The sequence below is a fragment of the Accumulibacter sp. genome (assembly GCF_023806635.1).
Lineage (GTDB): Bacteria > Pseudomonadota > Gammaproteobacteria > Burkholderiales > Rhodocyclaceae > Accumulibacter.
Map to the genome: position 1 here is coordinate 1 of NZ_JAMTDQ010000002.1, position 42,988 is coordinate 42,988.

General features: G+C 65.1%; 41 protein-coding genes. 8 read left to right on the plus strand and 33 right to left on the minus strand.

What is annotated here, in order from left to right; all coding sequences use genetic code 11:
* Positions 1-405: 405 nt before the first annotated feature.
* Entirely contained in the window at positions 406-771 is a 366-nt protein-coding gene (locus NFW30_RS00040; RefSeq protein WP_295349702.1) for a hypothetical protein, read from the plus strand.
* 460 nt (positions 772-1,231) lie between these two features.
* On the plus strand, positions 1,232-2,098 hold the full coding sequence (locus NFW30_RS00045) for an NYN domain-containing protein (RefSeq protein WP_295349703.1): 867 nt from the start codon (positions 1,232-1,234) through the stop codon (positions 2,096-2,098).
* A 320-nt stretch (positions 2,099-2,418) separates the two neighbouring features.
* Here the strand turns inward: NFW30_RS00045 and NFW30_RS00050 are convergent, their stop codons facing one another.
* Positions 2,419-3,204: a PEP-CTERM sorting domain-containing protein gene (locus tag NFW30_RS00050; RefSeq protein WP_295349704.1), complete on the minus strand. Its 786-nt coding sequence runs from the start codon at positions 3,202-3,204 to the stop codon at positions 2,419-2,421.
* A 461-nt stretch (positions 3,205-3,665) separates the two neighbouring features.
* Here NFW30_RS00050 and metG point away from each other — a divergent pair, with 461 nt between their 5' ends.
* Both metG and NFW30_RS00060 read left to right on the plus strand, forming a co-directional pair.
* Positions 3,666-5,771 (plus strand): methionine--tRNA ligase, encoded by a 2,106-nt coding sequence (metG, locus tag NFW30_RS00055; protein ID WP_295349705.1) that lies wholly within the window; start codon positions 3,666-3,668, stop codon positions 5,769-5,771.
* A gap of 115 nt (positions 5,772-5,886) precedes the next feature.
* A complete protein-coding gene (locus tag NFW30_RS00060) occupies positions 5,887-6,144 on the plus strand; it encodes a hypothetical protein (RefSeq protein WP_295349706.1) in 258 nt (85 codons plus the stop codon).
* A gap of 147 nt (positions 6,145-6,291) precedes the next feature.
* On the opposite strand, the gene NFW30_RS00065 is transcribed toward NFW30_RS00060, so the two are convergent.
* The 12 genes from NFW30_RS00065 to flgB all read right to left on the minus strand — a co-directional run bounded on the left by NFW30_RS00065 (position 6,292) and on the right by flgB (position 17,816).
* A complete protein-coding gene (locus tag NFW30_RS00065) occupies positions 6,292-6,843 on the minus strand; it encodes a hypothetical protein (protein WP_295349707.1) in 552 nt (183 codons plus the stop codon).
* On the minus strand, positions 6,840-8,189 hold the full coding sequence (gene flgL / locus NFW30_RS00070; RefSeq protein WP_295349708.1) for a flagellar hook-associated protein FlgL: 1,350 nt from the start codon (positions 8,187-8,189) through the stop codon (positions 6,840-6,842). The genes NFW30_RS00065 and flgL overlap by 4 nt, the downstream gene beginning before the upstream one ends.
* Positions 8,190-8,305: 116 nt before the next feature.
* Complete coding sequence (gene flgK, locus NFW30_RS00075; protein ID WP_295349709.1) at positions 8,306-10,351, minus strand: flagellar hook-associated protein FlgK; 2,046 nt, start codon at positions 10,349-10,351, stop codon at positions 8,306-8,308.
* A gap of 72 nt (positions 10,352-10,423) precedes the next feature.
* The gene (gene flgJ / locus NFW30_RS00080) at positions 10,424-11,359 is read right to left on the minus strand and encodes a flagellar assembly peptidoglycan hydrolase FlgJ (protein WP_295349710.1); all 936 of its coding nucleotides are present in this window, start codon (positions 11,357-11,359) and stop codon (positions 10,424-10,426) included.
* Between the two features lie 34 nt (positions 11,360-11,393).
* Positions 11,394-12,530: a flagellar basal body P-ring protein FlgI gene (locus NFW30_RS00085; protein ID WP_295349711.1), complete on the minus strand. Its 1,137-nt coding sequence runs from the start codon at positions 12,528-12,530 to the stop codon at positions 11,394-11,396.
* 238 nt (positions 12,531-12,768) lie between these two features.
* Positions 12,769-13,440, minus strand: coding sequence for a flagellar basal body L-ring protein FlgH (locus NFW30_RS00090; RefSeq protein WP_295349712.1), 672 nt, complete (start codon positions 13,438-13,440; stop codon positions 12,769-12,771).
* A 10-nt stretch (positions 13,441-13,450) separates the two neighbouring features.
* A complete protein-coding gene (gene flgG / locus NFW30_RS00095) occupies positions 13,451-14,233 on the minus strand; it encodes a flagellar basal-body rod protein FlgG (RefSeq protein ID WP_295349713.1) in 783 nt (260 codons plus the stop codon).
* 10 nt (positions 14,234-14,243) lie between these two features.
* Positions 14,244-14,993 carry a flagellar basal body rod protein FlgF gene (locus NFW30_RS00100; protein WP_295349714.1) on the minus strand — a complete coding sequence of 250 codons (750 nt, stop codon included), beginning with the start codon at positions 14,991-14,993 and terminating at the stop codon, positions 14,244-14,246.
* Positions 14,994-15,023: 30 nt separating this feature from the next.
* Positions 15,024-16,271: a flagellar hook protein FlgE gene (gene flgE / locus NFW30_RS00105; RefSeq protein ID WP_295349715.1), complete on the minus strand. Its 1,248-nt coding sequence runs from the start codon at positions 16,269-16,271 to the stop codon at positions 15,024-15,026.
* A gap of 17 nt (positions 16,272-16,288) precedes the next feature.
* On the minus strand, positions 16,289-16,972 hold the full coding sequence (locus NFW30_RS00110) for a flagellar hook assembly protein FlgD (RefSeq protein ID WP_295349716.1): 684 nt from the start codon (positions 16,970-16,972) through the stop codon (positions 16,289-16,291).
* Positions 16,973-17,004: 32 nt separating this feature from the next.
* Positions 17,005-17,409, minus strand: coding sequence for a flagellar basal body rod protein FlgC (flgC, locus tag NFW30_RS00115; protein ID WP_295349717.1), 405 nt, complete (start codon positions 17,407-17,409; stop codon positions 17,005-17,007).
* Positions 17,410-17,411: 2 nt separating this feature from the next.
* A complete protein-coding gene (gene flgB, locus NFW30_RS00120; protein WP_295349718.1) occupies positions 17,412-17,816 on the minus strand; it encodes a flagellar basal body rod protein FlgB in 405 nt (134 codons plus the stop codon).
* 328 nt (positions 17,817-18,144) lie between these two features.
* Between flgB and flgA the strand changes: the two genes are divergently transcribed.
* From flgA to NFW30_RS00135, 3 genes are all read left to right on the plus strand, one after another.
* A complete protein-coding gene (flgA, locus tag NFW30_RS00125; protein ID WP_295349719.1) occupies positions 18,145-18,861 on the plus strand; it encodes a flagellar basal body P-ring formation chaperone FlgA in 717 nt (238 codons plus the stop codon).
* A gap of 111 nt (positions 18,862-18,972) precedes the next feature.
* Entirely contained in the window at positions 18,973-19,254 is a 282-nt protein-coding gene (gene flgM, locus NFW30_RS00130; protein WP_295349720.1) for a flagellar biosynthesis anti-sigma factor FlgM, read from the plus strand.
* Positions 19,255-19,282: 28 nt separating this feature from the next.
* Positions 19,283-19,747 carry a flagellar protein FlgN gene (locus tag NFW30_RS00135; RefSeq protein ID WP_295349721.1) on the plus strand — a complete coding sequence of 155 codons (465 nt, stop codon included), beginning with the start codon at positions 19,283-19,285 and terminating at the stop codon, positions 19,745-19,747.
* 161 nt (positions 19,748-19,908) lie between these two features.
* Here the strand turns inward: NFW30_RS00135 and motD are convergent, their stop codons facing one another.
* The 18 genes from motD to NFW30_RS00225 all read right to left on the minus strand — a co-directional run bounded on the left by motD (position 19,909) and on the right by NFW30_RS00225 (position 38,963).
* Positions 19,909-20,727, minus strand: a complete 819-nt coding sequence (motD, locus tag NFW30_RS00140) for a flagellar motor protein MotD (RefSeq protein WP_295349722.1) — start codon at positions 20,725-20,727, stop codon at positions 19,909-19,911.
* 4 nt (positions 20,728-20,731) lie between these two features.
* The gene (locus tag NFW30_RS00145; RefSeq protein ID WP_295349723.1) at positions 20,732-21,472 is read right to left on the minus strand and encodes a flagellar motor protein; all 741 of its coding nucleotides are present in this window, start codon (positions 21,470-21,472) and stop codon (positions 20,732-20,734) included.
* On the minus strand, positions 21,465-22,214 hold the full coding sequence (locus tag NFW30_RS00150) for an RNA polymerase sigma factor FliA (RefSeq protein ID WP_295349724.1): 750 nt from the start codon (positions 22,212-22,214) through the stop codon (positions 21,465-21,467). Before NFW30_RS00150 ends, NFW30_RS00145 begins: the two co-directional genes overlap by 8 nt.
* Before the next feature lie 19 nt (positions 22,215-22,233).
* Entirely contained in the window at positions 22,234-23,118 is an 885-nt protein-coding gene (locus NFW30_RS00155; RefSeq protein WP_295349725.1) for an AAA family ATPase, read from the minus strand.
* Positions 23,111-24,442 carry a flagellar biosynthesis protein FlhF gene (gene flhF / locus NFW30_RS00160; protein WP_295349726.1) on the minus strand — a complete coding sequence of 444 codons (1,332 nt, stop codon included), beginning with the start codon at positions 24,440-24,442 and terminating at the stop codon, positions 23,111-23,113. Before flhF ends, NFW30_RS00155 begins: the two co-directional genes overlap by 8 nt.
* Entirely contained in the window at positions 24,439-26,523 is a 2,085-nt protein-coding gene (gene flhA, locus NFW30_RS00165) for a flagellar biosynthesis protein FlhA (protein WP_295349728.1), read from the minus strand. Before flhA ends, flhF begins: the two co-directional genes overlap by 4 nt.
* A complete protein-coding gene (gene flhB, locus NFW30_RS00170) occupies positions 26,516-27,655 on the minus strand; it encodes a flagellar biosynthesis protein FlhB (protein ID WP_295349729.1) in 1,140 nt (379 codons plus the stop codon). Before flhB ends, flhA begins: the two co-directional genes overlap by 8 nt.
* A 179-nt stretch (positions 27,656-27,834) precedes the next feature.
* The gene (locus NFW30_RS00175; protein ID WP_295349730.1) at positions 27,835-29,772 is read right to left on the minus strand and encodes a chemotaxis protein CheA; all 1,938 of its coding nucleotides are present in this window, start codon (positions 29,770-29,772) and stop codon (positions 27,835-27,837) included.
* A 10-nt stretch (positions 29,773-29,782) separates the two neighbouring features.
* Entirely contained in the window at positions 29,783-30,631 is an 849-nt protein-coding gene (cheZ, locus tag NFW30_RS00180) for a protein phosphatase CheZ (RefSeq protein ID WP_295349731.1), read from the minus strand.
* Between the two features lies 1 nt (position 30,632).
* Positions 30,633-31,022: a chemotaxis response regulator CheY gene (gene cheY / locus NFW30_RS00185; protein WP_295349732.1), complete on the minus strand. Its 390-nt coding sequence runs from the start codon at positions 31,020-31,022 to the stop codon at positions 30,633-30,635.
* 20 nt (positions 31,023-31,042) lie between these two features.
* Positions 31,043-31,981: a chemotaxis protein gene (locus NFW30_RS00190; protein WP_295349733.1), complete on the minus strand. Its 939-nt coding sequence runs from the start codon at positions 31,979-31,981 to the stop codon at positions 31,043-31,045.
* A gap of 23 nt (positions 31,982-32,004) precedes the next feature.
* Positions 32,005-32,976 (minus strand): chemotaxis protein, encoded by a 972-nt coding sequence (locus tag NFW30_RS00195; protein WP_295349735.1) that lies wholly within the window; start codon positions 32,974-32,976, stop codon positions 32,005-32,007.
* A 109-nt stretch (positions 32,977-33,085) separates the two neighbouring features.
* Positions 33,086-34,786 (minus strand): methyl-accepting chemotaxis protein, encoded by a 1,701-nt coding sequence (locus NFW30_RS00200; RefSeq protein WP_295349736.1) that lies wholly within the window; start codon positions 34,784-34,786, stop codon positions 33,086-33,088.
* Between the two features lie 164 nt (positions 34,787-34,950).
* Positions 34,951-36,888: an adenylate/guanylate cyclase domain-containing protein gene (locus NFW30_RS00205; protein ID WP_363322040.1), complete on the minus strand. Its 1,938-nt coding sequence runs from the start codon at positions 36,886-36,888 to the stop codon at positions 34,951-34,953.
* A 91-nt stretch (positions 36,889-36,979) separates the two neighbouring features.
* A complete protein-coding gene (locus tag NFW30_RS00210) occupies positions 36,980-37,570 on the minus strand; it encodes an OmpA family protein (RefSeq protein ID WP_295349737.1) in 591 nt (196 codons plus the stop codon).
* Positions 37,567-38,019 carry a FecR domain-containing protein gene (locus NFW30_RS00215; RefSeq protein WP_295349738.1) on the minus strand — a complete coding sequence of 151 codons (453 nt, stop codon included), beginning with the start codon at positions 38,017-38,019 and terminating at the stop codon, positions 37,567-37,569. The genes NFW30_RS00210 and NFW30_RS00215 overlap by 4 nt, the downstream gene beginning before the upstream one ends.
* A gap of 166 nt (positions 38,020-38,185) precedes the next feature.
* Positions 38,186-38,617 carry a flagellar assembly protein FliW gene (gene fliW / locus NFW30_RS00220; protein ID WP_295349739.1) on the minus strand — a complete coding sequence of 144 codons (432 nt, stop codon included), beginning with the start codon at positions 38,615-38,617 and terminating at the stop codon, positions 38,186-38,188.
* On the minus strand, positions 38,607-38,963 hold the full coding sequence (locus tag NFW30_RS00225; RefSeq protein WP_295349740.1) for a hypothetical protein: 357 nt from the start codon (positions 38,961-38,963) through the stop codon (positions 38,607-38,609). The genes fliW and NFW30_RS00225 overlap by 11 nt, the downstream gene beginning before the upstream one ends.
* On the opposite strand from NFW30_RS00225, the gene NFW30_RS00230 reads away from it, so the two are divergent.
* Positions 38,931-41,255: a Tex family protein gene (locus NFW30_RS00230; protein WP_295349741.1), complete on the plus strand. Its 2,325-nt coding sequence runs from the start codon at positions 38,931-38,933 to the stop codon at positions 41,253-41,255. The two genes, NFW30_RS00225 and NFW30_RS00230, sit on opposite strands and share 33 nt — an antisense overlap.
* Positions 41,256-42,054: 799 nt before the next feature.
* Here the strand turns inward: NFW30_RS00230 and tnpB are convergent.
* Complete coding sequence (tnpB, locus tag NFW30_RS00235) at positions 42,055-42,402, minus strand: IS66 family insertion sequence element accessory protein TnpB (RefSeq protein ID WP_295349743.1); 348 nt, start codon at positions 42,400-42,402, stop codon at positions 42,055-42,057.
* Positions 42,390-42,806: a hypothetical protein gene (locus tag NFW30_RS00240; RefSeq protein ID WP_295349744.1), complete on the minus strand. Its 417-nt coding sequence runs from the start codon at positions 42,804-42,806 to the stop codon at positions 42,390-42,392. Before NFW30_RS00240 ends, tnpB begins: the two co-directional genes overlap by 13 nt.
* Positions 42,807-42,988: the final 182 nt, after the last annotated feature.

Sequence of the window (42,988 nt, forward strand, 5' to 3'; positions counted from 1 at the left end):
AGGCCTGCAGCCACGGCGCGCACGGCATCGCGATGGTGCGCGGCTGGCATTGATCAAGGCGAAGAAGCGGGGCTTCAGGATGCGTCGCGGATTGCTCGGGATGCTTCCCTGAAGCTTCAGGATGCTTCCCTGAGGCGTCAGGATGCTTCCCTGAAGCGTCAGGATGCTTCCCGGGGGCGTCAGGATGCTTCCCCGAGGCGTCAGGATGCTTCGCGGGGGCGTCAGGATGCTTCCCGAGGGCGTCCGGATGCTTCCCGGAGGCATCAGGAGGCTTCCCGGAGGCGTCGGGATGCTCCATTGCCACTTCGGGCAATCGGCTGGTTGACACAGCGAACAACGCGAAACTATCATCGCCCGCAGGGACATCCATGTCCCGGCAACCGTCGCTGTCAGAGGGAGGGAAGCATGGCAAAGAACGAAACAGTCCGCCTGCCGCCGGAAACGCGCCAGGACGATGAGAACGCCTTCCTGGCGCTCAAGGCGATCGCCGGCTACAGCCCGGCGAACCCGGCCTGCAGTCTGGCCGCCGTCACGGCCCGACATGACGCCATGCGCGCGGCCGAAGAGGTCGAACTGCGTGCCCAGAACGCGCTCGACGCCGCGCGCGACGCGACGATCGCCGCGCAGTGGGAACATCACAATCTCATCCTCGGCGTCAAGGATCAGGTCATCGCGCAGTTCGGCGCCGACTCGGACGAGGTCGCCTCGCTCGGCCTGAAGAAGAAATCCGAACGCAAGACCACCGCCCGTCGCGACAAGGTTCCCAAGTAGCTCGCGCTCTGGCCGCCGTCGCCGAGCGCAGGGGAAGGCGCCGCAGCGCGTCGCCACCCGCTGCACCGGTGCGCCTCGCTACCCGGCGTCGCACCGCCTGTGACGACGCCGCCTGGCGACCGGCGGGCAGCCGTCGTGACGCTATTGCCGCCAATTCTGGTACACCGCCGATGCGGCAGCTTGTCGTTCGATGGGAGCATCCGCCGCCCATCCCCGATGTCGGAAGCATCGCGACGCAAAGCGCTGCGTCACATGGGATGGCCACTTCGGTTCCTGGCAAACGTGTGCCGTCGTGCCCTACCCGTCACAACGACAATCACAAACCGATTGACTTTCCCGCGAGTCGTGGATACCCTGTGGCCGTTGCTGCCGTTGTCCACTACGGTTATCTGGCGCGGCAGCCTACCAAAAGCCCCGAAAGGGGCTTTATCTATTCCCAGCTCCGAAAGGGAGGTACGCCATGGATCGTTACGCCATTTTCGTTGATGCCGGCTATTTCTTCGCTGCTGGCGCTCAAGCGGCCTTTGGCCTCCGCAGGCCGCCCATCACCCGCAAGCAGGTTTCGGTCAGGTCGCCTCGGGCGATGCTGAACGCCTTGTGCCATGCAGCGGCAGCGACCACCGACAACCTCCCTCTGCTCCGCGTCTATTGGTACGACGCCATGCCGGGACCACGCATGTCGCTCGATCAATCGGCCCTCGCGTTGCTCTCCGGTGTCAAACTGCGGCTCGGTGCCCTGAACAGTAGCGGCGAGCAGAAGGGCGTCGACTCCCTCATCGTCACCGACATCATCGACCTCGCCCGAAATCGGGCGATTTCCGACGCCGTTGTCGTCACTGGCGACGACGATTTGCGCATCGCTTTCCAGGTCGCCCAATCGTTCGGTGTGCGCGTACACATTCTCGCTGCCGGCGACCCCACCACGAACGTCAGCCCTTCCCTCCAGATGGAGGCTGACTCCGTGACGGCACTCGATTCCGCGTGGTTCGGCAGCCACTTTGACCTGATCGTTCCCACTGCGACTTCTTCGCCCCCCCCAGCCGCACCAGTGACACCCCCCAGTAACGCGTTTGCGGCTCCTCAGGCAATCAGCCTGGAGGCTGCTGCAACTGCGGTAATTGCCGAGATGCTGGCCATCATCAACCCGGATCAACTTGTGCCGTTGGTGACGCACGTCACGACTCAACGAACGATCCCGCCAGAGTACGACCGACCGCTCATCGCCAAGGTGTCGGCTGCTCTGTCCGGACAGCGCTTGACTGGCGATGAGATGCGTCGCATCCGGGGCCAGTTCATCACCGCGATCAAGACGACCAAGGGGCAATAGCTTTCGACGCCCAAGCCTGCGGTCCACCGGATGCTGCGCGACAGAGCAGCGCAGGGCCGGCGACGTTTGACGTTGGGTGTCGCGGAACATCCGTCATCAGCTACCTGACGGCTCGCCCGAGCAAGACAATCATTGCTGTTGCGACGCTGCATCACGTCGACTTTCTACTGACCTGGAACTGCCGTCACATTGCCAATCAAGCAGCCGTGGTTCGCATTGCAGTGCACAGGCGCGGGCGCGGGAACGTCCTGACATGAAGCGCGGCGAACAGACGAAAAACCCCGCACTGGCGGGGCTTTCCGAAATGGAATCTTGTTCGATCAACGCATGAGTTTGCGGCGGCCAAACCCCAATCCGGCAAGGCCCAAGCCCAGCAACGCGAGGCTCGCGGGTTCCGGCACGTTGTTGCCGCCACCGCCGACGCCATTGAGTGTAATGCTGAACGAATCGATACCCCAGGACTCATCACCGCCACCTTGCCAACCTGCACCCGCGGCTTGAATGCCAAAGGTCAGAGTCGAGCCAGTGTGCGCAAGATTCAGAAACGACGCAGAACCCATGTCGACCAAGACGTCACTGAAGAACTGATTGGAATCGATTTGTGTTGCACCCGCAATCAGCGTGCCACCGCCGTAGTTGACTTGCGTCCCGCTCGCCTGGTTGCTGGTGAGCGTTGCGACCAAGTTGCCATCGATGTAAAGGTTCAGGTTGTCCGGTGCGGGAGATCCGTTAAAACTATCCCATGAATCCAGGAATCCCAGCATGAAATCGATCGATACACCGGTGTGCGAAGGCAAATTGCCAAAGCTCAACTGAAACAAGTTCCCGGGTTGACCGCCGCCGCCAGTTGCATTGCGGAAGAAATTGCCACCCCACGTCTTGCCGTTCGTTCCTGCGTAAGGTCCACCGCTGGTCGCTGTGGACGAGCCGCCGCCTAGCTGAGCCGAATAAGCCAGGCTCGGGTCAACAAAAAAATTGCCGTCAAGGTTTTCCGTGAGGATTACCAGTGAAGCGGCTTGCGCAGTACCGGCGAGCGCGAGGCTGGCCAGAGTTGCGATTCCCCAGCGTTTCAAGGTGTTCAAGCGGGTGAGTTTTTCAAGTGCCATGATTGCTTTGCTCCTATCGAAAGGCGTACAGGTCGGAAACCAAGTTGATGCTTGCTGAGGGTGACCGTTCACACGCCCCTGCCTCCTGGACCCCGTGCTCTCTGGCAAGGTGTTGGTTCGTCAAGCACGAGGGTGCTGCTGGCAAGGGTGGGTGTGAACGGTTACTGCCGACGAGCAACATTCATGCCCGATTTCCGAGTTCTCGACAAGTATCTGATCTATAGCGATTAAAAAGTCATTGCGTGGATCTCTTCTGCGGAGTGTAAAGTTTTCCGACACTAACCGGGAGAGGTCGCCAGCTCCGTTCGGGCGAAGCGAAGATACGATCTGCGCCGACGCCATCGCGATGCTGCACGGCCAGCGTCGATGGCGCCGGCCGCGCAGCCGCCACCCGCAGATGAAGCCGGCGCGGCCAGGTCCGTTTGGTAGAATGCTGCCTTTGCCCGTTTGCACCGACGCCGATGACACGCAAGATTCTGGTCACATCCGCACTGCCCTATGCTAACGGCGCAATCCATCTCGGCCATCTCGTCGAGTACATCCAGACCGACATCTGGGTCCGCTTCCAGAAGATGCGCGGCCATCAGTGCTGGTACGTCTGCGCCGACGACACGCACGGAACGCCGATCATGTTGCGCGCCGAGCAGGAAGGGATCACGCCGGAGGCATTGATCGAACGGGTGCATGGCGAGCACACGCGCGACTTCGCCGGCTTCCACATCGGCTTCGACAACTATTACACGACGCACTCGTCCGAAACCCGCGCCTGCGCCAACGAGATCTACTCGCGCCTGCGCGCTGCCGGGCTGATCGAGACGCGCACGATCGAGCAGTACTACGACCCGTTGAAGCAGATGTTCCTGCCCGACCGCTTCATCAAGGGCGAATGCCCGAAGTGCGGTGCCGCCGACCAATACGGTGACAACTGCGAGAGCTGCGGTGCCGCCTACACCGCCGACGAGCTGAAGAACCCCTACTCGGCGGTGTCCGGTGCGCGGCCGGAGCTGCGGCGGTCCGAGCACTTCTTCTTCCGCCTCTCGGACCCGCGCTGCCAGAGCTTCCTGCGCCGCTGGACGCAGGCCGAGGGCCGCCTGCAGAACGAAGCGGCGAACAAGCTGCAGGAATGGCTCGGCACCGCCGACGAGAACCGCCTGACTGACTGGGACATCTCGCGCGATGCACCCTACTTCGGTTTCGAGATCCCGGATGCGCCGGGCAAGTACTTCTACGTCTGGCTCGATGCGCCGATCGGTTACATGGGCGCCTTCCGCAACCTCTGCGATCGCCTGGGGCTGGATTTCGACGAGTACTGGCGGCCGGACTCGACGACCGAGCTCTACCATTTCATCGGCAAGGACATCCTCTACTTCCACGCGCTGTTCTGGCCGGCCGAACTCGAGCATGCGGGCTACCGGACGCCGAGCAAGGTCTTCGCGCATGGTTTTCTGACGGTCGACGGAGCCAAGATGTCAAAGTCGCGCGGCACCTTCATCACCGCCGCCAGTTACCTCGTCCAGGGCCTCGACCCGGAGTGGCTGCGCTACTACTACGCGGCCAAGCTTGGCGGCTCGATGGAGGACATCGACCTCAACCTCGACGATTTCATCGCCCGCGTGAACTCGGATCTGGTCGGCAAGTTCGTCAACATCGCCAGCCGTTCGGCCGCTTTCATCGTCCGCAGGTTCGGCGGGCGCCTGTGCACCTGTGACGAATCGCTGCCGGCGATCGCGGCGATCCGCGAACGCCGCCGGCTGATCGCCGAACACTACGAGGCGCGCGAGTTCAGCAAGGCAATCCGCGAGATCATGGCGCTGACCGATCTCGCCAACCAGTACGTGGACAGCGTCAAGCCGTGGGAACTGGCGCGCCAGCCGGGTCGCGAGGGCGAACTGCAGGCGGCCTGCAGCAACGCGATCAACCTTTTCCGGCTGTTCGCCATCCTGCTGAAGCCGGTCCTGCCGGCGCTCGCCGCGAAGACCGAGGACTTCCTCAACGTCGCCCCGCTGGTCTGGGACGACACGGCAACGGTGCTCGCAGCGGGGCACGTGATCAACGGCTACCAGCACATGCTGACGCGGGTGGACAAGCGGCAGATCGACGCGCTGCTGGCCGCCAATCGCGAGTCGCTGGCAACCACCCCGCCCGTCGCACCACAGAAGCACGCCGAACACCAGGAGAAGGCGGCTGCCGTCGCCGTGGCACAGGCAGCCGTGCCGACGGCGGCCGGCCCGCACATCGGCATCGACGACTTCCTGCGCAGCGATCTGCGCATCGCCCGCATCAGCGCAGCCGAACAGGTCGAGGGCGCCGACAAGCTGCTGCGGCTGCTGCTCGACGTCGGCCCACTGGGGACGCGACAGGTCTTTGCCGGCATCAAGGCCGCCTACGATCCGGCGGCGCTGGTTGGCCGCCTGACGGTGATGGTCGCCAACCTGGCGCCGCGCAAGATGAAGTTCGGGATGTCCGAAGGAATGATCCTCGCTGCCGCCGACCCGGACGGGGCGGTAGCCGGCATCTTCCTGCTGGCACCGGATGATGGTGCGCAGCCGGGCATGCGCGTCCGCTGATCGTTCGTCCACTCAATCGGATCAGCAATGGGAGCGCTGTGCCGTCGCGGCAAACAAGGCCCCCGGGCGTGATGTCATGTGATCGGTCGGGCGAACGGGACGGCTAGCGCACGCCATGGACCGCCGTCACCGCCCGCGCGTCACCGCGAAGGTGATGCTCTACGCGCTGCTCGACGTTGCCGGCACCCTGATCGTCGCCAGCGGCCTGATGTGGCTGGCGCGGCGGCAGACGCTCTTCATTCCGGACTTTCCGACGAGTACCGCGACCGCCATCCTGACGGTGGCGACCGGCGTCGCGCTGATGCTCTGGTCCGTCGCAGGAATCCTTCGCGAACTGTCGCGCCAGCGCCCAGCCGACGAGGTTGATCGTTGACGGGAATGTCGGTGCTCCAGCCGACACTTGCGCTGGAGCCGCTGTGGTCCGTCCTCTTGCGGATCGCGGCACGCGCCTCCGACGCGGACGCGCCCGCAATGACCGCCGGCGCCGGTTGCAGGCCTGCCGGCGACTCGCCACACCGGATCACGGCTTGCGCGCGGGGTCGGCCGCCACGAGCTGGAAGACCCCTTCGGCATAGCGATGGGTGAACGGGGTACTCGATTCGATTCCTTCCGAGTAGTCGAGCACCCGGTAGGCGGCGAAACCGCGCTGCCGCTGCAACTGCAGCGCCCGCCGCTTGAAGATCAGCCCCGACTCGCCATCACCGCCGATGCGGAAACTCTTGGCACGCATCGCCAGACGATAGGTATCGCCTTCGAGCAGGGTCTCCTCGATCGTCCAGTTGGGCGCCAGCGGATCGTAGATGACGTAGGCGGCGACGACTGCGGCAGCGCCGTAATTGAGATACTGCGCCGGCCCGCCGTACTGGTTGACCATGTAGCCGACGGAGCCGGCAAGCGCGGCTGCCTTCACCGGCGGCAGACTGACCGTCGGATTCGGGGCCTGCGTCAAGGCGCGGTCGCGCGGATCCCCGACCGGCTCCGGCTGGCCGCTCCAGTCAACCGTGCCGCAGGCGCCAAGCAGCACCCCGGACAGGCACGCCCCGGCAACCCGTAGCGGAAGGCTGAGGTTCACAGGTACTTGAACAGGCTCAACCCGCTGATCGCGACAAAGGACTTCTGTGCCGCTTCGAGGGTGGCCTGCTCCCTGGTGAAGTCCGAGATCGCCCGGACGTAGTCGAGGTCGACGAGATCGGAGAGGGTCTCCTGATACTGGATGTCGAGCACGGCGGCGCTGTCGCTCAGTCCCTCGAGCGTCTGCAGGCGCGTGCCGACGCTCGACTGCACCTCGCCGGCTTTCGCCAGTGCCTGATCGATGCCTGCCAGGTGCCCCTGCAGCTTGCCGCTGAACTCGGTCCGCGCCGTACTCGAGCCGAGCGGCAGACGCAGCAGGTCGATCGTCTCCTGCAGGGTCTGGAAGACGCTCTTGCCGACGTTCGGCCGGATGCTGAAGGTGTCACCGGCAGCCGGAGACCCGGTGATCACCACCTGGGCGCCGAAATCGATTCCTGCCGAAGGCGCCGGCGGTTGCGTGCTGACCAGCGGGATCGCCTGCCCGGGCGTGAAGGGGAGGACCGGCCCGACCGCCGTTGGCGGCAGTGCTGCCGCTGGCGGCGCCGGCTGCGAGACGTCGAAAAGCTGATAGCTGCTCGCCCCCGCCACCGTCGAGAAACGAATCTGCAAGGCGCGATCGGTCGTTCCCTGCCAGCCGAAGCCGCCATTCAGGGCCGCCGCCCACTGCCCCTGATCAAGAACCGAACCCAGCCCGATGACACCGTTTCCCTGGTTCGGCAGGCCGGGCCCGTTGCCGCTGGCAGCGGCGACGAAACTGCCGTTTCCTTCGCGAATCTGCATGAACAGCTCGCTGCCCGCAACGCCGGTCGCCATCTGCTGCGACGCAGCAACCTGTAGCAGCCGCTCGCCATCGTCGCCGAAGTAACGGACGAAACCGCTCGTTGCCGGCGGTACCGCGGCGCCACGGGCAAACGGCATCGTCGCCCCGAGATGGCCGGAGAAGAGGTACTCCCCCTCGGCGCTGCGGCTGTTGGCGATGCCGAGGACCTCCTCGAACCGGGCCTCGAGTTCGCTCGCCAGCGCCTGCCGATCGCTGTCGGCGAGGACCGTGTTGCCCGCCTGGATGATCCGGCTACGCACGCTCTGCAGGACATCGGTCAGACTCGTCAGCTGGCTGTCGACGAGCCGCAGGCGGTCGCTGGCGATGCCCTGATTGCGCGCGTACTGGGCGCCGACTTGCTTCGCCTGGGTGACCTCCAGCGCGCGGGCAGCGGCGACCGGATCGTCAGCTGGCGTCAGCACGCGGCGGCCGCTGGAGAGTTGCTCCTGCAGCCTGAGGAGTTCGTTCTGCCGGCGCTCGATGCCGCTGGCGCCGGCTGCGTAAATCTGGCTGGTACTGATCCGCATCCATGGTTCCTTCCCGTGAAGCTCCGGTCCTGCGGCAGTCAGGAATCCGGCAACCCGCGCCGGAGTGATGCCGATGCCGCCCCGGCGATCGTCGTTGCGCCGAAGAATCCCCGCACCTAGCGAGCGCCGAGCTCGAGGATCGTGTTGAACAGGCTTGAGGCAATCTCCAGAGCCTTTGCCGCCGCCTGGTAGGCCTGCTGATAGCGGATCAGGTTGGCCGCCTCCTCGTCGAGGTTGACGCCGGAAAGCGAATCACGGCTGTCCTGCGCCTGTTTCAGCAACACCTTCTGCGCCTCGGCGCCCACCTGCACCTGCCGGGTCCTGCTGCCGTTCTCGCTGACCAGTTCGGCGTAGCTTTCCTGGAACGAAACCGTCTTGCCCGACATGGTGTCGAGCGTCTGCAGCTGCCCGAGCGCCAGGACGTTGCGGCCATCGCTGGTGGCAGCCGGGTTTCTTGCCAGGACGAAGCTGTCGCCGTTGTTCGGCACGCCACTGATGCTGAAACTGATGCCGCTGGGCGGAGCGGCGCTGCTCGCGCCCACCAGGGTGATGGTCGCGCCGCTCGCATACGCGACACCGCTGCCCGGGCCCGCGATCAGCTGCGGCGGACCGCCGTCGATCGACACCCGGCTGCCTGCCGGAAAGTTGCGCAGTTGGCCGTTGTCCACTACCACCGTCAGCGGCAGGAGCGGGCCGAGCGCCTCGTACCCTGGCCCGACGCTGCCGGGAGAGATCGCTGCCGACCCGGTGTTGGCCGCTCCGGCAGTGGTGCGAACCGGCGCCGCCGCCGGAATCAGGCGCGGATCGGCAAGCATCGCCGGATTGACGGCAATCCGGCGCGCCGCGTCGCGGGTGGGCTGAATGAGATAGCTGGTCCCTGCCGCCAGCGGTCCCGACGAGGTGATCGTGAAACCTTGCGGCTCGGCCTGCAGTTGCGCATCGAGCGTTGCCAGATCGGCCGCCGTCCACTGCCGGTCATCCCGCACGCGCGTCAGCGTCACGCTGCTGCCATCGGAAGTGAGGCGATAGTCGCTGGCGACAAGGTCGGTGTAGAAATTGCCACTGAACGGGACCGGCGTCGCAAACGCCGCCGTCACCGTCGGACTGCCCGGCGGATTCCTGCCGTCGGCCCGCACTTCCGGCCCGCCTACCGTGAACAAGGCGGGAGTGAAGCCCGACGGCGGCGTCGACAGGAGCGACTGCCCCAGCAAATCCTGACCGAGCTCGGCCTGCGCATTGACGGTCAGAGCCAGCGAAACGGCGTTTCGCCCGAGCTCGTTGCTCGCCCGATCGAGGGAATCGCTTCGGAAATCCAGCAGCCCCCCCAATGCACCCCCTTCGATCAAAGACTGGGACATCTCCTGCACCCCGGTATTGGTCTTCAAACCGACCACCAGACGCGACAGATCGCCGGCAGAAGCTGTCACCGCCAGGGCCGTCGACTGCGAGCCGACGACCAGTTGCTGACCGCTGCCGATGAAGACGCTGACACTGCCGTCACCACTGCTGCTCGTCTTCACCCTGATGAGCTTGTTCAGTTCGGCCACCTGGTAGTCGCGCGCATCGAGGAGGTCATTGGGCGAGTGGCCGCTGGTCGCCTGGGCAAGGCCGATCTGCTCGTTCAGGCGGGCGATCTGCTCGGCGTGCGAATTGATCGCCGTGACACTGTCCCTGATCTCGCCATTGATCTGGTCGTACATCTGTGCGAGCTGCGTGCCCAGCGACTGATAGCGGGCGCTCAGTCCCTGCGCACTGGAAATCATCAGCTGACGGCTCGAAAGGTTGGACGGATTTGCCGCCACCTGCGCCACCCCGTCAAAGAAACCCTGCAGTGCGGGTGACAGGCCTGCTTGCGCGTCAGCCAGCAAGGAGTCAATGCGTCTGATGTGCGCCGCGTAGCTGTCCAGCTGGCTGGCGCCTGCCTGCGCCTGATCCACCTGCTCGGTGAGAAAACGGCTATAGACCCGCTCGACGGTCGCGATATGGACGCCCCGGCCGAGAAACCCGCCGCCGGTCATGTCGCCCGCGTTGCTGCCCTGGATGACCCGCTGCCGCGTGTATCCGGGGGTGTTGGCGTTGGCAATGTTGTGCTCGGTCGTCTGCAACCCGTACTGCGCCGCCAACAAGCCGCTGACACCTGTACCGAGGATTCCTGAGCCCATTCGATCAATTCCTGGTTGATGTCCCTGTCAACGGCCGCCCGACGGGAAAGTTTAGCTTCCCGGAGCAGAAAATCAGGCGACGGAAAGCGCCTGCCTCAATGTGTCGCCGCCAATGATGCGAGCGAGCTTGTCGGCGTACATCGGATCGGTCGCATAGCCCGCCCGTTGCAGGGAACGGGCAAACTGGACGCCATCCTGCTGTCCGACGACGCTGGCGTAGCGCGGGTGGCTGCCGAGCAGCTGCGCGTAGTCGCGGAAAGCTTCGGCATACGAAGCGTAGGCGCGGAACCGCGCGCGTACCGTCTGTGGCACGCCATCGACGAATTCGGTCGTCGGCACTTCGACGGTCGGCCCCACCCAGCCGCGGCCGGCCTTGATACCGAAGACATTGAAGCTGGGCGAGCCGTCGGCAGCGCGCAGTTCACGCTTTCCCCAGCCGCTCTCGAGCGCCGACTGGGCAACCAGGAATTGCGCCGGGATACCGGTCGTGGCCGCCGCCTCGACGGCGTGCGGCCAGACGCGGTCAACGAAGTCGCGCCGGCGCCGCGCACGGTCGGCAGTCGCTTCCGGCTGCGCGGCGGCCGCACCCGGCACGGCGGGCAATGCGGTCACGACGGCGGGAAGAGCGCGCCGCGCCGGCAGTACGGGCTGTGCCGGCAACCCTGCACCCGGCGCGGCCGGCAGCGTCGCCACAACCCCGGACTGTTGCCGTGCCAGCTGCCGCTCGATCAGGCTGGCGAAACCGAGCGGTGACTGCGAGGCAAGCTCCTGCGCCATCTGCTGATCGCCGATGGCGGCGAAGAAGCGGCTCTGCTCAGTGTCCAGCAGGCCACTGGCCGGCGTCGCATCGCGCATGCTTTTCAGGATCTGGTGCAGAAGCATGCCTTCGAACTGTCGCGCCGCCTGCCTGACTCCCGCCTGCGGGTCGATGCGCAACCGGTTGCGCAGGTCGCCGGCGACAGCGGGGTCGAGTACCAGGCGTTGGGTTGCAGGCAGCGGCGCTTTCATGACTGGCACACGGCTCGTTCTCCCGGGAGGGCGCTCAGATGATCTCGAGGTCGGCCCGCAGCGCGCCGGCCGCCTTCATCGATTGCAGGATCGACAGCAGATCCTGTGGTCCAGCGCCCAGCGCATTGATCGCCTTCACCACCTCGGCGAGGCTGACGCCCGCCTTGAGCTGGATCAGCGAGCCGCCGCCCTGCTTGATGTCGATCTCGCTCTGCGTCGTCGTCACCGTCTGCCCCGGTGACAGCGGGTTGGGCTGACTGACCTTCTGCTCGGTGTTGACGATGACCGAAAGATTACCATGAGCGACTGCGCACGAGTCGATTGTGACGGTCTGGTTCATGACCACCGAGCCGGTGCGCGGATTGATGATCACCTTGGCCACCGACTTCGCCGGCCGAACCTCGAGGTTCTCGATCCGCCCGAGGAACGCGACACGACTGTTCGCCTCTTCGGGAGCGATGACGCGAATCACCCGTCCGTCGAGTGCCTGTGCAGTACCGGGTGCGGTTTCCCGGTTGATCGCCTCGACCATCTTCTGCACCGTCCCGAAATCGGTCGCTGCCAGCTCATAGTGAACGAATGGGCCCTGGCCAAGTGCCGTCGGCACCTCGCGCTCGACGGTCGCACCGCCGGCAATGCGGCCCGCCAGCAGATGGTTGACGACGACCTTGCTGCCGCCGGAGGCGGCACCGGCACCGCCGACCAGCAGATTCCCCTGCGCCTGGGCGTAGATCTGGCCGTCGGCCCCCTTCAGCGGCGTCATCACCAGCGTTCCGCCACGCAGGCTCTTGGCGTTCCCCATCGATGACACGGTGACGTCGATCTGCTGGCCGATGCGCGCGAAGGGCGGCAGATTGGCGGTCACCATGACCGCCGCAACGTTCTTCAGCTGCAGCCCCTGCACGGAGTTGACGGTCGTACCGAGCTGCGCCAGCATGTTGATGATGCTCTGCGAGGTGAAAGGCGCCTGCGTCGTCTGGTCGCCGCTGCCGTCGAGCCCGACCACCAGCCCGTAACCCACGAGCTGGTTGTTGCGCACTCCCTGCAGCGACGCCAGATCCTTGATCCGCTCCGCCGCCGCCAGGGTGTGCGGCACGACAACGGCCAGGACGGCGAAGGCTGCTGCCGCGAGGTGGCTGCGGACAGGCATTGCGGCGACGATCGATAACATGACCCCCCCTTCCTCAGAGTTCATGGTTCAGTCCATGGCGAGGGCACCGCCGGTCGGCGGCGTTGCCCACCCTTCCCCGCGCCCGGCGAGCGCGGCTCGGCGAGTCCTCTGCTGCAGCGCACGGAGCGCGCCGTGCAAACACGGCTGTGCCATCATCCCGCCGCCCGAAATCCTGCGTCATCCGCGCGCTGGCGTCCGTGCAGGCTGGCGTGCGCACGACCGCTCCCCCGGCTGCCACTCAGAAGGGCAGAACGGTGAGGAAGAAGCGCGCCAGCCAGCCCATCACCTGCGCCTCGCTGATCGCGCCGCTCTCCTTGTACTCGATGCGTGCATCGGCAATCTGTGACGAAGCGATGGTGTTGGTCGCGTTGACGAAGTAGGGGTTGACGACACCCGACAGGCGGATGTACTCCTGCCCGTGACCGATCGCGACCTGCTTCTCGCCGGAAACGAGCAGATTGCCGTTCGGCAGGACTTCGACGACCGTCACCGTGATCGTCCCGGTAAACACGTTGTTGGCCGCTGCATCGCCCTTGCCACTGGCAACGTTGCTGCTGCTCGTCTTCAGTTCGGTCAGCGTCTTCCCCGGCAGATTGAGGTTGGGCCCGATCGAGGCGTTGATGCTGCCGGTCTTGGCGACGCTGTTGTTCGACTTGGTCGCCGCCGAGGTGTTTTCGGTAATCGTCACCGTGATGGTATCGCCGACATGGCGGGCCCGCCGATCCTCGAACAGCGTGCGCGAGGCACCTGCCTGATAGATGCTGCCCGTCGACGCCAGCGCTGCTGCCAGTTGCTCCGGTCGCGGCTGCGGCCTGGCCGTCATCGGCTGATGGACATTGGTAGGCGGAACGGTGGTACAGGCGGCGAGCAGCAGCAGTGCGGCCGGCAGCAAGGACGAGCGGGCAGGCATGGCGGATTCCCTACAGTTGCGTCAGGCGCCCGAGCATCTGGTCGGAGGTCGACACGACCTTGGCGTTCAGCTCGTACGCCCGCTGCGTCTGGATCATCAGTACCAGTTCCTGCGCCACATTCACGTTCGACGCTTCGACATAGGACTGGACCACCATGCCGGCGCCGTTACTGCCCGGCGTATTGAGCGTTGGCGTACCGCTCGACGCCGTCTCCTGGTAGAGATTGTCGCCGAGACTCTGCAGCCCCCCGTTGTTGATGAACGTCGCCACCTGGATGGTGCCGATCTGCACGGGCGCCGCCGCGTTCGGCAGGGTGACGCTGACGACGCCGTCGGTGGCAACGGTCACGGTCAGGGCGTTCTGCGGGATGGTGATTGCCGGCTGTACCGGATAGCCGCTGGCGGTGACGATCTGCCCCTGATTGTCCTTCTGGAACGATCCGTCGCGAGTGTAGGCGCTGGTTCCATCCGGCAGCAGGACCTGGAAGAAACCCGCGCCATCGATCGCCATGTCGAGGCTGTTGCCGGTCTGCTGCAGCGAACCCTGCGTGAAGATGCGCCCGGTCGACACCGGCGTGGTGCCCAGGCCGATCTGCAGTCCGTCGGGAATCTGGGTCGTCTGCGACGACTGCGCACCGGGCTGGCGCACCGTTTTGTAGAGCAGGTCGGCGAAGATTCCCCGTGCCTGCTTGAAGCCGTTGGTGCTGACGTTCGCCAGGTTGTTGGCGATGATGTCGATCTGCACCTGCTGTGCGTTGAGACCGGTACTCGCGGTCCAGAGAGAGGTGATCATCGCGTTCCGATCAGCGGTTCATGGTAAGCAGGGTCGTCGCGGCACGGGCGTTCGCTTCGGCCGTCTGCAGCATCCTGACCTGCAGTTCGAATTGGCGCGCAAGGCTGATCATCCGCACCATGGCGTCGACCGAATTGACGTTGCTGCCCTCGAGCGCGCCAGGCTCCAGCTGCACGGTCTCATCCGCGATGGCAGGCTCGCCGTTGCGCGTGCGGAAAAGGCCGTCATCACCACGCACCAGATCGCCTTCCGGTGGATTGACGAGCTTGATCCGGCCAATCACATTGACGCTGCTCGCCGCTCCGGCCCCGGGACGTGGTACGCCCGATACCGTACCGTCGGCCGCAATGGCGATGTTGTTGTCTGGCGGCAGCGCGATCGGCCCGCCTTCGCCGACAACGAGGTTGCCGGCGCTGGTCTGCAGGACGCCGTTGGCGTCGGTGACCAGGTTTCCGGCACGCGTGTACGCCTCGCTGCCGTCAGGTGCCTGAACGGCAATCCAGCCTCGCCCGCGCAGCGCCACGTCGAGCGGCCGGCCGGTGGTCAGCATCGGGCCCTGTTCGAAACTGTTGGCTACCGAGGCGTCGATCGCAAACGCCCGCGTCGGTTGGCCCGCGCCGAGCAAGGGCACGGCGCGGAAGCGGTTCTCCATTGCCCGGTAGCCGGCGGTCGAGGCATTGGCCAGATTGTGCGCAACTCCGGCCTGCTGGAGAAAGGCCTGCTTGGCGCCGCTCATGGCCGTGTAGATCAGCCGATCCATGCAGCCTCCATGTAGTCAATCATGCGGCGATCAGCGCAGGTTGATCAGCGTCTGCATGATCTGGTCCTGTGTCTTGATCGTCTGCGCGTTCGCCTGATAGTTGCGCTGCGCGGTGATCATCGCCACCAGTTCGTTGGTCAGATCGACATTGGAGTCCTCGACGGCCGCCGACTGAATGACGCCGCGACTTCCCGTTGCCGGCGCACCGACCAGTTCCGGTCCGGAGGTCGAGGTCTCACTCCACTGATTGTTGCCAAGGTTGAGCAGGCCATTGGGGTCGGCAAATGTGGCCAGAACCAACTGTCCCATGCTGCGCGTCTGGCCGTTGCTGTAACGACCCTGAACGATACCGTCGTCAAGGACACCGATACCGACCAGGCTGCCGGTCGCGTAGCCGCCCTGCGCCAGGCGGTCCACGCTCGAGGCACTGCCATACTGTGTCGTTCCCGTGAAGTCGATCACGCCCGGTGACCACGGCGTCTGGGCGCCGCTGCTCAGCGGCCACGACGGCAGGGTGTAGGTCGGGGTCGAACTCAGTGCCCCCGATGTGTTGAAGACGAGGTTGCCGGCCAGTGTCTGCGGGTTGGCGCCGTCGAGCGTTGCGTGCACCGTCCATTCGCCGCCTGCCGGGGGTGTCGGCGCGTTCAGCACGTAATAGGTCGTCAGGTTGTGCGACACTCCCAGCGTATCGAAAACGGTCAGCGCGGTCGAGAAATTGTAGGTCGCCGGGTTGCTGTAATCAAAGGGAGCCAGCACCGGGACGGTCGCACGCGCATCGAGATTGAGGACAGCCGTCACATCGCCCGCCAGCGGGTCGCTCGTCGCCCGGGGTGGAATCTGGCTTGCCGACAGTTGCAGTTCGATTGGATTGGATGGCGTGATGACGCCGTTGACGCTCACCGGATAGCCGGTCAGCCGGAGGTTCTGGTCATTGATGATGTAGCCCTGGTTGTCGATGTGGAACTGACCGTTGCGTGTATAGCTGATGGCGCCATCGTCGCTCATGCGAAAGAAGCCGCCACCGTTGACCGCAAGATCGAGAGCATTGTCGGTAGTGCTCAGGTTGCCTTGGGTGAACTGTTGCTGGATCGCACCCACCGACACGCCGATGCCGATCTGCGAGGCGCCGACGATGCCCAGGGACGCGGCATAGACATCGGCGAAGTTGGTGTTGGCGCGCTTGAAACCGACCGTGCTGGCGTTGGCGACGTTGTTGCCGATGACGTCGAGCGCCGAGGCTGCCGCATCGAGACCACTCAAACCCTGTTGGAAACTCATCCTGTCCCCCGATTGTGCTAGAGAATCTGTTGCACCTGGTCGAAACGGATCCGGCCCGCGCCGCTGACGTCCAGTTCAAAACCCTTTGCCGTCCTGACCAAAGCAGATACCGTACCAAGTTGCAACGGTTCGGCGGCCACCTTGTCGGCACCACGCAGCGCGTTGACGCGGAAGCTGTAATTCCCGGGAGCTACCGGCAGCCCGGCATCGTTCCTGCCATCCCAGGCGAAACTGAAGCTTCCCGCATCCCTCGCCCCGAGATTCTGGCTCTGCACGACCGTTCCCGCGCCATCGACGATCGTCAGCTTGACTTGGTCGGCGGCTTCGGCCAGTTGGACACCGGCAACCGCCTGGCCAGCGGCCAGCGACAACCGCGAACCGGCAGTGAGCACGTTGCGGCCCATCAATGACGCGCCCTGCATGGCCTGCGCATCCTGATAACTGCCCAGGAGTGCCTCCAGGGTGGTGTTCAACTTCTCGATCCCGGTAACGGTGCTGATCTGGGAAACCTGTGTGGTCACCGCGGCGTTGTCCAGCGGGTTGAGCGGATCCTGGTTCTGCAACTGGGTCACCAGCAGCTTGAGAAAGCGGTTCTGCACTTCCTCGCTGCTGGTCGCCGCCGTGCCACTGTCGCCCGAGCCCGCATTGAGCGCGGAAAAGATGGTGCTTGCAGCGCTGATTGCCGGAAGAACACTTGCCATGGAACTCTCCTCGACTTGGGGATCGGTGATGACTACTGACCAATGCTCAGCGTCTTGAGCAGCAGCTGCTTGGCCGAGTTCATCACCTCGGCATTAGTCTGGTAGGCGCGTGCCGCGGAAATCATGTTCGTCATCTCGTCGACCACGCTGACGTTCGGCATCTCCACGTAACCCCGGTCGTTCGCCGCCGGGTTGCGCGGGTCATACACCAGGCGGCCCGGGCTGCTGTCCTCGACGACGCGGGTCACGCGGACACCCTGTGCCGCGGCATCGCCCATCGGCGTCGCGGCAAAGACGACCTGCCTGGCGCGATAGGGTTTGCCATCGGAACCGATCACGCTTTCCGCGTTGGCCATGTTGCTGGCAACCGCATTGAGGCGGATCGACTGGGCCGTCAAGGCGCTGCCGGCAACGTGGAAGGTGGTGAACATGCCCATGACTATTGCCCCTGCAACGCCGTCATCATGGTCCTGATCTTGCCGGTGATGAAGGTCAGCCCGGCCTCGTAGAAGACGCTGTTCTCGGCGAGTTGCGCCGCCTCGACATCCATCTCGACCGTATTGCCGTCGGCACTCGGCTGTAGCGGCTGGCGATAGAGCAGCGACAGTGACCGCTCATTCGGCTCGCCCGCCAAGTGGCGCGGCACGGTCATCACCAGCGGCAGGCTGGCAGCCGGCCTGCCGGCAAGCGCACCAGCGAGTGCGGCGGCGAAGTCGAAATCGCGCGCCTTGAAGTTCGGCGTATCGGCGTTGGCGATGTTTCCTGCCAACACCTGCTGCCTGCTGGCGCGCAGGCCAAGTGCCTGCTGCTGGAACTGGAGATTGCGCTCAAGTTTGCTGAGCATCGGACGCTCCCTGATCGGTCGGACGTGAATCATCCAAGCAATAGGCGTGCCATGACACCGGAGGACGACGGCGGCGCCAGGTCCATTCGCCGCACCCGAAGGCGTCACGGCCACCCGACCTGCCACCGGGCGGCCGGCCTCCGGCGAGGCAGCGCCGTCCGACCCCGGGGTCCAGTCGCCGGCCAGGCAGCGATCCGCACCACCCGGCGGCCACTCCGGGACCATCCTTGCCGGCGATACGGCAAATATTGCCGCCGGGCACCGGGCAGCAGGCGGCATGCAGCGCCAATTTCTGTCGACACCCGCAGGATTGAGGCAAAATGGCAGCATGCCTGTACGTCCCGTCGCCAAGCGATATTCCGGCTGGCATTCCCTCGCCGCCGTCCTCGTCCTTTCGCTGCTTGCTCTGACGAGCAGGGTAGCCGGCGCGCAGACCGCGCTGTCGGCCGCACTCAGCGACTATCTGCAGACACAGACCGCCGGCCTGCCGGGAACGGTAAGCGTGCAGATCGGCCGACTTGATCGGCACGCCCGGCTCACGGCCTGCGACGCATTCGAACCATTCGTGCCGCCGGGAAGCCGCCTGTGGGGGAACACCACGGTAGGCGTGCGTTGCCTCGGCCCGGGCCGGTGGACGGTGTACGTGCCGGTACAGATCCGGATTGCCGGCAGCTACCTCGTCGCGGCACGGCAGCTCGGACCCGGGCAGCAGATCGGCGTTGCCGACCTGCTGCCGCAGAGCGGTGATCTCGGTGCGCTTCCCGCCAGTGTTCTGACCGACCCGGCGCAGGCAATCGGCAAGACGACGCGACAAGGTATCGCTGCCGGCCAACCGCTGCGCAGCGAGTTGCTCAGCGCTGCCTGGGTGGTGCAACAGGGACAGAGCGTGAAACTGCTTTCGAGCGGCGCGGGATTCAGCGTAAGCAATGAGGGAAAGGCCCTGAACAACGCCGGAGAGGGTCAGGTCGCGCAAGTGCGAACGGCCTCCGGACAAGTCGTCAGCGGCATCGCCCGGCGCGGCGGCATCGTCGAGGTAAGTTACTGATCGGCAGGCGATCAGCAGGCGAAGCGCGCTTTGATGCGAACAAAAAGTGCTAAAGTTCCATCGCCGTCCGCCGATTAGTGAGTTGAGGACAACCGTTCAAGGGGCGTCACCGTGAAGATCGACAGCACAACCAACTCCGCCACCCCAGTTGGCGAAACGCGCAGCCGCACGACCATCGCGAAATCGGCGACGACTGCCGCCAGCGAGGTTCACTTGAGCGAACTGGCGGCAGGACTGCAGGCCAGTGGCGATGTGGAGCCCTTCGATTCCGCTCGCGTGGCGGAAATCAGACAGGCAATCGCCAACGGGCGTTTCACGATCAATGCCGAAGCGATTGCCGAGCGGCTGATCGCCTCCGCCAGTGACCTGGTGGCGGCACAGCGGCGATCCTGATCACCAACGCCGCCCGTAACTGCCTGTGGTGACGACCCTGCGACGATTGTTGGAAGACGAAGTCGTCGTCCTCCGCAGCTTCGTCGGCCTGCTCGAACGCGAGCAGAGGATGCTGGTCGAAGGCAACGTTGACGGCCTGCCCGACCTGTTGCTCGACAAGAACGAACTCACTGCCCGCTTGGCGGCTATCGCCGAGCAGCGCCGCGCCGACCTCGCTGGAGAGGGCTTGAGCGCGGACCGCGAGGGCATTGCCGCTTGGTTTGCTGCCCACCCGGGCGAACAGGAGGCGCGCGCATCCTGGGCCGAGTTGCTGCCTCTGGCCAGACAGGCGCGCGAACTGAATCGGCTGAATGGCGAAGTGATCCATCTGCGCATGCAGAGCAACACGCTGGCGATCGAAGCGCTCGTCGGCACTACGGGTGCTCTGGGTCTGTACGGCCCCGATGGTCAGAGCCGACCGGCCGGCGTTGGCCGCATCAGCGACAGCGCCTAGCGGCGTGTCGGACCAGGGCGATCGCCGCCAGTCGAGGGGGAGAGCGAGGGTAGTCCTTCACCATCGCGGAGTGCACAGGGGCCCCATGTGACGACAAGTCTGTGAAGGATGGACCGCCATTCGCACTGGCGCAGCCGCCCGTTCACACATCCGGCCGGCTGCTAGCGTACCGTGGTATGGCTTGCCGTTGGCGCGGCCGGGAACGATCTGCCCGCCCCCTGCAGATCGAGTTCGGTACTCTTTTCCGGAATCGTCGAATCGATCAGAATCGTCACGCGACGATTCCGCGCCCGCCCATCGGCCAGGAGATTGGGCTCGACCGGACGCGTGTCGGCATAGCCGATTGCGGTCAACCTGTCGGCAGCGATGCCGGCATCGGCGAACAGCCGTAGAACCGTGGTCGCGCGTACGGCCGACAGCTCCCAGTTGGAGGGGAACTGCGTGTTGCTGATCGGCATGTTGTCCGTGTGTCCCTCGATCGTGATCGGGAAATCTGCCGCCACGAGAACCTCGGCCACGGACAGCATCGCCTTGGCCAGTGGGGGTTTGAGGAGTGCCTGTCCCGGCGAGAAGAGTATGCTGTCATTGATCTCGATGCTCACTCCGCGGCTCGTTTCGAGCACCCGCACCTTGCCCTGTTCGACGAGGGGCGCCATGACATCGAGGATGTTCTTCGCCACCTGACGCATCTTCTCCCGCTCCTTCTGTCGCATGCCCTCCGATGCCTTGCTCGCAAGCGGCGTGGCGACTGCCGGTGACGGTGTGGGCATCACTGTCGGCGTCTGCCCGACGCTATTGACCGGCGCATTGCGGAAGGCGACGACCATCGAGTTGCTGAGAATCCGGTACTTGCCCTCGTTGACCGAGGAAAGGGCATACATGACGACGAAGAAGGCAAAGAGCAGGGTGATGAAATCAGCGTAGGAAACGAGCCAGCGCTCGTGATTGTCGTGCTCCTCCTCATGCCGTCTGCGTGCCATCGCGTCAGAAGATGTAGGCGCGCAAGCGGCTCTCGATGATCCGCGGGTTGTCGCCGTTGGCGATCCCGACGAGACCGGCAACGATCATCTCGCGCTGCACCACCAGCCGACTGATGTGTGCCTTCAGCCGATTGGCAATCGGCAGGTACACCAGGTTGGCGAGGCCCACACCATAGATCGTCGCGACGAACGCGACCGCGATGCCGGCACCAAGCTTGGAAGGATCCGAGAGGTTTTCCATGACGTGGATCAGGCCGAGTACGGCGCCAAGAATGCCGATCGTCGGCGAGTAACCGCCGGCTGCCTCCCATATGCGTGCAGCCAGCTTCATCTCCTGCTCGTAGGTCGTGATCTCGACCTCCATCACCTCGCGCAAGCGCTCCGGCTCGGCGCCATCGACGAGAAGCTGCAGACCCTTGCGAACGAAGTCGTCCTTCAATTCGCTCACCACCGCGTCGAGCGCCAGCAGGCCCTCACGCCGCGAAACCTGGCTCCAGCCGGTGACCTGCTGAATCACCTGCAGGTGGTTGACCACCGGTGGGTACAGAATCCATTTGATCATGCGCATGCCGCGCAGAAAGGTGGCATGGGGGCTCTGCAGCATGACCGCCCCCAGTGTGCCACCGACGACGATCAGCATTGCCGTCGGCTGCGCCAGCGAGCCGACATGTCCACCCTCGAGGATCTGGCCGACGACGATGGCCAGCACACCGATCAGCAGGCCGGCGATGCTTCCCCTATCCATGACGTTCCGCCCGCGCCCGGGCGTTGCGCGTGCCGCCGCCGAACAGTCGGCTGCGCAGCCGCAGGACCGCCTGACTGTGCAACTGGCAAACGCGGGACTCGCTCACCCCCATGACCTCACCGATCTCTCGCAGGTTGAGGTCCTGCTCGTAGTATAGCGCCATCATCAGTTGTTCACGTTCGGGCAACGATCCGATCGCCTGCACCAGTCGCCGGCGCAGGTCCTCGTCGGCGACCAGTTGGGCGGGGTCGGCGCTTGCATCGACCAGGTGACCCTCGAGGAAGTCCTCGCCACGCTCGGCAACGACGTCCTCGATGTACACCAGTTGATGCCCGCGCACCTCCTGCAACATTTCCTGGTAGTCGGCAAGCGTCATGCCGAGGGAATCGGCAAGTTCACTCTCCGTCGGCACGCGCCCGCTCGCCTGCTCGAGCTGGGCGATCGCCGCCTCGATGCGCCGACAGTTGCGGCGCAGGCTGCGCGGCAACCAGTCGTTTTCCCGCAAGCCGTCGAGCATTGCGCCGCGCACCCGCTGCGCGGCATAGGCCTCGAATTGGGCACCGACTCCGGCCTCGAAACGCCCCAGGGCATCAAGCAGGCCGAGCATGCCGTTCTGCACGAGGTCATCGATCTGCACGCTCGCCGGCAGCCGTGCCATCAGATGGCAGGCAATACGCTTGACCAGCGGCGCGAAGCGCTGGACAAGCTGATCCTTGTTGAGCTGGCCAGCAGCGTTGTACATGCGTCCTGGGGGGGAGCTATCAGGCGTAGATAGCCGTTGCGTGAATGCGTTGGCTCAAGTGTAGCAGCAGTTGCACGAAATGTTCGAGCCCCCCTCGCTCATCGCTTCCGAGCGGCCACTCCAGAATCTGCTCCGCGAGCATGCGATAGGCGCGTGCCGCTGGTGCCTCCGGAAACAGTACGGCCACCGGCTGGCAGAGCCTCGAAGCCTGCCGCAGCTGTCCATCGAGCGGCACCCAGCCGGCGTACTCGAGACGCGCCAGCCGGCGGCTGTCGGTGACGCGCGCCATGTTGTCATGGATCGCCAGCGCCTCGACCTCGCTTCGCACCCGGTTGAGCAGGATGCGGAAACGCCTGTGTGCATACCCCAGGCTGACCTTCTTGATCAGTGCGTAAGCCTCGGTGATGGCGCCAACCTCTGCCGCGACGACGACCACTGTCTCCTGCGCCGCGAGCCCAAGCGGGGAGAAGCCCAACGGGTGGTCGAGGGAGGTATCTACGAGCACGACGTCGACCGGCGGGAGGAGTTCGGCCAGGCATGCAACCAGGGTTCGCTGCTCGCGCTCCCCCAGTGAGCCGAGTTGGCCGACGACCCGGGCCACCGGCAAGACACGGATTCCCGGCGCAACCTGGACCAACACATCCTCGAGTCGCTTCTCGTGACTGATCACCTGTTGCAGATCATTGGCGACGAAAGCGCCGAAAAACGAGGCGACACCGGCGCCGGGGTGTTCGTCAATCACCAGGACTTCCCTGCCAACGCGCGCCAGGGACGCCGCCAGGTTGGCCACCGCAGTGCTTTGGCCGACACCCGCACCACCAGCCGTGAAGCTGATGCTGCGCAACTGCGGGCGGCCGAGAAGTCGGCGCAACCCAGTGGCCTGATCCCCGCGAAAATCAGCCACGCTGTCCTCCGACAGACAACATGCCTTCACTGCCGGCGGCCATCATCAGTCCTGGTTCGACTCCGGCAAGCCGATGCGGCGAGAATTCGGGCAGGTCCTTGAAGGCGCGATGCAAGAGGTATGGTCGATTCGGCAGGTGCAGGTCTTCCGGGACACGCTGGCCATTGGACACGTAGTACAGCCGCAACTCGTGGCGAATGACCACATCGAGAGACGAAGCCAGGCTGGCTGCCTCATCGACCTTGGTCAGCACGCAACCCGCAAGCCCAAGCCCGCTGTAGGCACGCACGACATCGTCGAGGGTATCGCCGCGACCGGTTGCCGCCAGCAGGAGCAACGATCTGACGTCGCTGTCGCGAAACATCGCCACCTGCTCGCCGACCATCCGATCTCTCTGGCTCATGCCCATGGTGTCGATCAGCACCATGTGGGTATGCCGCAGATCATGCAGTGTCGCCCGCAGGTCCTTGGCGTCCCGCGCCAGGTGGACCGGTACACCGAGGATGCGCCCGTAGATGCGCAACTGCTCGTGCGCCCCGATGCGATAGCCGTCCGTCGTCACCAGCGCAAGCTTGCGCGCTCCATGCCGCAGGACACAGCGCGCCGCCAGCTTGGCGGCGGTCGTCGTCTTGCCGACCCCCGTCGGTCCGACCAGGGCATAGATTCCCCCTTGGTCGACAATGTCCCTCTCGCCGTCGATGGTCAGCATGGCGCGCTCCGCGCGCCCGCGCACCCAGGCCAAAGCCTGCGCCGCGTCGAGATCGCGCGGCAATTCGGCCAGCAGCTCGCGAGCGAACCGCGGCGAGAAGCCGGCGTCGAGCATCTGCCGCAGGATCTCGGTCTTCACCGGCTCCGACCGCGCCCCCTCGCCCCAGGCGAAACCAGCCAGCTGTTGTTCGACGATGCGGCGCAGGGAGCGAATCTCGTCCATCACCGCCGCTGGCACGACCGCGGCTCCGGCAGCAGGGGAATCGTCGCCCTCGCCCGGTGGCGGCGACGCAGCCGACGGCGGTGCGGTGGCTTCCAACCGGGTGCCCACTTGGGCACGCGGGACTGTTGCCGTGACACGTGCGGCTGCCCGACCATCGGCGCGGCCCCGCTCGCGGGCAGTCACCGCCGTCACGTCGGCGATACCGCCATCCGGACGCCGCGGCTCGCGGGAGGGCGGCACGATCATCTCCATGTCGCTGGCTGCGACCGCCATGATCTCGACGCCGCCCGGAATCCCACGATTGGAAAGGATGATCGCGTCCGGCCCGAGGGTCTCCCTGACCTTTCGCAAGGCGTCGCGCGCTGTCGCGGCGATGAATTTCCTGACGTTCATGCTCGTTGTCCGATGATGGATGTCACTTTGATCGTTCGATGTTCAGGCACTTCAGCGTGCGCCAGAACCTTGAGCTGCGGAATGGTGCGGCGCAGGAAGCGTGACAGCAGACTGCGCAGTGCGGCTGAGACCAGAAGGACCACGGGCAGGCCGGCCTCCTCCTGCCTCTGCGCCGCTGCCAACACCTCGCGCAGCAGCGTGTCGGCCAGGCCCGGTTCGATTCCGACGGCGTCGCCAGCACCGGTGACTGCCTGCTGCAGCAGTCGCTCGAGCTGCGGGTCGAGTGCCATCACCTGCAGCTCGGATGCACCGGGATAGAGATCCTGAACGATCGAACGGCCCAGCGCGATGCGCACCTGTGCCGTCAGCACGTCCGCATCCTGCGAGCGAGGAGCGCCGTCAGCCAAGGTTTCGATCACCGTCCGCATGTCACGCAGGGAGACGCCCTCATCGAGGAGGTTGCGCAGGACCTTCTGTACCACTCCCAATGAAAGGGCCTTGGGTACGAGGTCTTCGACCAGCTTCGGCATCTCCTTCGCCAGGTGATCCAGGAGAGCCTGCGTCTCCATCCGCCCAAGGAGCTCGGCGGCATGCGACAGGATCAGGTGATTGAGGTGCGTTGCGACCACGGTGCTCGGATCGACGACCGTGTAGCCGTAAGCCTGAGCCTGCTCGCGAACCCCCGGATCGATCCACACGGCTGGCAGACCGAAGGCCGGATCCTTGGTTGTCGTCCCCGGCACCTGCCCTGCCACGCGGCCGGGATTGATCGCCAGCAGATTGCCGGGGAAGGCTTCGCCCTCGCCGATCTCGACCCCCTTGAGCAGGATCTTGTACGCATTGGGCTTCAGCTCGAGGTTGTCGCGTATGTGTACCGGCGACACCAGAAAACCGACGTCCTGGGCGAACTTCTTCCGGATGCCGCGAATGCGGCGCAGCAACTCGCCATCCTGCGCCTTATCGACCAACGGGATCAAACGATAGCCGACCTCCAGGCCGAGAACGTCGAGCGGCGTCACGTCCGCCCAGCTCGCTTCCTGCACTTCCCTCGCCACCGGCGGCGCTGGCGCAACCGGCAGTGGCTTCTCCTCCGTCCGCTGCCGGTCAAGACGCCAGGCCGCCGCCGCCAGCGTACCGCCAAGGAGCAGGAAAATGAAGTTGGGCATGCCGGGAATCAACCCGAGGAGGCCGATGATTGCAGCTGTCAGATAGAGCGGCTTCGGATTGTGGAACAGCTGTGCGGCAAACTGCTGCGAGACGTCCTCGTCGTCACCAACGCGGGTCACCACCATGCCGGCGGCAATCGAGACGATCAGCGCCGGGATCTGGGCGACCAGGCCATCACCGATGGTCAACAGGGTGTAGGTTCGCGCCGCGGTTGCGACATCCAGGTTGTGCTGCAGGACACCGACGAACAAGCCGCCGACGACATTGATCAACATGATCAGGATGCCGGCTATCGCGTCACCGCGGACGAACTTCGATGCACCATCCATCGATCCGAAGAAGTCCGCCTCCTGGGCGATGGTCGACCGCCGCTTGCGCGCCTCGTCCTCGCCGATCAACCCGGCATTGAGGTCGGCATCGATCGCCATCTGCTTGCCCGGCATCGCGTCCAGAGTGAAGCGGGCAGCGACTTCGGCGACCCTGCCGGCACCTTTGGTGATGACCACGAAGTTGATGATCACCAGAATCGTGAACACCACCAGCCCAACCCCATAGTTGCCACCGACGAGGAAGTGACCGAAGGCTTCGATGACGTGCCCGGCCGCCGCCGGACCGGTGTGCCCTTCGAGCAGGACCACACGCGTCGAGGCGACGTTGAGGGACAGGCGCAGCAGTGTCGTGACCAGCAGGACGGTGGGAAAAACCGAAAAGTCGAGCGGTTTCATCACGCTCATGGCAACCAGCATGACGATCACCGAGATGGCGATATTGAAGGTGAAGAAGAGGTCGAGCAGGAACGGCGGCAACGGCAAGACCATCATCGCCAGGATGAGCAGGATCAGCAACGGGCCAGCCAGCTGCCGCTGGCCGAAGCGCGCAACGAAATCCTGCAGGGCGATGGTTCCGCTAGCCACGTTCAGACTCCGGGAGGAGTTCAGGAGGAACCGCGATCCGGTCAGGTGGCAGCGGCTGGTCACCGCCAGCCTGCTGCCAATGGCTCAACTGATAGACGTAGGCGAGCACCTCGGCGACCGCTGCATAAAGCAGCGCCGGAATCTCCTGGTCGAGGTCGACGTGCCGGTGCAGCGCCCGCGCCAGCGCCGCCGCCTCGACCAAGGGCACACCGTTGCTGGCACCCAGGTGGCGAATCTTCAGCGCGATCTCGCCGGCCCCCTTGGCGAGCACCTTCGGTGCGCCCATGCCGCTGCTGTAGGCGAGGGCAACGGCGTAGTGGGTCGGGTTGGTGACGATCACGTCGGCTGCCGGCACCGCAGCCATCATGCGTTTGCGGGCAGCCTCGCGCTGCAGTTGGCGGACTCGACCCTTGATCTCCGGGTTGCCTTCAAGTTCCTTGCCTTCCTGCTTCACTTCCTCGCGGCTCATCTTGAGCTTGTCGTGGTACTGCCAGAGCTGGAACGGCACATCGACGGCAACGATCAGCAACATCGCCGCAACGATGGCGAGAAAGCTGAAGCTGAGCAGGTGGCCTGCGTTCGCCAGCCCGACGGGCAGTGGCTGCGCAAACATGGCGAGCAGATCACCCCGCTCGCTCCACATCACCCAAGCGGCGACACCACCGAGCAATGAGGCCTTGGCAACCGCCTTGACGAGTTCGACGACGCCGCTCCACGATACCAGGCGAACGATCCCCTGCAGCGGGTCCAGACGGCTCGGGTCGGGCTGCAGGGCCTTGGCCGAGAAGTTCCAGCTACCCAGGAAAAAGGGCGAGAGCAGGACTGCGACAAGCAGAGCGGCGAACAGCGGGGCGAACGAGAGCAAGGCCTCGGCAGCAAGTTCGGCCAGCCGCGGCAGCATCAGCGCGGGTTCGTGCGCGGTCTGGTGGTCGATCACGAGACCGCGGCGGACCAGAGCCGACAGCCTCTGCATCATCCAGGGACCCAGCAACATGAACGCTGCCGCGCCGACGATCAGGACGAGGAAGGCACCCACCTCTCGCGAGCGCGGCACCTGCCCCTCTTCGCGAGCCTGTTCGAGGCGTCGCGCCGATGCGGGTTCGGTACGTTCGACGTCGCTTCCCTCTGCCATTTCGCGCTTCCAGTCTGGATCACCGTATTATAGAAAAACCGGTGTTAGAATAGACAGCTAGGGAATTTTATTTACATCAATTCTCGAATAGTTGCAGCTTAACAACATTCGTAGCAGTGAAGCAAAAAAACAAGGGGGCCTGCGCCCCCTGGTGCAATCGGCGGAAAATGCTCCGGCAGTCAGACGAGCAGCTCCAGTGCTCGCGGTGTCGTCGTGCGCGTGTCTCGCTCACCCTTGGCAGCGAGATCGGACAACAACTCCTTCATGTCCAGAATGAGAACGATCTGACCATTCGACAGTGTCGTCACTCCAGCCACCCCGCGAGGCCGGAAATCGTCGAGTGCCTTGATCACCGCATCATCGCGCCCGGCGAAGTTGTCCACCGCCAGTATGAAGCTTCGCTCGGCAGTCTGCATGAGGACACCAAACTCGGGCCGCCGCGCTTGCGGCCATCCGAGAAGGCGCGCCAAGGCAATGACGGGAAGAATCTCGCCGCGCACCACCAACGTTTCCCTGCCACCCACCTCCTGCATTCGATCGTGGTCGATCGGCAGGATTTCCCGTACCAGCGACAGCGGCAGGGCAAAGGGCTGGTCTTCCAGGAGGACGAGCAGCACTGGCAGGATGGCCAGCGTCAACGGCAAGGAAATGACGAAAACCGAACCCTTGCCGGGTTCGGAACGGATCTCGATCGACCCATTGAGTTTCTGGATGTTCGTCTTCACGACATCCATGCCGACGCCACGCCCGGACACCGCCGAAGCCTTGGCCATGGTCGAAAAGCCCGGCAGTAAAATGAGGTTGAGACTCTGCCGGTCATCGAGCGTGTTGGCATCTTCCTCGCTGATGATGCGCTTCTCGACAGCCTTCGCACGGATGCGCTCCGGACTCATCCCGCGCCCGTCATCGGCGACCATCAGGACGATGTGATCACCTTCCTGGCGCGCTTCGAGGCGGATGACGCTTTTCGCCTGCTTGCCCGCTGCGCGCCGCTCGTCGGGTGACTCGACCCCATGATCAACCGCATTGCGGATCAGATGGATCAGCGGGTCGGCCAGATCCTCGATCATCGTCTTGTCGACCTCGGTTTCTTCTCCGATCAGGGCCAGTTCGACATCCTTGCCCAACTGCCTGGCGAGGTCGCGCGCGATGCGCGGGTATTTCTGGAACAGGCGGCCGATCGGCTGCATGCGCGTCTTCATGACCGAATTCTGCAGGTCGGACACCAGCAGGTCGAGTTGGCTGACTGCCTGATCGAGCGCCTGCAGGGTTTCCGAGTCCGTACGCCCGGCCAGGATGTCGGCCCGCAGGCTGGTGAGGCGGTTCTTGGTCAGGCCGATCTCGCCCGACAGGTTGAGCACCTGATCAAGCCGAGCGGTGTCCACACGGATCGTCGTCTCGCGTGCCGCCGCCCGCTCGTCGGCGCGCCGCCCAGACGGCGCGGCGCTGGCGGCAACCCCGGGCCTGTCCGTGCTGCGGCGCCCCTCGGGTGGAAAGTGTGGCTGGAGCTGCGACAGTTCGATCTCGCCGTCCTGCCGGCCGCCTTCCGTCGTATCGGTTCGGCGGGCAACGGCCGGCACACTGGCATCGGACTGGCCACTGATCGCCGCGTGCAGCGCCCGCCAGTCCGGACCCTGCTCGCCAGCGCCGGTGGCCGCGGTTGCCCCGGCAGGCCTGGCTGCGATCGGCTCCGCGGCAACGGGCGATGCGGCGGCTGGCTCGGCGGCTGTGGTCAGCGCGGTCTGCAGACCGGCACTCACTTCTGCGGCGGCGGGAGACGGCTGGCGGCCCTGGGCAATTTCGCCGAACATCTGGCGAACGCCCTTTGTGGCCGCCATGATGGTATCCATCAGGGCCGGAGTCAGTTCCTTCTCGCCATTTCTCAGCCTGTCGAAAAGGTTTTCGGTCAGGTGGCAGAGCTTCACCAGCTCGCCGGCATTGAGGAAGCCAGCGCCACCCTTGATCGTGTGAAATCCACGAAAGATATCATTGAGCAGCCGCCGATCCCCGGGGCTTCGCTCGAGATCGACGAGCTTGTTGTCGACATCCGACAGCAGGTCACCGGCTTCCTGCAGGAAATCCTGCAGCAGGTCCTCCATCCCCGCAAAATCGCTCATCGCGAACCTCCTAGAATCCCAGGCTGCCGAGCAGCTCATCCACCTGCTGCTGTGACACGACGACGTCGGTGCGACCATCTGGGTTGATCACCGGCCCGTTGAGCAGGCTGTTGACCGATTCGGTACGCCGCTCGCCAGGCAGCGTCTCGATCAGCACCTCCATCAGTTGCGCCTCGAGTTCGTGCGCGACCTGGATGATCTTCTTGATCACCTGGCCGGTGAGATCCTGAAAGTCCTGGGCCATCATGATCTCCAGCAGTTGTGCCTTGGTTGCCTCCGTCTTCGCCGGCAACGCCTGTTTGAGAAAGGAACGGGTCTCCTCGGCCAGGAGCCTGAACTCGTCGACCGCCAACCGGTTGGCAAACAGCGCGTCCCAGCGGGTCGCCAGTGCACCTGAAGCGGCTTCGAGTTGCTCCTGCAGCGGGTTGGCAATGTCGGTGGCGTTGAGGACGCGGCAGGCAGCCTGCTCGGTCAGCGTGGCGACGTAGTTGAGCCGCTCCCTGGCATCCGGAATGGCGGAAACGGTGCTCTCGAGCAATTCGCTGTAACCCAGTTGGCCCAGTGTGTCGTGCAGCTGGCGGGCCATCTGACCGACACGCTTGAATACCCGGTCCTGTCCCTGCCATTCCGCCGCCGCTCCCGCTACAGCCGTGGCCGCCTGTACCCCCCGCACGGAATCGAACAGCGCCTGCAGCTCGTCACTGTCGTCTCCTCCATCTCCTTCACGCAACTGCTGCAGCAGCGAGGCCGCCTTGGCGGCAGGTGGCACTGCAGGGCTGGTGGCCGCGATCCCCGAGGCGATGCTGTCGAACAGGGCCTCGAGTTCGCTTGAATCGCCGGAGGTGTCGCTTTCGTTCATCTCAGCCCCCCATCCTGTCGAAGATCTTCTGCAGCTTCTCTGCCAGCGTTGCCGCCGTGAAAGGCTTGACGATGTAACCACTGGCACCCGCCTGCGCGGCGGCGATGATGTTTTCCTTCTTCGCCTCGGCGGTGATCATCAGCACCGGCAGGTGTTTCAACGTCGCTGAAGCACGGATGGCCTGCAGAAGCTGCAGACCATCCATGTTCGGCATGTTCCAGTCGGTCACCACAAACTCGAAGCCGCCGTTGTTGAGCTTCTGCAGAGCCACCGCGCCATCCTCGGCTTCATCGACGTTGGCAAAGCCGAGTTCCTTCAGGAGATTCCGGACGATGCGCCGCATCGTCGAGAAATCGTCCACCACGAGAATCCTCATCTTGGGATCAGCCATCATTGACTCCGATCGTTCGCTCAGCGCTCGAGCAGGGGGCGCAGGGTGTCGGCGAGAACCTCTGCGTCGAACTTGGCCACGTAGGAGTCGACACCCACGGCCTTGCCCATGGCATGGTTGGCCTGTGACGACAGCGACGAGTGCATGACGACCGGAATGCCCGAGAACCGGGAATCCGCCTTGATGTTTCTGGTAAGGACGTAGCCATCCATCTCCGGCATCTCGGCGTCCACCAGGATCAGGCGAATCTCGTCGCGCAACGCGTTGCGACTCTGCTCTGCGTGCGCCGCAAGCGCCTGCAGGCGGCTCCACGCTTCGGCACCATTGGTGGCGTGCTTGTGCCGGACGCCGAGTTTGTCCAGCACCTCGGTGATCTTGCGCCGGGCGACCACCGAATCATCGACGAAGAAGATGCTGGCATCCTGGTCGACGTTGGCTGGTGGAATATCCACGATGATCGCCTCGCCGAAAGCGTTGGCCAGGATCTGCTCGACGTCGAGAATCGATACCAGCTTGCCGTCGTCCAGTTCGGTGACTGCAGTGATCAGGCCCTGGTTGGTGGACAGGAGGTTCTCCGGAGCCCTGACCTTCTCCCAGTCCACCCGGATGATGCGGTCCACTTCATGCACCAGAAAACCGAGGGTCCGCTTGGAATACTCGGCCACCATCATCGTCCTGCCGTACTCGTCGTGGTGCTCCCCATGCTCGAGAAAGGCAATCAGCGAGAGCACCGGAATCACGTTGCCGCGCAGGGAGATCAATCCCTCCACTCCGCGCGGCATGTTCGGCGTCTTGGTGATGGGCGGCGTCCGTCCGACTTCCCGCACCTTGAAGACGTTGATGCCGAAGGTCTCGCGCGTTCCCAGCGAGAAGAGCAGGATCTCCATCTTGTTCGACCCGGCTAGACGCGTTCTCGCGTCGACGCCGTCGAGCAGGTTCTTCCTTTCGGCCAACTCCATCCTATCGCTCCTGTGAGGTCCGTTCAGCAGGATGGCAGCGCTGGCACACCGCCGCCCTGCAGTCTGCGCGTCAGCGTTTCCGAAAGCCGCTGCGGCTCGAACTTCGGCACATACTCGTCAACGCCGACGGACTTGCCGAGTTGCTGGTTCGACATGCCCGACAGCGACGAGTGCATGATGACCGGCACGCCGGCAAATCGCGGATCGGACTTGATCTTCTTGGTCAGGATGTAGCCGTCCATCTCGGGCATCTCGATGTCCGTCAGGACAAGACTGATCAGGTCGCTGACTGGCTGACCGGAGGCCTGTGCGTAGGCGGCCATCTTCTCCAGTTCCAGCCAAGCATCAAGGCCGTTGATCGCGGCGACGTACTTGACCCCCATCGCCCCCAGGGTACGCTCGATCTGCTTGCGCGCAACCGAGGAATCGTCGGCGAAGAAGACCGTCAAACCCGGATTGTCGAGTGGCTTGATGTTGCGGTAGACGATCTCGTCGTCGTAGTTGGTGGTTTCAGAGAGGATCTTCTCGACATCCATCATCATCACCAGACGGCCATCCGGCAGTTCGGTGACGGCCGTCACCAGACCACCCAGCTCGGCCAGCAACATAGCGGGCGGCACCCGCATCTGCCCCCAGTCGAGGCGCAGGATGGTATCAACGCCCTCGACCAGGAAGCCCTGTGTATGGCCGGCATATTCGGTGATGATCATTATCGAACGTGGCGTCTGCGTGTCGACCCGGGCATAGCGGGCGAGGTCCACGACCGGCACCAGCGCACCGCGCAGGCTGACCATGCCCTCGACCGAGGGCGGCATCTCGGGCGCCGCCGTGATCGGCGGCGTGCGCATCACTTCGCGCACCTTGAAAACGTTGATGCCGAAGGTTTCGCGACGCCCAGTGCGCGCATCGGTCCCGAGGGAGAAAAGCAGGATCTCCAGCTTGTTGGTTCCGGCCAGCTTGGTCCGGGCATCAACGTTCTTCAGCAAGTCCGACATATATCTTCCTCTTGCAGCAGTCAGCGCCGATCGAATCGCCGACATCTTAATCGAATCGTCGTCCGCGCGCCAAGGTCGCCTGTGGTGTCAACCGTGTGCACTTTCCGCTTCACACCTCGGTCCTGTAGCCGATGCGGAAGCCTCCCCAGTGGCGGCCCTTGACGTAGATCGGAGCGGAAATGTCGTGCATCAACTCACCCGTGTCGCGGCGATAGGTCTGCAACAGGAACGAATGCTCGTGACCACCGCAGCGCTTGCCGACCGGGTCGTCGAAGATGCGCTTGCTGCGGTTGCGCACGAAATCGACCTTCTCGTCACCCGTCAGGGGTTGCGCGAACACCCGGTTGTGGGTCGGCACATAGCCATTGCGGTCGATGCAGATGGCGTAGACCAGACATTCGTGCTGCGCCAGCACCTGCTCCTGAACGGGTGCCACGGCCTGATCGGTGAACTCGTCGAAGCGCGTCCGGTACTTTTGCGGCCGAGTATTCGGCAGCGGTTGGTAGCGCTCGTCGAACAGATCGTCCAGGCCGATCCTGCCGGCATCGACGGCGCCGTCGAAGAGCTTGCCGACTGTCCGGGCTGCCTCGATGACGATGTCGGGCATGCGGGTATGGACGCCCACTGCCTGCTCACCGGCCGCCCCCAACCTGAAGACATTGCCGACCTCCTTGAGGTTTTCGGCGAGGCACTCGACGTGATCGACCGCCAGCAGCGTCTGCCCGCTGACCTCGCTGTTTGCCTCGGCCATCTGCCTGATGTTGCGCACATGCTCGGCGATGCTCGCGCCTGTACGCGTCTGCTGCGCGACCGCAGCGGCGATTGCCTCCACCTTCTCGAGTGTCTGCCGTGCCCCGCTGTTGATGCCGTCGAGCGCCTGCGCTGCCTGCCTTGCGAGTTCGGCACCCTTGCGCGCCTGACCGCTGCCCGCCTCGATGCTGGCAATCGCCGATTGCGTCTCGCCCTGGATGGCAGTGATCATCTGGCTGATCTCGCCGGTCGCCTGCGAGGTTCGTTCCGCAAGCTTGCGCACCTCGTCGGCGACGACCGCGAATCCACGCCCGTGCTCCCCCGCCCGCGCTGCCTCGATGGCTGCATTGAGGGCCAGCAGATTGGTCTGGTCGGCGATTTCGCGAATCGTCTGGACAATGCCGCTGATGGCTCGGGATCGTTCGCCGAGCGCACCGACCACGGTCGCCGACTGGCTCACCGAGGCAGCGATCTGCTCCATCTCTGCCGAGGCCATGCGGGCAATCGACATGCCGTCACTGGACAGACTGTTTGATCTCTCGGCGATACCCGCCGTTTCGCTGGCTTTCTCACTCACCTCGTTCAACTGGAGGGTCAGACTGGCCATCTCGTCAGCGGTCGCCAAGGCGGCGTCCCGCTGCTCGTTCGATCCGGCGGCCACCCGTCGGGCATCACCGATCAACTGCTGCGAAGCGGTGCCGACTTCGATCGAGTTGAACAACAGCTTGCCCACGATGATGGCGAAGCTCTCCATCAGGCGGTTGTAGTCGGCTGCAACAAGCGCCAGCTCATCCCCGCCGACGGCGGCTGCGCGCCTGGTCAAGTCGCCATCGGCGTAGGTTCCCGTGATCACCGCCCGCAGGCCCTGCAGCCGCCCCAGCAGGTTCCGCTCGACCACCATGGCCATGGCGACGGCAGCGAGGAGCACGAGTCCCGTTGCCGGCAACCAGCCGGACATGCCGCCACCCAGGACGGAATGGCCGAGCCAGCCGGCTGCGACCGTCAGCAGCACCATCAACAGCAGCGCCGCACGGATTCTCCACGCCAGTCCCATCATCATCGTCGTCTCCTCATCGTCGCTGCAGCGCTCTTCACCATCAGCAAAACGGCAGAAGAAGCCCGACCTTTAGAGACTTCGCCAAGTCGGCGAGGTCGCCGCCGGCGTTGCCGGGCAAGCGGTGCCTCTGCGTCACGACTCGCGCCACCTGCAGCCGGGCCCGGCGCTCAGTCGGCCAGCGGTTCGTGGATGGTCACCCGCGCCGCACGGCCACGAACAGCCACGCGGTCAAGCTCGCGGCACGGCCAGTCGCCAAGTTGCTGCCGCGTCGCCTCACCGACGATCACCCCGGCCTCATAATGCGCCGACAGACCCTGCAAGCGTGCGGCCAGATTCACGGCATCGCCAAGCACGGTGTAGGCCCGTCGATGCCGCGAACCCATGTCGCCGACGACCATGACGCCGCTGTTGATGCCGATACCGATGTGCAGCTGTGGCCAGCCACGCACTGCCAGCAGCCGATTGAGCGCCGGCAACGCTGCCTGCATCGCCAGGGCAGCGGCAACCGCGTGCCGCGCGTGCAGCGGGTCGGCAACCGGCGCTCCCCAGAAGGCGACGATGGCGTCACCGACGTACTTGTCGAGCGTTCCCCTGTGCGCCCGGATGACATCGGTCATCGCCGACAGGTAGTCGTTCATCATCGTCGCCAGCTCATTGGCCGGCATCTGTTCGGCAATCGTCGTGAAGCCGCGGATATCGGCGAAGAGCACCGTCAATTCGGCACTGCGACCGCGCATGTCGTAGCGCTCCGGATCACGGCTCATTTCATCCACGAGCTCCGGCGGCACGTACTGACCGAAGAGCGCCGCCAGCCGGCGGCGGGCGCGCGACTCGACGAACGAGCCGAAGAACAGTTGCAGCACCAGTAGCAGCAGCAGCAAGCAGAGGCTGGTGGCAGCCGGCAGGACCAGGCCTGCCGTCCCCCAGGCAAGCAGGATGAGGACGGCCAGCACGAGGACGAGCATCATGGTCAGACCGACCGCAGCCTGGGGTGACAATCGCGGCAGCAGTCGCAGCAGCAGCAGGGCGAGAAAGGATAGCACGGCCACTTCGAGCGGCATCGTCCAGGCTGGCACGTGCGGCAGCGATCCGGCCAGCAACCCGGCGAGCAGATTGGCATGCACCTCGACTCCCGGAAGCAGCTCATTGACCGGAGTGACCCGCTGATCGAGCAACCCCGGAGCGCTGCTGCCGAGGAGAACGATCCGCCCGCGCAGGGCGTCGCCAGGCAGCCTGCCGGCGGCAACGTCGGCCGCCGAGTGGTAGTGGAATCCTCCCGCCGCCCGGCGAAACGGCAGCAATACAGCCCCTTGAGGGTCCACCGCGATGAGGCGCAAGCCACGCGTGCCGTGCAATTCGATGGCGGTCAGCGGCGGCCCGGTGGCCTGCCCTGGCAGCGGGTCGGCGAAGCGCAGCCGCAGCGCCGGATCGCCGAGAAGCAATCGCGCCATGATCAGCGGCAGTGCACCGTGGATCTGATCGGCATGCCTCGCCAGCAACCAGCCGCGCCGCACCACGCCATCAGGATCGACCGGTGCGCCAAGGAAGCCGCCGCCCGCTGCCACCTGCTGCAGCAACGGCAGGTTGGCACCATAACCCGGCCAGTCTGTCAGACCGGTCGCCTGGACACGTTCGCCAGCGTCGATCGGCAAAGCTGGCGGCAGCGCACCGCTCCTCGCCGCAGCCGCGCCGGTGGACAGGTGGAAACCAAGCACCACCGGATGTCGCCGCAGGACGTCGGCGAGTCGGCCATCGTAGTCGAGTGTCGGCCGCAGGCCTTCGACGGTGGCGCGAAAGGCAGCGTTCTGCCGCAGGGGCCCGCGTGCCAGAGACTCCAGCACGGGCAACCCGGAGCTTTCGTCGGCCTCCGCCAGGATGAGGTCGAGGCCGAGCAACAGCGCGCCATGATCGGTGAAGATCCGTTCGACCAGCTCGGCCAGCCGGGCACGGTTCCACGGCCAGCGCCCGAGTTCGGCCAGCGAGCGCTCATCGATATCGACGATGACGATGCGCTCATCGATCGGCGCCTGCGCAAACCAGCGCACACGGGCATCGTACAAGGCTGCGTCGAGACGGTTCAGGACAGCGAGCTCGATGAAACGCAAGCTGTGCGCCAGGAGCACGCCAAGCAGCAGCAGCCCAAGCAGAGCGCGCCAACTGGCAGCTGAAAGGCCCCATCGGTTCTTCGCCGCCCAGTCAGCGAAGCTTGATCTCGACACGGCGATTGCGGGGCTCGGCCACGCCGTCCTCGGTAAAGACCACCGGCTCGCGTTCGCCCCGACCGACGACGCTGATCGCAGCGGGCGCAACGCCGGCCTGGATCAGTTGCTCTCGCCCCGCCTCGGCGCGGCGCAGCGAGAGCCGGTCGTTGGCCTCGGAGCTGCCGACGCGGTCGGTATGTCCGATGACGATCGCCTCTGGCGCTGGCAGGCTGGCGAGCTGGTCACGAATCATCGGCAACTTGCTGCGCGACTCGGGAGTCAGGATAGTGGTGCCGGTTTCAAAATGGACGACGTAGACGCGCGGGCGCGCCGGTTGCAGGTCGAGCAGCCGGCCATACGCATCGCGCACCATGCGGGGACTGCTGGTCAGCCTGCGCGGCATGCCGCCGCGGACATCGACCCCGCTGTATGGCTCGGAGAGCAGGATCTCGCCACCGGCGGCCGCCACCGAAAGCGCGCCGACGCGACCGTCCGGGCCAGGCAAGAGCAGAACGTGGTCCGACACTCGCGAACAGGCGGCGAGTGCCAGCCAGACGACGCAGGGGACGATCCGCAAAGAACTCATTCGCCTGCCTCGTGCGCTTCGATGATGAACTCGGTACCCCGGATGCCGAGAACGACATTCGGCGTCCTGAACCTGACGTTCTCGGGACTCTGCCTGGCCAGCAGACCAGTCACGACGCTCAGCGTACCCTTCAGCAGGGTGGTCAGCATGTTGCCTTCGCGCGTCGTCGGGTCAAAGCGGAACTCGTTGATCAACAGGGTGCTGTTTGGTCCCGCGGTGAGGAGGGTGTCATCCGCCAGCGTGATGCCCACCGCGCCATCGACACCCGTACGAACGCGGTCCCCGACATGCACCGGGCTGCCCACCTGCACCGGCTGCGTCAAACCGGCACGTTCCAGATTGACGCTGCCTTCGCAGCGCTTCACCTTGCCGATCCCCAGGCCCTGGTCGGCACTGGCAGTCATGGCGAAGACGAGCAGCAGGGATGACAACAGGTGACGGAACCTCAATACCGGACCCTCCTTCCGGTCAGCCGAATCAGTGTCGAGAAAAGCTTGCCAGCTCTGTGCAGACCGTGCCCTGCCAACATGTGCAGACACGTCCGGCAGCACCCGGCAGTGCGGCCTTGGCATGCCGCCACCGCTGCGTCGCGAGCGCCCGGTAGCCGGCTCGCGATCAGCGCGCCCGATAGAGCAGGGTCGGGTGGACGTCCTGCAGAATCTTCTGCATCGCGCGGCGCCGCTGCAGGTTGAGAATGATCGGCGAGCGGGTGTTGGCGGCAATCGTGCCACCCGCCGCGGCATCGCGATAGACGATGATCACCACCGTCGCATCCTCGGCACGCTCCAGTTCGAGCTGGGCGCAATCGGCATCGGAAAACTCGATCTCGTACTCGAGGTCGAGCGTCCCCGGGTCAACGATGGGGAAGGCAACGGCCACATCGTCGAGCGACTGCAGCCAGAAGACGGCCGGCTGCGGCCCTTCCTGGTGGAAGACCTTGAACCGCAGACAGTCGGGAAAGCCGGCAGGGCCAACCGCGAAGGTGAACACGGTGTCCGGATCGACCGGCACATCCTTGAGCCCAAAGCGCTCGAGATCAATCTTCATCGCTTACCCCCAATCGACGTAGTTCGAAGCAGCCACCCGAAAGCGCCAATTTAACCTCTTTCATCGCCCGACGGCAATTCTCCTGGCTGCCAACCACCGCCAGCGCAAGCCGGCCGGCTTGAGTTTTGCCGCCCGATTCTGCATAGTTCGTGCCGTTTCGGGCGCTGTGCAGTCCCGATGTGGATCCGGCGGCGCGGGATCTCTTCGACGACCACTGCCTGCCGCCATTCCCTAGTTGCTGGCTGCCGTCACCGGGCGTATCGTGCGCCGCCAGCGCGAATCCACCGCCAGCCAGCCAGGTCCCGTAGAGTCCATGCCCCGCTTTGAAGATCGAGATGTCTCCCACCTGATCGCGGCAAGAATCGCCGACGAGATCGGCTGCCACCCACAGCAGGTTCTGGCAACTGCCGCCCTTCTCGACGAGGGCGCGACAGTCCCCTTCATCGCCCGCTACCGCAAGGAAGCGAGTGGCGGCCTCGACGACACCCAGTTGCGGCTTCTCGACGAGCGGCTCAACTACCTGCGCGAGCTCGAAGAGCGGCGCAGCAGCATTCTCGCCTCGATCGACCAACAAGGCCGCCTGACAGCCGAACTGGCGGACGCGATCATCGCCGCCGAGAGCAAGCAGCGGCTCGAGGATCTCTACCTGCCGTACAGGCAGAAGCGGCGCAGCAAGGCGCAGATGGCCCGCGAAGCCGGTCTCGGCCCGCTCGCGGAACTCCTGCTGACGGCGCCGACACACTCGCCCGAGACCGCGGCGGCGCGCCATCTGAACGCTGAGGCGGGTTTCGCCGACACGCGCAGCGTCCTCGATGGCGCACGCCAGATCCTGATGGAGCGCTTCGCCGAGGATCCCGAGCTGCTGGCAGAGCTGCGAGCCTACCTCGAAGCGCACGCGCAGCTCAAGGCGACGGTCATCGGCGGCAAGGAAAGCGAAGCGGCCAAGTTCCAGGACTACTTCGACTACTCCGAGGCACTGCTCGCCATCCCCTCACACCGCGCTCTGGCGCTGTTTCGTGGCCGCAATCAAGGGCTGCTGCAACTCACGCTGCTGCTCGACAGCGAACTCGACCCTGCCCCGGCAGCGACGCACAATCCCTGTGAAGCGCGCATCGCAGTGCGTTTCGGTGTTCGCGATGCGGGACGCGCGGCCGACAGGTGGCTTGCCGACACGGTTCGCTGGGCCTGGCGAATCAGGATCGCGCCGCACCTGGAGACGGAGTTGCTGGCTGCGCTGCGCGAACGCTCCGAAAGCGAAGCGATTCGCGTCTTTGGCAGCAACCTGCACGACCTTCTGCTCGCCGCTCCCGCTGGCCGGCGGCCGACGATGGGCCTCGACCCGGGCCTGCGAACGGGTGTCAAGGTGGCGGTCGTCGACGCCACCGGCAAGTTGCTCGCGACCACCACGGTCTACCCGCACGAGCCACGCCGGGACTGGGAGGGCGCGTTGCACAGTCTGGCCCTCCTCGCGCAACGGCATCGGGTCGATCTGGTCAGCATCGGCAATGGCACGGCGTCACGCGAAACCGACCGCCTGGTCGGCGAACTCATCCGGCGGCATCCGGAGATGCACCTCTGCAAGGTCGTCGTGTCGGAAGCCGGTGCTTCGGTCTATTCCGCCTCGGAGTACGCCTCGCGCGAGTTCCCGGAGCTCGATGTCAGCCTGCGAGGCGCAGTGTCGATCGCCCGCCGCCTGCAGGATCCGCTCGCCGAACTGGTGAAGATCGATCCCAAGGCCATTGGTGTCGGCCAGTACCAGCACGACGTCAGTCAGAACCGCCTTGCGAAGGCGCTCGATGCCGTCGTCGAGGACTGCGTCAATGCGGTCGGAGTCGAGGTCAACACCGCTTCGGTGCCGCTGCTCGCCAGTGTCTCCGGGCTCAGCGCGACACTGGCGGCGAACATCGTTGCCCACCGTGACCAACATGGGCCGTTCCGCAACCGCCAGCAGCTGCGCGCAGTGCCGCGCCTCGGCGAGCGAGCCTTCGAACTGGCGGCCGGCTTCCTGCGCGTCGGCGAAGGCGACAATCCGCTCGACCGCTCGGCCGTCCATCCGGAAGCCTATCCGGTGGTCGAGCGAATCCTCGCCGACACGGGCAGAAGCATTGGCGACCTGATCGGCGACTCACGGACGCTGCGGGCGCTGCGGGCCGAGAAGTACGTCGACGGGCGCTTCGGCCTGCCTACCGTCAACGACATCATCAGGGAACTCGAGAAGCCGGGTCGCGACCCTCGTCCGGAGTTCCGCACCGCAGCCTTCCGCGAGGGCGTCGAGACGATCAGGGATCTACGACCGGGAATGATCCTCGAAGGCGTGGTCAGCAACGTCGCCAACTTCGGCGCTTTCGTCGACCTCGGTGTTCACCAGGACGGCCTGGTTCACGTCTCGGCAATCGCCGCGCGTTTCGTCAGGGATCCGCGCTCGGTGGTCAAGGCCGGCGACGTGGTGACAGTCAAGGTGCTCGAGGTCGACCTGGACAGGAAGAGAATCGCGCTCAGCATGCGCCTGTCTGACGAGCCGCCGGCAGTGGCCAGGGTGGGGACAGCAACGCCCCCCGGCCGGGGACGGCAGCGGCAAGAGAAGCAACCCGAAGCAGCCAGCGCAATGGCCAGTGCCTTTGCCCGGCTGCGACAGTGACGGGATGGCCGCTGCCTTTCGTGCAGATCGCGAGAGACGAGGCACGACGCGCAGGAGCGTCCGCTCTTGGCCACCCGCCGCGGACATGCTGCCGGGCAGGCCGGATGCCTCGGTACGACGGGGGGGGGTGGCGTCCGAAGTCGCGTCGGCGGCGGCTTTCTCGTCGCCGCCTTCCGCCGATGGACTGGCCGGCAGGTCCGCTGGCGGCGTTTCGCCCTTCTCCCCTTCCCCGAGCACATGGGCCGTGCTCTCGGTCGGCGCGCCGAAGAGAATCCGCCGTAGCCGTGCCAGCGTGGTTTCCTTCGTATCGAGTTCGGCGGTGATCCGCGCGAGGGTGTCCACCGCTGCCTTCAGCGTCGCCCGCTCGGTCTCGGTCAGCGGTCTGGCTCTGCTATGCTCGACGATGGCCTCGATCTCCTGCACCGGGATGGCCATCCGCTGCGGCGGGTTGTATGCAGGCCGCTTCCGGTGGGATGCCCGCTGCCGGCTCATGGCCGTACGCCAACGAGCTGGCCGAAGGCCTCCCGCAGCCGCTTCCGGGAGCGCTTCGAGCGATGACGGTGGCCCATGCGGCCACTGACTGCGGCGGCGCGGAGCTCCCGTCTGCCGTAAACCCAGCTTGGCGAACTCGCAAGCGGCATTCTCAGTCCTCCAGCAGTGACCCTTTCTACCCAAGGTATTCTGCCAAAGACCGCCGACGATGTCTAGTCCCTTCGCCAAAGCTCGTCTTCGGTATCCCCGTTGCGGTGGGTGACGACCCGCTTTCGGAAGTTCTGCTTGCGGGCTGCGCTCGCGAAGGTCAGGCGACCGCGCGCCACTCCGGGATTCCGCCGGCCGCGGCGTAGTCGCCTCCCGAGAGCAGGACCGCCAAGGCGTGCGGCGCGAGGAGCTTCCCCGGTGACGCCTGCGGCCAGAAGCGGTAGTGCCCCTGCGACAGCCGCTTTTGACAGAGCCAGAAGCCTTGCCCGTCATAGACCAGAAGTTTGACCGCCGTGCGCCGACGATTGCAGAAAACGAACACGCCGCCGCTGAACGGGTCTTGGGCCAGTTTGTGCCGCACACGTCGGGCGAGACCGTCGATGCCGCACCGAAAATCCGCTGGCTCGGCAGCTACCCAGACACGCAGGCGCGCGTTCAGCGCGAGCATGGTTGGACCTGCCAAAGGCTACGCGCGACCTCGACGAGGTGGCTACTGGCCGCTGGCGGCAGTTCGATGCGCAGCGCGCGGCCCGCTCGGTCGGTGAGAACCAGGACGCAAACGGCTGGCGCCAGCGGCAGGCCGAGATCGAGTTCGACGAAACTCGATGACACGGGCGCGCTGCGCGCGTCTTCGGCGGCGTTCCTGGCGGTCAGACGGTGCTTCAGGCTCTTGTAGTCGAGCTTCAGGGCGACGGCAACCTTGCCGATGCCGTACCGCTCGGCGAGTTCCGTCGCTTGCGACCACAGCTCCTCCGGAATGCGAGCACTGCGGCGGCGGGTGCTCCGCCACTGGGCGAGCGCCGCAGCGGTTTCGGCCAGCTGCGGGGCGGTTGCACGTAGAGACGGTGACATTGGTAGGCCTCTCGAACGGTCGTTACGGGCCTGCCAAGGTACCAGCCCAGCGCAGGGATTTCACGCAGCATTGCCGAAAGGACACGAAAGGACTGTCCCCGGTGCCCAGTCCGGTGCCGGACTCAAGCGCCGTGTTACGTCTTCCTCTCCCAGAGGGCTGAGGCGCTCGCTCATCCCGCGAA

Coding starts and splice junctions, on each gene's coding strand:
- NFW30_RS00040 (WP_295349702.1), top strand. CDS start 406: ATGGCAAAGAACGAAACAGTCCGCCTGCCGCCGGAAACGCGCCAGGAC.
- NFW30_RS00045 (WP_295349703.1), top strand. CDS start 1,232: ATGGATCGTTACGCCATTTTCGTTGATGCCGGCTATTTCTTCGCTGCT.
- NFW30_RS00050 (WP_295349704.1), bottom strand. CDS start 3,204: ATGGCACTTGAAAAACTCACCCGCTTGAACACCTTGAAACGCTGGGGA.
- metG (WP_295349705.1), top strand. CDS start 3,666: ATGACACGCAAGATTCTGGTCACATCCGCACTGCCCTATGCTAACGGC.
- NFW30_RS00060 (WP_295349706.1), top strand. CDS start 5,887: ATGGACCGCCGTCACCGCCCGCGCGTCACCGCGAAGGTGATGCTCTAC.
- flgL (WP_295349708.1), bottom strand. CDS start 8,189: ATGCGGATCAGTACCAGCCAGATTTACGCAGCCGGCGCCAGCGGCATC.
- flgK (WP_295349709.1), bottom strand. CDS start 10,351: ATGGGCTCAGGAATCCTCGGTACAGGTGTCAGCGGCTTGTTGGCGGCG.
- flgJ (WP_295349710.1), bottom strand. CDS start 11,359: ATGAAAGCGCCGCTGCCTGCAACCCAACGCCTGGTACTCGACCCCGCT.
- NFW30_RS00085 (WP_295349711.1), bottom strand. CDS start 12,530: ATGTTATCGATCGTCGCCGCAATGCCTGTCCGCAGCCACCTCGCGGCA.
- NFW30_RS00090 (WP_295349712.1), bottom strand. CDS start 13,440: ATGCCTGCCCGCTCGTCCTTGCTGCCGGCCGCACTGCTGCTGCTCGCC.
- flgG (WP_295349713.1), bottom strand. CDS start 14,233: ATGATCACCTCTCTCTGGACCGCGAGTACCGGTCTCAACGCACAGCAG.
- NFW30_RS00100 (WP_295349714.1), bottom strand. CDS start 14,993: ATGGATCGGCTGATCTACACGGCCATGAGCGGCGCCAAGCAGGCCTTT.
- flgE (WP_295349715.1), bottom strand. CDS start 16,271: ATGAGTTTCCAACAGGGTTTGAGTGGTCTCGATGCGGCAGCCTCGGCG.
- NFW30_RS00110 (WP_295349716.1), bottom strand. CDS start 16,972: ATGGCAAGTGTTCTTCCGGCAATCAGCGCTGCAAGCACCATCTTTTCC.
- flgC (WP_295349717.1), bottom strand. CDS start 17,409: ATGGGCATGTTCACCACCTTCCACGTTGCCGGCAGCGCCTTGACGGCC.
- flgB (WP_295349718.1), bottom strand. CDS start 17,816: ATGCTCAGCAAACTTGAGCGCAATCTCCAGTTCCAGCAGCAGGCACTT.
- flgA (WP_295349719.1), top strand. CDS start 18,145: ATGCCTGTACGTCCCGTCGCCAAGCGATATTCCGGCTGGCATTCCCTC.
- motD (WP_295349722.1), bottom strand. CDS start 20,727: ATGGCACGCAGACGGCATGAGGAGGAGCACGACAATCACGAGCGCTGG.
- NFW30_RS00145 (WP_295349723.1), bottom strand. CDS start 21,472: ATGGATAGGGGAAGCATCGCCGGCCTGCTGATCGGTGTGCTGGCCATC.
- NFW30_RS00150 (WP_295349724.1), bottom strand. CDS start 22,214: ATGTACAACGCTGCTGGCCAGCTCAACAAGGATCAGCTTGTCCAGCGC.
- flhF (WP_295349726.1), bottom strand. CDS start 24,442: ATGAACGTCAGGAAATTCATCGCCGCGACAGCGCGCGACGCCTTGCGA.
- flhB (WP_295349729.1), bottom strand. CDS start 27,655: ATGGCAGAGGGAAGCGACGTCGAACGTACCGAACCCGCATCGGCGCGA.
- NFW30_RS00175 (WP_295349730.1), bottom strand. CDS start 29,772: ATGAGCGATTTTGCGGGGATGGAGGACCTGCTGCAGGATTTCCTGCAG.
- cheZ (WP_295349731.1), bottom strand. CDS start 30,631: ATGAACGAAAGCGACACCTCCGGCGATTCAAGCGAACTCGAGGCCCTG.
- cheY (WP_295349732.1), bottom strand. CDS start 31,022: ATGGCTGATCCCAAGATGAGGATTCTCGTGGTGGACGATTTCTCGACG.
- NFW30_RS00190 (WP_295349733.1), bottom strand. CDS start 31,981: ATGGAGTTGGCCGAAAGGAAGAACCTGCTCGACGGCGTCGACGCGAGA.
- NFW30_RS00195 (WP_295349735.1), bottom strand. CDS start 32,976: ATGTCGGACTTGCTGAAGAACGTTGATGCCCGGACCAAGCTGGCCGGA.
- NFW30_RS00200 (WP_295349736.1), bottom strand. CDS start 34,786: ATGATGATGGGACTGGCGTGGAGAATCCGTGCGGCGCTGCTGTTGATG.
- NFW30_RS00210 (WP_295349737.1), bottom strand. CDS start 37,570: ATGAGTTCTTTGCGGATCGTCCCCTGCGTCGTCTGGCTGGCACTCGCC.
- fliW (WP_295349739.1), bottom strand. CDS start 38,617: ATGAAGATTGATCTCGAGCGCTTTGGGCTCAAGGATGTGCCGGTCGAT.
- NFW30_RS00230 (WP_295349741.1), top strand. CDS start 38,931: ATGCCCCGCTTTGAAGATCGAGATGTCTCCCACCTGATCGCGGCAAGA.
- tnpB (WP_295349743.1), bottom strand. CDS start 42,402: ATGCTCGCGCTGAACGCGCGCCTGCGTGTCTGGGTAGCTGCCGAGCCA.
- NFW30_RS00240 (WP_295349744.1), bottom strand. CDS start 42,806: ATGTCACCGTCTCTACGTGCAACCGCCCCGCAGCTGGCCGAAACCGCT.